The 43,808-nt window shown below is 67.5% G+C and carries 46 protein-coding genes, 4 tRNA genes and 2 pseudogenes (1 of these 52 only partly in view); 27 read left to right on the top strand and 25 right to left on the bottom strand.

Annotated elements, in window-relative coordinates; genetic code table 11:
• Nucleotides 1-130: 130 nt before the first annotated feature.
• The 4 genes from JF781_RS05595 to JF781_RS05580 form a co-directional block, all read right to left on the bottom strand.
• Nucleotides 131-1,003 (bottom strand): hypothetical protein, encoded by an 873-nt coding sequence (locus tag JF781_RS05595; RefSeq protein ID WP_224113137.1) that lies wholly within the window; start codon nt 1,001-1,003, stop codon nt 131-133.
• A gap of 247 nt (nt 1,004-1,250) precedes the next feature.
• Nucleotides 1,251-1,327 (bottom strand) — tRNA-Phe (locus JF781_RS05590).
• 26 nt (nt 1,328-1,353) lie between these two features.
• Nucleotides 1,354-1,430: transfer RNA gene (locus JF781_RS05585), tRNA-Asp, on the bottom strand.
• Nucleotides 1,431-1,459: 29 nt separating this feature from the next.
• Nucleotides 1,460-1,532, bottom strand: a tRNA-Glu gene (locus tag JF781_RS05580).
• 124 nt (nt 1,533-1,656) lie between these two features.
• Between JF781_RS05580 and JF781_RS05575 the strand changes: the two genes are divergently transcribed.
• A tRNA-Lys gene (locus tag JF781_RS05575) sits at nt 1,657-1,732 on the top strand.
• A gap of 42 nt (nt 1,733-1,774) precedes the next feature.
• On the opposite strand, the gene JF781_RS05570 is transcribed toward JF781_RS05575, so the two are convergent.
• Nucleotides 1,775-2,671 carry a class I SAM-dependent methyltransferase gene (locus JF781_RS05570; protein WP_225327818.1) on the bottom strand — a complete coding sequence of 299 codons (897 nt, stop codon included), beginning with the start codon at nt 2,669-2,671 and terminating at the stop codon, nt 1,775-1,777.
• Nucleotides 2,672-2,790: 119 nt separating this feature from the next.
• On the opposite strand from JF781_RS05570, the gene JF781_RS05565 reads away from it, so the two are divergent.
• The 3 genes from JF781_RS05565 to JF781_RS05555 are packed head-to-tail and all read left to right on the top strand — an operon-like array spanning nt 2,791 to nt 3,986.
• The gene (locus JF781_RS05565; protein ID WP_225327819.1) at nt 2,791-3,291 is read left to right on the top strand and encodes a nucleoside deaminase; all 501 of its coding nucleotides are present in this window, start codon (nt 2,791-2,793) and stop codon (nt 3,289-3,291) included.
• Nucleotides 3,292-3,330: 39 nt separating this feature from the next.
• Nucleotides 3,331-3,738, top strand: a complete 408-nt coding sequence (locus tag JF781_RS05560; RefSeq protein ID WP_225327820.1) for a metalloregulator ArsR/SmtB family transcription factor — start codon at nt 3,331-3,333, stop codon at nt 3,736-3,738.
• Between the two features lie 44 nt (nt 3,739-3,782).
• Nucleotides 3,783-3,986, top strand: coding sequence for a zinc transporter Slc39a7 (locus tag JF781_RS05555; protein WP_225327821.1), 204 nt, complete (start codon nt 3,783-3,785; stop codon nt 3,984-3,986).
• 81 nt (nt 3,987-4,067) lie between these two features.
• Here the strand turns inward: JF781_RS05555 and JF781_RS05550 are convergent, their stop codons facing one another.
• Nucleotides 4,068-5,126, bottom strand: a complete 1,059-nt coding sequence (locus tag JF781_RS05550) for an oxygenase MpaB family protein (protein WP_225327822.1) — start codon at nt 5,124-5,126, stop codon at nt 4,068-4,070.
• Between the two features lie 66 nt (nt 5,127-5,192).
• Here JF781_RS05550 and JF781_RS05545 point away from each other — a divergent pair.
• From JF781_RS05545 to phoU, 5 genes and pseudogenes are all read left to right on the top strand, one after another.
• A pseudogene (locus JF781_RS05545) lies at nt 5,193-5,832 on the top strand (TetR/AcrR family transcriptional regulator); the annotation flags it as partial.
• Nucleotides 5,833-5,961: 129 nt separating this feature from the next.
• Nucleotides 5,962-6,984, top strand: coding sequence for an acyl-ACP desaturase (locus tag JF781_RS05540; protein ID WP_225327824.1), 1,023 nt, complete (start codon nt 5,962-5,964; stop codon nt 6,982-6,984).
• Nucleotides 6,985-6,991: 7 nt separating this feature from the next.
• Nucleotides 6,992-8,125 carry a tRNA dihydrouridine synthase DusB gene (gene dusB / locus JF781_RS05535; protein ID WP_225327825.1) on the top strand — a complete coding sequence of 378 codons (1,134 nt, stop codon included), beginning with the start codon at nt 6,992-6,994 and terminating at the stop codon, nt 8,123-8,125.
• A gap of 211 nt (nt 8,126-8,336) precedes the next feature.
• On the top strand, nt 8,337-10,436 hold the full coding sequence (locus tag JF781_RS05530; RefSeq protein ID WP_225327826.1) for an LCP family protein: 2,100 nt from the start codon (nt 8,337-8,339) through the stop codon (nt 10,434-10,436).
• A gap of 58 nt (nt 10,437-10,494) precedes the next feature.
• Entirely contained in the window at nt 10,495-11,163 is a 669-nt protein-coding gene (gene phoU / locus JF781_RS05525; protein ID WP_225327827.1) for a phosphate signaling complex protein PhoU, read from the top strand.
• A gap of 79 nt (nt 11,164-11,242) precedes the next feature.
• Here the strand turns inward: phoU and pstB are convergent, their stop codons facing one another.
• From pstB to JF781_RS05495, 6 genes are all read right to left on the bottom strand, one after another.
• The gene (gene pstB, locus JF781_RS05520; protein WP_225327828.1) at nt 11,243-12,019 is read right to left on the bottom strand and encodes a phosphate ABC transporter ATP-binding protein PstB; all 777 of its coding nucleotides are present in this window, start codon (nt 12,017-12,019) and stop codon (nt 11,243-11,245) included.
• 12 nt (nt 12,020-12,031) lie between these two features.
• Complete coding sequence (gene pstA / locus JF781_RS05515) at nt 12,032-12,946, bottom strand: phosphate ABC transporter permease PstA (RefSeq protein WP_225327829.1); 915 nt, start codon at nt 12,944-12,946, stop codon at nt 12,032-12,034.
• Nucleotides 12,943-13,986 (bottom strand): phosphate ABC transporter permease subunit PstC, encoded by a 1,044-nt coding sequence (gene pstC / locus JF781_RS05510; protein ID WP_225327830.1) that lies wholly within the window; start codon nt 13,984-13,986, stop codon nt 12,943-12,945. Before pstC ends, pstA begins: the two co-directional genes overlap by 4 nt.
• A gap of 51 nt (nt 13,987-14,037) precedes the next feature.
• Nucleotides 14,038-15,162, bottom strand: coding sequence for a phosphate ABC transporter substrate-binding protein PstS (pstS, locus tag JF781_RS05505; protein WP_374109669.1), 1,125 nt, complete (start codon nt 15,160-15,162; stop codon nt 14,038-14,040).
• Between the two features lie 164 nt (nt 15,163-15,326).
• Entirely contained in the window at nt 15,327-16,253 is a 927-nt protein-coding gene (gene mshD, locus JF781_RS05500; protein ID WP_225327832.1) for a mycothiol synthase, read from the bottom strand.
• Entirely contained in the window at nt 16,250-17,038 is a 789-nt protein-coding gene (locus JF781_RS05495; protein ID WP_225327833.1) for a response regulator transcription factor, read from the bottom strand. The genes mshD and JF781_RS05495 overlap by 4 nt, the downstream gene beginning before the upstream one ends.
• Nucleotides 17,039-17,206: 168 nt before the next feature.
• Between JF781_RS05495 and lmeA the strand changes: the two genes are divergently transcribed.
• The 7 genes from lmeA (at nt 17,207) to JF781_RS05465 (ending at nt 21,267) form a co-directional block, all read left to right on the top strand.
• A complete protein-coding gene (gene lmeA, locus JF781_RS05490) occupies nt 17,207-18,019 on the top strand; it encodes a mannan chain length control protein LmeA (RefSeq protein WP_225327904.1) in 813 nt (270 codons plus the stop codon).
• A 43-nt stretch (nt 18,020-18,062) separates the two neighbouring features.
• Nucleotides 18,063-18,485 carry a co-chaperone YbbN gene (locus JF781_RS05485; RefSeq protein WP_225327834.1) on the top strand — a complete coding sequence of 141 codons (423 nt, stop codon included), beginning with the start codon at nt 18,063-18,065 and terminating at the stop codon, nt 18,483-18,485.
• A gap of 5 nt (nt 18,486-18,490) precedes the next feature.
• Nucleotides 18,491-18,604, top strand: coding sequence for an Ms5788A family Cys-rich leader peptide (locus JF781_RS28685; protein WP_374109668.1), 114 nt, complete (start codon nt 18,491-18,493; stop codon nt 18,602-18,604).
• 105 nt (nt 18,605-18,709) lie between these two features.
• A complete protein-coding gene (locus JF781_RS05480; protein WP_225327835.1) occupies nt 18,710-19,180 on the top strand; it encodes a DUF4395 domain-containing protein in 471 nt (156 codons plus the stop codon).
• A 37-nt stretch (nt 19,181-19,217) separates the two neighbouring features.
• Nucleotides 19,218-20,051 (top strand): sulfurtransferase, encoded by an 834-nt coding sequence (locus JF781_RS05475; protein ID WP_225327836.1) that lies wholly within the window; start codon nt 19,218-19,220, stop codon nt 20,049-20,051.
• Nucleotide 20,052: 1 nt separating this feature from the next.
• Nucleotides 20,053-20,355 (top strand): DUF1416 domain-containing protein, encoded by a 303-nt coding sequence (locus JF781_RS05470; RefSeq protein WP_008263909.1) that lies wholly within the window; start codon nt 20,053-20,055, stop codon nt 20,353-20,355.
• A 252-nt stretch (nt 20,356-20,607) separates the two neighbouring features.
• Nucleotides 20,608-21,267: an FABP family protein gene (locus JF781_RS05465; RefSeq protein ID WP_225327837.1), complete on the top strand. Its 660-nt coding sequence runs from the start codon at nt 20,608-20,610 to the stop codon at nt 21,265-21,267.
• Nucleotides 21,268-21,522: 255 nt separating this feature from the next.
• Here JF781_RS05465 and JF781_RS05460 read toward each other — a convergent pair whose 3' ends face one another.
• Nucleotides 21,523-22,392, bottom strand: coding sequence for an aminodeoxychorismate lyase (locus JF781_RS05460; RefSeq protein ID WP_225327905.1), 870 nt, complete (start codon nt 22,390-22,392; stop codon nt 21,523-21,525).
• A gap of 140 nt (nt 22,393-22,532) precedes the next feature.
• On the opposite strand from JF781_RS05460, the gene JF781_RS05455 reads away from it, so the two are divergent.
• Nucleotides 22,533-23,627, top strand: coding sequence for a folate-binding protein YgfZ (locus JF781_RS05455; RefSeq protein WP_225327838.1), 1,095 nt, complete (start codon nt 22,533-22,535; stop codon nt 23,625-23,627).
• Nucleotides 23,628-23,773: 146 nt separating this feature from the next.
• Complete coding sequence (locus JF781_RS05450) at nt 23,774-23,959, top strand: DUF3073 domain-containing protein (protein ID WP_225327839.1); 186 nt, start codon at nt 23,774-23,776, stop codon at nt 23,957-23,959.
• A 67-nt stretch (nt 23,960-24,026) separates the two neighbouring features.
• Here the strand turns inward: JF781_RS05450 and purM are convergent, their stop codons facing one another.
• The 6 genes from purM to JF781_RS05420 form a co-directional block, all read right to left on the bottom strand.
• Nucleotides 24,027-25,121 carry a phosphoribosylformylglycinamidine cyclo-ligase gene (gene purM, locus JF781_RS05445; RefSeq protein ID WP_225327840.1) on the bottom strand — a complete coding sequence of 365 codons (1,095 nt, stop codon included), beginning with the start codon at nt 25,119-25,121 and terminating at the stop codon, nt 24,027-24,029.
• A 66-nt stretch (nt 25,122-25,187) separates the two neighbouring features.
• Nucleotides 25,188-26,714, bottom strand: coding sequence for an amidophosphoribosyltransferase (purF, locus tag JF781_RS05440; protein WP_225327841.1), 1,527 nt, complete (start codon nt 26,712-26,714; stop codon nt 25,188-25,190).
• A 137-nt stretch (nt 26,715-26,851) separates the two neighbouring features.
• Nucleotides 26,852-27,241 carry a sterol carrier family protein gene (locus JF781_RS05435; RefSeq protein WP_225327842.1) on the bottom strand — a complete coding sequence of 130 codons (390 nt, stop codon included), beginning with the start codon at nt 27,239-27,241 and terminating at the stop codon, nt 26,852-26,854.
• A gap of 34 nt (nt 27,242-27,275) precedes the next feature.
• Complete coding sequence (locus tag JF781_RS05430) at nt 27,276-27,914, bottom strand: CPBP family intramembrane glutamic endopeptidase (protein WP_225327843.1); 639 nt, start codon at nt 27,912-27,914, stop codon at nt 27,276-27,278.
• Between the two features lie 19 nt (nt 27,915-27,933).
• Nucleotides 27,934-30,231, bottom strand: a complete 2,298-nt coding sequence (purL, locus tag JF781_RS05425) for a phosphoribosylformylglycinamidine synthase subunit PurL (RefSeq protein ID WP_225327844.1) — start codon at nt 30,229-30,231, stop codon at nt 27,934-27,936.
• Between the two features lie 57 nt (nt 30,232-30,288).
• On the bottom strand, nt 30,289-31,362 hold the full coding sequence (locus JF781_RS05420) for an ecdysteroid 22-kinase family protein (protein ID WP_225327845.1): 1,074 nt from the start codon (nt 31,360-31,362) through the stop codon (nt 30,289-30,291).
• 159 nt (nt 31,363-31,521) lie between these two features.
• On the opposite strand from JF781_RS05420, the gene JF781_RS05415 reads away from it, so the two are divergent.
• Nucleotides 31,522-32,136, top strand: a complete 615-nt coding sequence (locus tag JF781_RS05415) for a TetR/AcrR family transcriptional regulator (protein WP_225327846.1) — start codon at nt 31,522-31,524, stop codon at nt 32,134-32,136.
• A 3-nt stretch (nt 32,137-32,139) separates the two neighbouring features.
• Here the strand turns inward: JF781_RS05415 and JF781_RS05410 are convergent, their stop codons facing one another.
• A complete protein-coding gene (locus JF781_RS05410) occupies nt 32,140-33,459 on the bottom strand; it encodes a M18 family aminopeptidase (protein ID WP_225327906.1) in 1,320 nt (439 codons plus the stop codon).
• A gap of 43 nt (nt 33,460-33,502) precedes the next feature.
• Between JF781_RS05410 and JF781_RS05405 the strand changes: the two genes are divergently transcribed.
• The 5 genes from JF781_RS05405 (at nt 33,503) to JF781_RS05385 (ending at nt 36,804) form a co-directional block, all read left to right on the top strand.
• Nucleotides 33,503-34,513 (top strand): Dyp-type peroxidase, encoded by a 1,011-nt coding sequence (locus JF781_RS05405; protein ID WP_225341149.1) that lies wholly within the window; start codon nt 33,503-33,505, stop codon nt 34,511-34,513.
• Complete coding sequence (locus JF781_RS05400; protein ID WP_225327848.1) at nt 34,510-35,307, top strand: family 1 encapsulin nanocompartment shell protein; 798 nt, start codon at nt 34,510-34,512, stop codon at nt 35,305-35,307. Before JF781_RS05405 ends, JF781_RS05400 begins: the two co-directional genes overlap by 4 nt.
• 262 nt (nt 35,308-35,569) lie before the next feature.
• Nucleotides 35,570-35,740, top strand: a complete 171-nt coding sequence (locus JF781_RS05395) for a hypothetical protein (RefSeq protein ID WP_225327849.1) — start codon at nt 35,570-35,572, stop codon at nt 35,738-35,740.
• 31 nt (nt 35,741-35,771) lie between these two features.
• The gene (locus JF781_RS05390) at nt 35,772-36,239 is read left to right on the top strand and encodes a cupin domain-containing protein (protein ID WP_225327850.1); all 468 of its coding nucleotides are present in this window, start codon (nt 35,772-35,774) and stop codon (nt 36,237-36,239) included.
• Between the two features lie 97 nt (nt 36,240-36,336).
• The gene (locus tag JF781_RS05385) at nt 36,337-36,804 is read left to right on the top strand and encodes a YbjN domain-containing protein (RefSeq protein ID WP_225327851.1); all 468 of its coding nucleotides are present in this window, start codon (nt 36,337-36,339) and stop codon (nt 36,802-36,804) included.
• A gap of 12 nt (nt 36,805-36,816) precedes the next feature.
• Here JF781_RS05385 and JF781_RS05380 read toward each other — a convergent pair whose 3' ends face one another.
• Entirely contained in the window at nt 36,817-37,899 is a 1,083-nt protein-coding gene (locus JF781_RS05380; protein ID WP_225327852.1) for an NAD(P)-dependent oxidoreductase, read from the bottom strand.
• A gap of 146 nt (nt 37,900-38,045) precedes the next feature.
• On the opposite strand from JF781_RS05380, the pseudogene JF781_RS05375 reads away from it, so the two are divergent.
• Both JF781_RS05375 and JF781_RS05370 read left to right on the top strand, forming a co-directional pair.
• Nucleotides 38,046-38,860, top strand: a pseudogene (locus JF781_RS05375) (lysophospholipid acyltransferase family protein).
• 81 nt (nt 38,861-38,941) lie between these two features.
• Nucleotides 38,942-40,357: a wax ester/triacylglycerol synthase family O-acyltransferase gene (locus tag JF781_RS05370; protein ID WP_225327853.1), complete on the top strand. Its 1,416-nt coding sequence runs from the start codon at nt 38,942-38,944 to the stop codon at nt 40,355-40,357.
• Here JF781_RS05370 and purQ read toward each other — a convergent pair.
• The 3 genes from purQ to JF781_RS05355 form a co-directional block, all read right to left on the bottom strand.
• Complete coding sequence (gene purQ, locus JF781_RS05365; protein WP_225327854.1) at nt 40,324-40,998, bottom strand: phosphoribosylformylglycinamidine synthase subunit PurQ; 675 nt, start codon at nt 40,996-40,998, stop codon at nt 40,324-40,326. The two genes, JF781_RS05370 and purQ, sit on opposite strands and share 34 nt — an antisense overlap.
• Nucleotides 40,995-41,234: a phosphoribosylformylglycinamidine synthase subunit PurS gene (gene purS / locus JF781_RS05360; protein WP_225327855.1), complete on the bottom strand. Its 240-nt coding sequence runs from the start codon at nt 41,232-41,234 to the stop codon at nt 40,995-40,997. The genes purQ and purS overlap by 4 nt, the downstream gene beginning before the upstream one ends.
• A 61-nt stretch (nt 41,235-41,295) precedes the next feature.
• Nucleotides 41,296-42,030, bottom strand: a complete 735-nt coding sequence (locus JF781_RS05355; protein ID WP_225327856.1) for an ATPase — start codon at nt 42,028-42,030, stop codon at nt 41,296-41,298.
• Here JF781_RS05355 and JF781_RS05350 point away from each other — a divergent pair.
• Nucleotides 42,007-42,645 carry an MBL fold metallo-hydrolase gene (locus JF781_RS05350; RefSeq protein WP_225327857.1) on the top strand — a complete coding sequence of 213 codons (639 nt, stop codon included), beginning with the start codon at nt 42,007-42,009 and terminating at the stop codon, nt 42,643-42,645. The genes JF781_RS05355 and JF781_RS05350 overlap by 24 nt on opposite strands.
• 13 nt (nt 42,646-42,658) lie before the next feature.
• Here JF781_RS05350 and JF781_RS05345 read toward each other — a convergent pair whose 3' ends face one another.
• On the bottom strand, nt 42,659-43,808 hold the 3' portion of the coding sequence (locus JF781_RS05345) for an FAD-binding dehydrogenase (RefSeq protein WP_225327858.1). Its footprint extends 518 nt past the window's final position; only the last 1,150 of its 1,668 coding nucleotides appear in the window; its start codon lies beyond the right edge, outside the window — the gene reads right to left on this strand; its stop codon occupies nt 42,659-42,661.

Below are 43,808 nucleotides of genomic sequence, written 5' to 3'. Positions count from 1 at the left end.
AGGTACTGGAATCGATAGCCTTTGGCACCGTGGTCTAGTACGGCCACCGGCGTAATTTAAGCGTCGCCGCCGGTTCCGCCATGCGACAGCGAAGCGTCGCGTGGCCATTGACGTCCGCGATAACAGCAATTCAGGCGAGGACATCGAGCAACCTCTCTCGATTAATCTTGACGAGTTCGACCGTGAAACGGTGCGCAGTCTCCGTCATCCCTGGGGCAGAAGCAAATAGGTCCTCAACGGTCCGCCGTTCAAGCGACAGTATCCGTTCACGCCAGTACTCGCGGGTGCTCGGTCCACAGAGTCTGATGGCGTCGCCTGCCAGGTCCACGAGTGTCTGCCAACGCGTGCCCTTGCGATGCTCAAATCGGCTCGCGTGCCCACGTTCTGCCCATTTCATCACTGTTCCGTCGCGTAAGTGCTCGGCGCGCAGTTCGTCGCTCAACGTAAAGCCGAGGCTAGCTGCGTGGTCGAAAGAGGGCTCGGATACGTCCGGCGGCGGCACAAGGACGGCCCAGTTGCGGTCGTGGCGATCTCCATGCGCGATCAACGCGTCAAACAGGAGATATCCTGCGAACGCATCGAAAGCCCGAAACGACGTAGGCATCGATGAGCCTGGCGGTGATCCAAACCGTGTGAGTGCCTGCCTGATAGAGCCGACATTGTATCCGCGCGCTTCAGGATCAGTCGGGTCGTAATCGATAACCACCTCTGGCATTAGCGCCTGCCCTGCCTGCAATTCCCACTCTGGCAATCGCACGTCTTCAACCAATGCGCCACGCACCCCGCCCCGAGTGGCTAGTTCGACCGTGGCCGCCGGCACTCCGACCAGCCGAGCCATCTCGCTTCCGAGCTTCTCCACAGTGTCTTCCCCGAGGGAACGATCGCGCTCTGGCCGTGCGGGTTTGAACAGCCAGGTACGCTCTCTCGACGGATGTTTGAGCCAGTCGTGCGGATGCTGGCCCTGGCTCTCGAGGCCAGCGACAGCCCAGTCGTCGGCAGCCACGACTGACCAGCGAACGGGCACGACGCAATTGTGCCTCGCAGGTGCTAGTGCAATCGCCACTGGCCACGCGCATGTCGCGTAGGGCTCCGCTCGAAGACAGCGGAGAGTCGAGGGGGACGGATCCGATACAGAGTTGGCAGCGACGGCACCTCGTTTTTGGCCCCATATTGGCCCCATCGCCGAGTCCGAATCGGTGATGACGAGTTCGTAGACAGAGCGAAAAGGGGCGCTGAAATGCACAGATACTTGGTGGCCAGGGGCGGGATCGAACCGCCGACCTTCCGCTTTTCAGGCGGACGCTCGTACCGACTGAGCTACCTGGCCGGAAGGCAGCGAGTGCCTCGCCGCGCTGGCGACCCTGACGGGACTCGAACCCGCGACCTCCGCCGTGACAGGGCGGCGCGCTAACCAACTGCGCCACAGGGCCTTGCTGCTGCTCCGCGTCACCGCGTCGCGTACCCCCAACGGGATTCGAACCCGTGCTACCGCCGTGAAAGGGCGGCGTCCTAGGCCACTAGACGATGGGGGCCAGAACCGAATCACTCCGGGGTACTCGCAACGTGGTTTCGTTGGGAGCCACGTCAGCTTAGGTCACGGTGTGCCCAATCCTCAAACGAGCCGGGTTTTCGGTCCAAGTATCCTGAATCTCCGCGGCCCCTATAGCTCAGTTGGTAGAGCTACGGACTTTTAATCCGCAGGTCCTAGGTTCGAGTCCTAGTGGGGGCACCACATCGCGCATGGCGCTCGCCGCGCGCGACCGATGACCGCTCATCACCCGAGCGCAGCGCTGCAGTACGTCACATCGGCGAAGGCCGCGGCGACGTCGTCGTCGGCGTAGGCGAATCCGTTCGCCGCGTGCAGCTCCGCGACCGTTGTCGAGGAGGTCTGCCAGCCGCGCCGGTTCAGGTGGTCGACGATATGGCTGCGCCGGCCGTGATAGACGAGGTCGTTGAAGTCGATCTCGAAGCCGAGTTCGCTCATCCGGTCGTGGTGGGCGCGCCACCGCGGGTCGGCGAAAACTGCAGTGTCGGGCACAAATTCGAAAGCGAGGCGGCTGCCGGGGGCGCTGAGCGCGGTGATGTTGTCGAACAGCGCGTCCTGAGCTTCGTCCGGCAGGTAGACCACCAAGCCTTCGGCGCTCCACGCCGAGGGGGCCTGCGGATCGAATCCCGCGGCCTGCAGGGCCGAAGCCCAATCGTCGCGCAGATCGACGGCGACGGTGCGCCGCTCGGCGGTCGGCTCCGCGCCCAGATCGCCCAGGGTCAGGGTCTTGAACTCGATGACCTCTGGCATGTCGACCTCGTAGACGACGGTCCCGGCCGGCCAGGGCAGGCGGTAGGCGCGGGAATCCAGGCCCGACGCCAGGATCACGGCCTGGCCGATGCCGCTGCGGGTCGCGTCCAGAAAAAACTGGTCATAAAATCGGGTTCGGCAGGCCATTCCCTGCGCCATCCGCTGGGGATCGAACTCGGTGTTCCCCTCGGCCGCGATTTCCCCGTTCACCAGCCGGACGTAGACGTCGATCCCGACCGCCCGCACCAGCGGGGCGGCATACGGATCGTCGATCAACTTCGCGTCGGAGGACAGCGCCCGCTGGGCGGCCACCATGGTCGCCGTCGCCCCGACGCTTGTCGCCAGGTCCCAACGATCACGATCGGTGCGCGCCATGATGCCCCTTCAGTCGGGTCCGAAAAAAGATAGACAATCTAGTTAACATCACAGGCTCGGTGCGGCACCGACAGGGCTACTCTCCGACTTATCTGCTCCCGTCCTGCACCGGAGGACCCGTGACCGACTTCGCTCAACGAACGATCGAACTGGCTCGTCGCAACGTGACCGATGGCGGCCGCCCCTTCGCCACGGTGATCGTCAAGGACGGCGAGGTGCTCGCCGAGAGCGCCAACCAGGTGGCCCAGACGAACGACCCGACCGCCCACGCGGAAATACTCGCCATCCGCGAGGCCTGCATGAAGCTGGGCACCGAACACCTCGTCGACGCCACGATCTACGTGCTGGCCCACCCGTGCCCGATGTGCCTGGGTTCGCTGTACTACTGCTCGCCCCGGGAGGTCGTGTTCTTGACCACCCGCGACAGCTACGAGCAGTACTACGCCGATGACCGCAAGTATTTCGAGTTGTCCACGTTCTATGACGAATTCGCGAAGGACTGGGACCGGCGGCGCCTGCCGATGCGCTACGACCCCCGCCAGGGCGCGATAGAGGTCTACAGGCTCTGGAACGAGCGCAATGGCGGCCGGCGCCAGACGACGGTCGTCCCGCCGGCCTGAGCCGCTTGGCAGCCCGCCGTCTTTCGCTAATATCTGCGTATGCATGCAGGTAATAGCAAAGGGCGCCTCCCCGACGACCAGGCAGGCCTGGTGGTCGAAGTCTTCCGGATGCTGGCCGATGCCACCCGCGTGCAGGTGCTCTGGTCGTTGACCGACCACGAGATGTCGGTCAACGAACTCGCCGAGCACGTGGGCAAGCCGGCGCCGTCGGTTTCCCAGCACCTCGCGAAGTTGCGGATGGCACGTCTGGTCCGCACCCGCCGGGAAGGCACCACGGTCTTCTACAGCCTGGAGAACGACCACGTCCGCCAGCTCGTCATCGACGCCGTTTTCAACGCCGAGCACGCCGGCCCCGGGGTTCCCGGTCACCACCGCGGTGACGACAGCCTCAAGGCGGTAGCCGGATCGTCGCCCACACCGAACCGACACCGCAGCGCCAGCCGCTGAGCGGGCCGGAAGCACAAGGCATTTCACCCAAGGAGGCATCACCGATGAGCGAAGAGCACACCCACGACGCGCCCCACGCGCACGCGCATCAGCACGGCGACGTGACGCACGCCCACGCGCACACGTCCCACGAGCATGACCATGTGGAGCACGAGCACTCCCACGCGCACGCCGACGGGACGCAACACAATCATCGGCACGTGCACCAGGCGGGACTCGAGGACGTTCACGCCCACGCCCACGCCTAGGGCGGACGGCGACCCAGCGGGCTCAGGGCACAATTGCCGTACTCCTTCACACCCCGGTCCGCGGGCTGCATCGTCGTACGGCTAAGACACCATCGGGCAGTAGTGCTTGGGATCCCCGCGCTCCTCGACGGGCGGCAGGTTGCGCGCCGGAGTTTGCACCAGCGGGGTATCGAGCGGGATTCGCCCGCTGGCGCGGTCCAAACCGGCACGGGCCCGCGGGTGCTTACGGAATCTGCTTGGCACCAGGGCAAATACGAAACGAACCAGGTCGCCAAAACGCCGGTGCAGCCACTCGTCGCGGCGCGACCATTGGTAGCCCATCAGCTCCCGCACCGGAGGGTCGTACAGGCCGACCGTCAGCCAGACGAAAAACGGGGCCATCAATTTGCGCTGCATGGCCCACAAGGGATCCGGAATCCATTGCGCGAAAGGCGGTTTGGGCAATACGCTCAGATCGAGCACGGCACGTGCGGCCTCGTTGCTCTCCAGCACGTTGCGGCACATGTGGTCCCAGTAGGCCTGGAACTCCTCCCACGACTTCGGCACGGGCCGCATGCTCATGCCGTACATGCGGTACCACTCGACATGTTCGTCGAACAGTTGACGCTTCTGCGCCTCGGTGATCCCGCCACAGAACCGTTCGGCCACGTGAATGGTGCCCATGAAGAAGGTGGAGTGCGCCCAGTAGAAGACGTCGGGGTTCAACGCGTGGTAGCGGCGGCCCTGGTCGTCGACCCCCTTGATGTCGGTGTGGTAATCGCGCACCTCGGCGCCGGTGACCGGTGCGCGGTCACCGTCGAAGACCACTCCCCCGATGGGATACAACGAACGCAGCAGACGCGGCCACCGCTCGCGGAAGAAGGTGGAGTGGTCGAGGACCGCCGCGCCCAGTTGGGGGTGCATGTTCTGCATCGATCCGGCCCACGGGCCCTGCAGCATGCCCCGCCAGTCCCCGAAATACCGCCAGGTCAGGGAATCGGGCCCCAGCGGTGCCGGCGGCGCCTCGTAGCCCAGGGGCGATACCGGGCAGCCCGCCGCGACGCCGCTGGACCCGTCGGTCGGTCCGGCCGAACTCGACTGCTCAGGGGCGCCGGTCGCGTCGCTGGTCAGGGGGTGCGATGCGGACGTATCTTGAGTCACTATTGGATTCCTGTAGGTATCTAAATTTTTGACTACGGCCGTTGTCATTTTCAGCTTAGGAGCGATGTGCAGACGGGTCAACGACGGGGGCGCTGGACCGGCGTCCCCTTGGAGAGTCGCCTCGCGCTTCGTCGTGACAACCTGATCAGCGCCGGCGTGCAGCTGCTCGGCGGTTCCGGGGGACCGGCGCTGACCGTGCGCGCGGTGTGCCGCAAGGCGGCGCTGACCGAGCGCTACTTCTACGAAAGCTTCGCCGACCGTGACGAATTCGTCCGCGCGGTCTACGACGACGTCTGCACGCGCGCGATGAACACCCTGACGTCGGCGACGACCCCGCGGGAGGCCGTCGAACGCTTCGTCGAACTGATGGTGGACGACCCCGTCCGCGGGCGGGTGCTGTTGCTGGCGCCCGCGGTGGAGCCGGTGCTGACCCGGTCGGGCGCGGAGTGGATGCCCAACTTCATCGACTTGCTGCAGCGCAAGCTGTCCCGGATCGGCGATGCCGTGCTGCAGAAGATGATCGCCACCAGCCTGGTCGGCGGCCTGTCGAGCCTGTTCACCGCCTACCTGCATGGCCAGCTCGGGGCGACCCGCAAACAGTTCATCGACTACTGCATCAACATGCTCTACATCACGGCGGCCCCGTACGTCCCCGCCGGAGAGCTCGGCAATTCGCAGTAACGGGTTTTCGATTGGGCCGCATCGGCAAGCCGTAAAACTGGGGGCTGATCGCGATGTCAAACCGTTATCAGCCACGCCTGATGAGGAACTTGCTGCTACCGAAGTACACAGATATATTGACTGCTACCCATCGACACAGATAACTGGAGGCCCTATGTCAGCCGAGCTGACAAACCTACAGCTGTTGCACGAACTCCAGCCGGCCGTCGAGAAGTACCTGAACCGGCACGAGAGCATGCACAAGAACTGGAACCCGCACGACTACATCCCGTGGTCGGACGGCAAGAACTACTACGCGCTCGGTGGGCAGGACTGGGAGCCGGGGCAATCCAAGCTCACTGACGTCGCCCAGGTGGCGATGGTCCAGAACCTGATGACCGAAGACAACCTGCCGTCCTACCACCGCGAGATCGCGATGAACTTCAGCATGGACGGCCCCTGGGGCCAGTGGGTCAACCGGTGGACCGCAGAGGAGAACCGGCACGGCATCGCGCTGCGCGACTACCTGGTGGTCACGCGCGCGGTCGACCCGATCGAGCTGGAGAAGCTGCGCATCGAGGTGGTCAACCGCGGCTTCAGTCCCGGCCAGAACCACCAGGTTCGGGAAGACCTGTTCGCCGAGAGCCTGTTCGATTCGGTCACCTACGTGACCTTCCAGGAGTTGGCGACCCGGATCTCGCACCGCAACACCGGTAAGGCGTGCAACGACACGATCGCCGACCAGTTGCTGGCCAAGATCTCTGCCGACGAGAACCTGCACATGATCTTCTACCGCGACGTCACCGAGGCCGGGTTCGAGATCGCGCCCAATCAGGCGATGAAGTCGCTGCACAAGGTGCTGCGCAACTTCCAGATGCCCGGCTACCAGGTGCCCGAGTTCCGGCGCAAGGCCGTGATGATCGCCGTCGGCGGCGTGTACGACCCACGCATCCACCTCGACGAGGTCGTCATGCCGGTGTTGAGGAAATGGCGCATCTTCGAGCGCGAGGACTTCACCGGTGAGGCCGCCGCCTTGCGCGACGATCTGGGTGTGCTGATCAAGGAGCTCGAGCAAACCTGCGACAAGTTCGAGGTCTCCAAGCAGCGCCAGCTCGACCGTGAAGCCCGCACCGGCAAGAGGACCACGGCAGCCGAGCTGCATCAGACCGCGGGCACGCTGACCATGAGCCGGCGGTAACCAAGCGGTGCGCATCGGTTCCATCGCGCTCGCCAGCCCGGTGGTACTGGCACCGATGGCGGGCGTTACCAACGTCGCATTCCGGACGCTGTGCCGTGAGCTGGAGCAGTCCAAGGTCGGCACCGTCAGCGGACTCTATGTCTGCGAGATGGTGACCGCCCGCGCGCTCGTCGAGCGACACCCGGTCACCATGCACATGACCACGTTCGCCCCCGACGAGTCGCCCCGCTCGCTGCAGCTCTACACCGTCGACCCCGCGACCACCTACGCGGCCGCCAAGATGATCGCCGACGAAGGCCTGGCCGATCACATCGACATGAATTTCGGCTGCCCGGTGCCCAAGGTCACCAAGCGCGGGGGCGGCTCGGCGCTGCCCTACAAGCGGCGGCTGTTCGGCCAGATCGTCGCCGCGGCCGTGCGCGCCACCGAGGGCACCCCGATACCGGTGACCGTGAAGTTCCGCATCGGCATCGACGACGAGCACCACACGCACCTCGATGCCGGACGCATCGCCGAAGCCGAGGGCGCCGCCGCGGTCGCGCTGCACGCCCGTACGGCGGCGCAACGCTACTCCGGCACCGCCGATTGGGACGAGATCGCCCGCCTCAAGCAGCATGTGCGCACGATCCCGGTGCTCGGCAACGGTGACATCTACGATGCCAGCGACGCGCTGACGATGATGGCCGCCACCGGATGCGACGGCGTGGTCATCGGCCGCGGCTGCCTGGGCCGACCGTGGCTTTTCGCCGAGCTGTCGGCCGCGTTCACCGGCAGCCCACCGCCCACCCCGCCCACGCTGGGCGAGGTCGCCGACATCGTCCGCCGGCACGGGCAGCTGCTGGCCGCGCACTTCGGCGAGGACAAGGGCATGCGCGACATCCGCAAGCACATCGCCTGGTACCTGCACGGGTTTCCGGCCGGCTCCGAGCTGCGCCGGGCGCTGGCGATGGTCAAGACGCTCGACGAGCTGGACAGCCTGCTCGACCGGTTGGACGGCAGCGTGCCCTTCCCGGACGAGGCGAGCGGCCCCCGGGGCCGGCAGGGTTCACCGGCGAGGGTCGTGCTCCCGGAAGGCTGGCTGGACGACCCCGACGACTGCACCGTGCCGGCCGGTGCCGACGTCATGCATTCGGGCGGCTGAGTCCACCGGCTCGAGATCGCTTCCGGGCCGATAACTCAGTACGATGTGGGCTTTGTTGCGTGCGCTTGGATGGCGGATGAGTTTCCTGCCGCCGCACGGGCGCGACGAAAAAACGGTTGGCACGCCCCGCTGCGCCCCAAAAGCGGCGCTGCGCTGCCACGACGCACGGACACGATGACGTCTGCATCAGAGCTTCGGAGGCCGGTAGGACATGAGTGACGGCGAGCGCGACGCCACTCGTAACGGTCGGCACGCACCGGGCGAGGCTCACGCCCAACCGATCCCAGCCGGCCCGTCGCCGAGCTTGGGCGCCGCCCCCTGGGAACGATTCTTCGAACCACCGCCCGACGACAACCTCCACCGATGGCAGCCAGAGGCCGCCGTCGCGCCTGCCGCGCCTGCCGCGCCGCAGGAAGACGACACCGAGCACACGGGAAGCCACGCCGCGGGCGGGGTCAGCGTCGCCGATCTGATCGCCAAGATCGGCGCCCCCGACCGGCCCGTTCACCGACGCGCCGCCCCCGAGCCCGAGCCCGAATTTTTCGAGCCCGAATCCGAAGTCTTCGAGCCCGAACCGCCGCTCGAGATGCAGAAGACACAGGTCATCGACGACCTCGCCTATTCCTTCGACGCGGTCTCCGAGCTTCGCGAGCTCATGGACGCCGACTACCCGAGCGACGACGACCCCGGCGAGCCGCCTTCCGACGCGGTCGACACCGCCGCCGAGGAGCCCAAACGCCGCCGCCCGATGCTGCTGGCCGGACGCTCGATAGCGGCGCTGGCCGCCGTGCTGGCCCTGGTGATGACCGGCGGGGCATGGCAGTGGAGCACGTCGAAGAACGCCAGGCTCAACACCATCAACGCGCTCGACCCGCACTCCGACGACATCCGCGACGCGAACGGGCAGTACGGCGACGAAGACTTCTTGATCGTCGGCCTTGACTCGCGCGCCGGCGACAACGCCAACATGGGCGCCGGCGACACCGACGACGCCGACGGCGCCCGCTCGGACACCGTGATGCTGGTCAACATCCCGGCCAACCGCAAACGCGTGGTGGCGGTGTCCTTCCCGCGCGACCTGGCGATCACCCCGATGCAATGCGAGGCCTGGAACCCCACCACCGGCAAGTACGGCCCGCTCTACGACGAGAAGACGCAGACGTGGGGACCGAAGATGGTCTACACCGAGACCAAACTGAACTCGGCGTTCGCGTTCGGCGGTCCGAAGTGTCTGGTGAAGGAAATCCAGAAGCTGTCCGGATTGAGCATCAACCGCTTCATCGCCGTCGACTTCTCCGGGTTCGCGAAGATGGTCGACGCCCTCGGCGGCGTCGAGGTGTGCTCGAGCACCCCGCTGCACGACTACGAGCTGGGCACCGTGCTCGAACACGGCGGCCGCCAGGTTCTCGACGGCTCCACCGCGTTGAATTACGTGCGGGCCCGCCAGGTCACCACGGAGATCAACGGGGACTACGGCCGCATCAAACGCCAACAGTTGTTCCTGTCGTCGCTGCTGAGGTCGTTGATCTCGGCGGACACATTGCTCGACCTCAACAAGCTCAACAACGTCGTCAACATGTTCATCAGCGACACCGTCGTCGACAACGTGAAGTCCAAGGACCTGGTGCAGCTCGGTCAGTCGCTGCAGGGGATGGCGGCCGGCCACGTCACGTTCGTGACGGTGCCGACCGGCGTCACCGACCAGAACGGCGACGAGCCGCCGCGCATGTCCGATATGCGGGCGCTGTTCGACGCCATCATCAACGACGATCCGCTGCCAGAGGAAAACGACCAGAACGCAAAGAATTTGAGCGCCTCACCTGGTTCGGGCACGACGACGGGAGCGTCGAAAGCCCCGACCACCAGGAAGCCGTCCCCGACGCCGGAGGCTCAACACGAGCAGGTCACCACGACCTCGCCAAGCGGTGTGACGGTACGAGTTTCCAACGCCACCACGCAGACCGGTCTGGCGGCAACCGCAACCACCCAGCTCAAGCGGGACGGCTTCAACGTGATGACGCCCGACGATTATCCGAGTTCGGTGACCGCGACGACGGTTCTGTTCTCGCCCGGCAACGAAGAGGCCGCGGCCACCGTGGCGTCCTCGTTCGCCAATGCCAAGGTTCAGCGGGTTTCCGGCTACGGGCAGGTCGTGCAGGTGGTACTGGGCCCGGACTTCAAGTCGGTCACCGCTCCCTCACCGAGCGGCTCGCCGATGAGTTTGCAGATCGAACGCGGCTCGAGCAACGCGCCGGCCAAGCTCCCCGAGGACCTGACCGTCACCAACGCGGCCGACACCACCTGCGAATAAGCGTTTTTGACGGCGCTCCGCGGCCTGTCTCGGACGCGGGGAACGTATCCTTGACGACATGCGAACCGCCTACCACGAGCAGCTCTCGGAGTTAACCGAGCGGCTCGGCGAGATGTGCGGCTTGGCGGGAATCGCCATGGAGCGGGCCACCCAAGCCCTGCTGCAGGCCGACTTGGTGCTGGCCGAACAAGTGATCTCCGACCACGAAGCGATCGCCGCGATGAGTGCGCGCGCCGAGGAAAGCGCCTTTGTGCTGCTGGCGTTGCAGGCGCCGGTCGCCGGCGATCTGAGGTCCATCGTGAGCGCCATTCAGATGGTCGCGGACATCGACCGCATGGGTGCGCTGGCGCTGCACGTCGCCAAGATCGCCCGGCGGCGGCATCCCCAGCACGCGCTGCCCGAAGAGGTCAACGGCTACTTCGCCGAAATGGGCAGCATCGCAGTCGAATTGGGGAACAGCGCCCAAGAGGTGGTGTTGTCGCGCGACCCGGAAAAGGCGGCCCGGATCCGCGAAGAAGACGACGCGATGGACGACCTGCACCGGCACCTGTTCTCGGTGCTCATGGACCGGGAATGGAAGCACGGCGTGGCGGCGGCCGTCGACGTGACGTTGCTGGGCCGCTTCTACGAGCGTTTCGCCGACCACGCTGTCGAGGTGGCCAGGCGCGTCATTTTCCAGGCCACCGGCAGACTGCCCGAGGAAGAAGCGAAACCGCCCTCGCAGTAACCGCGAGCTGCTTCGTCGTCGGGCTGGTTCGATCGCCCAACTCCTCACACCTCGCTCCGCGAGCTGCTTCGTCGTCGGGCTAGCCGAAGCGGCCGGAGATGTAGTCCTCGGTCGCCTTCTGATTCGGGTTCGAAAAGATCTTCTCGGTGTCGTCGACCTCGATCAGCCGCCCCGGCTTTCCGACGGCTTCCAGGTTGAAAAACGCGGTGTAGTCGCTGACCCGGGCCGCCTGCTGCATGTTGTGGGTGACGATGACGATGGTGTAGGCCTGCTTCAGCTCGCTGATCAGCTCTTCGATGGCCATCGTCGAGATCGGGTCCAGCGCCGAGCAGGGCTCGTCCATCAGGAGCACATCGGGCTGCACGGCGATGGCCCTGGCGATGCAGAGCCGCTGCTGCTGCCCGCCGGACAAACCACCGCCCGGCCGGTCCAACCGATCCTTGACCTCGTCCCACAGGTTCGCCCCGCGCAGCGAGTATTCAGCCGTCTCATCGAGCACCTTGCGATTGCGCACCCCCTGCAGCTTCAGGCCGGCTACCACGTTGTCGCGAATTGACATGGCGGGGAACGGGTTCGGACGCTGGAACACCATCCCGATGGCTCGGCGCACGCCGACCGGGTCGACACCGGCGCCGTAGATGTCCTCGTCGTCGAGGAGCACGCTGCCCTCGACGCGACCGCCGGGCACCACCTCATGCATGCGGTTGAGGGTGCGCAACACCGTCGTCTTGCCGCAACCCGACGGACCGATGAACGCGGTGACGCTGCGCGGCAAAACCGTCAGCGTCACCTCCGCGACGGCGTGAAACGACCCGTAATAGATGTTGACGCCCTTGAGGTCCAACCGTTTGGCCACTACTGCTCCTGCCTATGACTTTCTGGCGCCAAGGAATTTCGCTATCACTCGAGCCACGATATTGATCGCGGCGATCACCAGGATGAGGGTTAACGCGGCCCCCCACAACCGATCCGTGGGGATGGGGTTGAGGCCCGCGCCGGCCGACGTCTGGTTGTACATCATGCCTGGCAGCGTCCCCATGAAGTCGCTGAAGATATTGAAGTTCATCGACTGGGCATAACCGACGAGGATCAACAGCGGCGCCGTCTCCCCCATCACCCGGGCCATCGCCAGCAAGATCCCGGTGACGATGCCGGACAGCCCGGTGGGAATGACCACCCGGACGATGGTCTTCCACTTGGTGATGCCCAGCGCATAGCTGGCCTCGCGCAGGTCCACCGGAACGATCCGCAGCATTTCCTCGGTCGCGCGCACGATCACCGGAAGCATCAGCAACACCAGCGCCAGCGATACCGCGAACTCGGAGCGGGGCAGGCCCAGCGTGGCCACATACAACGCATAGATGAACAGCGCCGCCACGATCGAGGGCACCCCGCTCAGGATGTCCACCATGAACGAGGCCAACCGGCCCAGCGCGGTGCCGCCGCCGTATTCGACCAGATAGATCGCGACCATGAGACCGATCGGGATGGAGATGACCGCGCACACCGATCCCTGCAGCACGGTGCCGACCAGCGCGTGGTAGGCGCCGCCGCCGGTCACGAAGGCCGTCATCCCGGCTTGCGAGTGCGACCACCACACGGTTGAGGTGATCGCCTTGAATCCCTTGACGGTCACCGACCACAGCACCATCACCAGCGGCGCCACGGCCACCAGCAACGCCAATGAAACCAACACGGTCGCAACACGATTCGCGGTACGACGGCGCCGCGAAAGCGGGGAGAACGTCCGCGACTTGAGCGGGCGGTCCAACATCGACGTCATCGGGCGGCCTTTCGGCCGGCCCCGGCGACGGCGCCCCGGGCGAGGGCGTCGACCAGGAAGGTGAGCACGAAGAGCGTCAGGCCCGCGGCGATGTACGCGCCCGACTTGAATCGGTCGTCGAATTCCGCCGCGGCGCCCGCGATCGTGGTGGCGAAGGTCGAGCCGCCGTCGAACAGCGACCAACCGAACGCCGACTGGGTGCCCCGCAGGATGATCAGCAGCGCGACCGTCTCGCCCAGCGCGCGGCCCAGCCCCAGCATCCCGCCGCTGATGTAGCCCGACCGCCCGAACGGCAGCGTGACGGTCTTGACCACTTCCCACCGGGTGGCGCCGAGCGCGAGCACCGCCTCGATCTGGTCCTGCGGTGTCTGGATGAACACTTCGCGGGTGACGGCGGTGACGATCGGCAGAATCATCACCGCCAGGACAATGCCGCCGGTGAAGATGGTGCCGCCGCCGGCGGCCGACGCGTTGCCGTCGGCGAACAGGAAGCACCAGCCGAGGGAGCGGTTGAGCCAGGTGGCGAGGGGCCGCAGCTGCGGCGCCAACACGTACAGACCCCACGCGCCGTAGATGATCGAGGGAACCGCGGCCAGCAGATCGACCGCGTAGGCCAGCGGCGTCGCGATCCGCCGGGGCGCGTACTGCGTGATGAAAAGGGCGACGCCCAGCGCGACCGGCATGGCCAAGGTCAACGCGAACAGTGACACGAATACGGTGACCGGCAGCAGGCTGGCGATCCCGAAATGCATCGCCGACGTGTCGGTGGTGACCCAGTTACCGCCGTAGCTGAAGAAGTTCTCGCGATTGCGCTGCAACGCCGGGGCCGCGCGCCCGAGCAGGAACACGGCGATCGCGGCGATCACGACGACGATCAGCACACCCGAGGCCTGCGCGAGCCACCGGAATACCCGGTCTCCCACATGCGGTCGCCCCTCGCCCCAGGGGCTGGTGGGTGCCGTCGACGACTCGGGAAACGACGCGGCAAGGACGGCGCCCGAGCCTGCGTCGATTGGGTTTGGCCCTGAAAACCCCGTCACCGCGATCCCGCCACAGTTCTGCTGTCGCCCCTTGGAACCCGATTCACCTGGTCACTGCAGCGCATCGATCGCGGCGACCAGTCGTTCCTTGACCTTATCGGGCAACGGAATGTAGCCGGCCGAGGAAAGTTCGGCCTGGCCGCTGGTGGCGGCCACGGAGAGGAACGATTTGATCGCCCCGGCGGTATCGGCGTCGTAGCCCTTGGAACACACGATCTCGTAGGTGACGAGCACCAGCGGGTAGACGCCCGGCTCCTGCGAGCCGTACATGGCGTTGAGATCGAGCAACAGGTCGTTTCCCTCGCCGAGGAATTGGGCCGCCTTGATGGCGTTTTCGGCCGTGTCGTTGGTGAGCGGGACAATCCCGCCGCGGGTGGCGATTTTGGCGTAGGACATGCCGGCCTGGTCGGCGAACCCCTTCTGGACGTATCCGATGGCGCCCGGAATGGTCCGCACCGCCTGAATGACCCCGGACGACTTCGCCGCGCCCTCGCCGACGCCTCCCTGGAATTCCGTGCCGACCCCCTTGGCCCAGCTCTGCGGTGCGGCGGCGGTCAGATACTTCTGCACGTTGTCCGTGGTTCCCGACGAGTCCGACCGGTAGATCGGTGTGATCCTGGTGTCGGGCAGCGCCACACCCGGGTTGAGGCCGGCCAAGATGGGGTCGTTCCACGTGGTGATCTTGCCGGTGAAAATCTTGGCCACCGCGTCACTGCTGACCACCAGGGCGGGATTCCCCGGCAGGTTGTAGGCGAGCGCGATCGGACCGAACACCAGGGGCAGGTCCCATGCCGGGTTCCCGCCGCACCGACTGGCGGCGGGGCCGATCTGCTCGGCGACCAACGGAGAATCGGCTCCCGCGAAATCCACGTGCCCGGCGATGAACTGCTCGCGGCCGGCGCCCGACCCGGTCGGGTTGTAGGCCAGACCCTTGCCCGGGCAGTACTGACCCCACACCTGGTTGAAGACCGTGATCGCGTTCGCTTGAGCGGTCGAGCCTTCCGCCGTCAGCTTGTTCTTACCGCCGCACCCCGCGCTACCGGCGCCGCCGGTGATGCTGGGCGCCGCTGCGCCGCGGCGGTTCTCATCGCTGCCGCAAGCGGACAGCGCCATGGCGCCGAGTGCCGTCGCCAACAGCACCGCGGCCAGCGCCCTGGCCTGCCTGTCGAGCTTCACCGATCTCGCTTTCATGACGACGTTCAAGACGCATGTGGGCGCCGCTGGCCATCCCCTCTCAGGTTGCCAAGTCGCGGCGAAACTATGCGCCGGCCGGCGCACGGCAACGTCTCGGTAGCAAGGACCAGGTTAACGATGCGGGTGGATGCCGCTCGTACCCGCGGTCAGTTGGCCGCGGGTACGACCGCGTATGCGGTGTCGACGCTGTAGGTGGTGAAACCCAAGCGCTGGTAGGTGCGCACGGCGGCGACGTTGTCCGACTCGACGTAAAGCATCACGGTGGGATCGGTGGCGTCGGCCAGGCGGCGGGCCAGCCATTCGACGCCGACGGCGGTCAACGCCTGTCCCAGTCCGCGGCCCTGCGCCGACGGATCGACACCCACGACGTACACCTCGCCCAACCCGGGCCGATCGAGGTGCACCTTCGTCCAGTGAAATCCCAGCAGCCTGCCGCCCTGATCGCCCTCGGAGTCATCGACCGCGAGAAACAAACCCGTTGGGTCGAACCACGGTTCGTCGCGCCGCTCCGCCAGCTCGACTTCGGTCCAACCGCCCTGCTCGGGGTGGTAGGCGAACGCGGCGTTGTTGACGCGCAGTAGCTCGGCGTCGTCGGCCGGGCCCGCATAGGTGCGGATCCGCACCCCGGGCACCGAGGGCGCGGCATCGGGGAGATCGCGCAGCGAGCGTCGCATCTGCATCAGTTCCCGCACGGGCGTCAGGCCCAGCGCGGACGCGGTCGCGCGGGCCGGCTCGAGCGTGCCGTGCGCCCAGAATCGGTTGCCCGCACCGGTTTTGGTCAGCGCCGCGCGAGCCAGCGCGGCCCCGATGCCGCGACGACGGACCCGAGGGTGCACGACGAGCTCCGCCATCCCGGTCTCCCCGTCGCGGGGCGGGCTGAGATTGAGATAGCCGATGATCACACCGTCGTCCGAGGTGCTCAGCAGATGCTCGGTGCGGTCGTGTCCGAGTTCGCGCAGTACCTGCTCGCCGACGGGCGCCACCCCGTCGAATTCCGTTGCCGCACTGATGAGTTCGCGCACGCCCCGCTGTTCGTCGTCGGTCAGCGTCCGACGCCAGTCAGGCGGGGTCACTGAGTGCGCAACGGATCGACCAACGGATCTTGGACGTCCTCGGAGTCGGATTCCGAACCGGATTCGGCGCCGTCCGCGCCGTCGGGATCTGAGGGGTCGGCCGCCGGGGCGCGGCCGCGCGCCGGGCGGACCGCCTTGTAACCCACGTTGCGGACGGTGCCGATCAACGCCTCGTGCTCGGGGCCCAGTTTGGCCCGCAGCCGGCGCACGTGCACATCGACCGTGCGGGTGCCGCCGAAGAAGTCGTATCCCCACACCTCGTGCAGCAGCTGCGCCCGTGTGAACACCCGCCCGGCGTGCTGGGCCAGGTATTTGAGCAGCTCGAATTCCTTGTAGGTGAGATCGAGCGGCCGCCCGCGCAGCCGGGCGGTGTAGGTGCCTTCGTCGATCACCAACTCGCCCAGGCTCACCTTGCCGGCGCTTTCCTGGTCCGCGAGCCCGCCCCGGCGGCCGACCACCAGCCGCAGTCTCGCGTCTATCTCGGCCGGTCCGGTGGTGGGCAGCAGGATCTCGTCCAGGCCCCAGTCGGCGCTGATGGCCACCAGGCCGCCTTCGCTCACCACGGCCAACACGGGAACCGACCGTCCGGCGGTGCTCAGCAGGCGGCACAGGCCGCGCGCGGACGACAAATCGGTGCGCGCATCCACGATCACGGCGTCCGCCGTCCCGGCCTCGAGCAGCGAGGCCGGTTCAGGCGGCGCCGTCCGCACGGCATGCGGAAGCAGCGACAACGAGGGCAGGACCGGATCGGGATGCAGCTCCGAGGTCAGCAGTAAAAGCTCCAACTAGTCCCTCCAGCTCGGGGGAACGGCATCTCCCAAATTCACAACGCCATCACGCGTTAGTTACCAGGTCATCTAACGATAACGTGATACCTGGTGTTTTCGCGTGGCAGACGAGCCAGTGTGAGCCCCGCCACGGGCGATCCGGTGCCGCCGGGGTTACGCCACAATATGCGGGTGCGCAAGGTGCTGATTGCTGCGACCGCGACCGCGATCCTGGTGGCCGTGGTCACCCTCGGTGCGATCGGGGTCGACTACGGCACCAGCATCTATGCCGAATACCGGCTCTCGGCCAGCGTGCGCAAGGCGGCCCAGCTTGGCAGCGACCCCTTCGTGGCCATCGTGGCGTTTCCCTTCATTCCGCAGGCCGTGCGTGGCAACTACAGCCAGGTGGAGATCAAGGCCAACGCCGTCGAACACGCGATGACCGGCAAGGCCACCCTCGAGGCCACGATGTATTCGGTCGATCTCACGCATGCGTCGTGGCTGATCAGTCCCGAAGCCAAGCTGGCGGTGGACAAGCTGGAAAGCCGCATCATCATCGACTCGACCCACCTGGGCCGATACCTGGGCATCAGCGACCTGATGGTCGAGGCCCCGCCCAAGGAAACCAATACCTCCACCGGCGGCGTCACCGCGTCGGGCATCTCCGACAGCCACGGGCTGGTGTTCACCGGCACACCCAAATCGTCCGGCTTCGATCGCCGGGTCAGCGTCTCGGTCGACCTTTCCATCGCCCCCGATGACCCGGCGACGCTGGTCTTCACCCCCAAAGGCGTGCTCACCGGACCGGACACCGCCGACCAGACCGTCCCCGCCGACAAGCAGGACGCGGTGCTGCACGCCTTCGGTGGCCGGCTTCCCGACCAGCGGCTTCCCTTCGGTGTCGCGCCCACCACCGAGGGGGCGCGGGGCTCCGACGTCATCATCGAGGGCATCACCTACGGATTAACGGTGTCCCTCGATGGGTTCAAACGGTCATGACGCACGCTGACGGCGCCGCCGGGCGCGACGAGGAGTGGCGCCCGTGACGACGGTCATCGTGGTCACCGTCGCCGCGCTCGCCGCCGCGACCCTCGTCGGCTGGCTGTTGACCCGCCGCTCCGGCGGCATCCGGGAAATCGATCCCGGGCCGGATCACGACACCGCCGGCGACATCGCAGCGCTGAGACTTTCGCGCAGCGGACCGACCGTCGTGCATTTCAGTGCCCCGTGGTGTGGGCCGTGCGACCGGGTGCGCCGGGTCGTGGTCGAGGTCTGCGACGACCTGGGCGGGGTGTCCCACGTCGAGGTCGATCTGGACGCCAATCCGGAGACCGCGCGCCGTTATTCGGTGCTGTCCCTGCCCACCACGTTGATCTTCGACATCGACGGGCGGCAGCGGTACCGGACCTCCGGAGTGCCGAGCGCCGCCGACCTGCGGTCCGTCCTGAAACCGCTGTTGGCTTGACCGCGGTGTCATTGGGTAAGCTGACCGACGTGTTAGCCCGCCTCGAGCCCATGCTCACCAAGCGTCGCGCAGTTGAACTGTGCCGCACCGCGGGCTGTTGTTGTTGCTGTTGCTGCTGAGTAGCCGCGCTGTCGCGTAGCACTCGGAGCGGCCCCGGATCCCGACCGTGGCGCGTCTCCCATCGTCGTTTCCATGAGCAACAGAGGTATTCGAGGAGTAACACCTTGCCGAGCAGCAACACCGCCACGCAGCCCGACCTCGTCGACGTGCGTGGGCCACGCTTCGCCGCCTGGGTGACGACCGGTGTCTTGCTGCTGGTGCTGGTCGTGTCGGCGGCCAGTCCACCGGCGGCGGCGGCAATCCTGGCCGTCCAGGCCGTCATCTTCGCCATCGGCGCTGCCGGCGGGCCGCGCAAGCATCCCTACGGCCGGATATTCGCCGCCGTCGTCGCGCCCCGGCTGGGCCCGGTGCAGGATCGCGAACCCACCGCGCCGCTACAGTTCGCCCAGCTCGTCGGCCTGATCTTCGCCGTGCTGGGGACCGCCGGCTTCGCCGCCGGCGCCGTCCTGTTCGGCGTCATCGCCACGGGGGCCGCCCTGGCGGCCGCGTTTCTCAACGCCGCATTCGGCATCTGCCTGGGCTGCCAGCTCTACCCGCTGGTGGTCCGCTTCCGGAGCATCGCGCGTCGCACCTGACCTGCTGTAACCAAAAGTGATTGAAAGGACCCATTCCATGGCACGCTCCGACGTCCTGGTCTCGACCGACTGGGCTGAGAGCAATCTCGACGCCTCAGGCGTCGTCTTCGTCGAAGTCGACGAGGACACCAGCGCTTACGACGCCGGCCACATTCCCGGCGCGATCAAGCTGGACTGGCGCTCCGATTTGCAGGACCCGGTCAAACGCGACTTCGTCGACGCTCAGCAGTTCTCGAAACTGCTCAGCGAGCGGGGCATCTCCAATGACGACACCGTGATCCTCTACGGCGGCAACAACAACTGGTTCGCCGCTTACGCGTACTGGTATTTCAAGCTGTACGGCCACGAGAAGGTCAAGTTGCTCGACGGCGGCCGCAAGAAGTGGGAGCTCGACGGCCGCGCACTGTCCAGCGACACCGTCAGCAGGCCGGCGACGTCGTACACGGCGGCCGCACCGGACAACAGCATCCGCGCGTTCCGCGACGACGTCATCGCGGCCATCAACGTCAAGAACCTCGTCGACGTGCGCTCCCCCGACGAGTTCTCCGGCAAGATCCTCGCCCCCGCGCATCTGCCGCAGGAACAAAGCCAGCGGCCCGGCCACATCCCCGGCGCCATCAACGTGCCGTGGAGCAAGGCGGCCAACGAGGACGGCACCTTCAAGTCCGACGAGGAGCTGGCCGCGCTATACGCCGCGGCCGGCCTGGACGGCAACAAAGAAACGATCGCCTACTGCCGTATCGGCGAGCGGTCGTCGCACACCTGGTTCGTTCTCTACGAATTGCTCGGGCACAGGAATGTCAAGAACTACGACGGCAGTTGGACGGAATACGGCTCCCTGGTGGGGGCCCCGATCGAGTTGGGAAGCTGATATGTGCTCTGCACCGAAGCAAGGACTGACGTTGCCCGCCAGCGTCGACCTGGAAAAGGAAACCGTGATCACCGGCCGTGTGGTGGACGGCGACGGCCAGGCAGTGGGGGGCGCGTTCGTCCGCTTGCTGGACTCGTCGGACGAGTTCACCGCCGAGGTGGTGGCCTCGGCCACCGGTGACTTCCGGTTCTTCGCCGCACCCGGATCCTGGACGCTGCGCGCACTGTCGGCGGCCGGCAACGGGAACGCCGTGGTGACGCCGTCGGGTGCGGGCATCCACGAGGTCGACGTCAAGATCGCCTGATCGACCAGCTGCCCGCGACCGGGACGCGACGAGGCGAATAGACTTGCCCCCGTGGTGCTGTTCTTCGAGATCATGCTGGTTGTGGCGGTCGTGGTGATTTCATGGTTCGCCCTGTACACCCTCTACCGGCTCATCACTGACGAGTCGTGAGCCGCGCCGGCGACGATCCAGAGCGCAGCGATGGGGAGGAGCGGCGCAGATGAACTCCGCCGGCGACGATCCAGAGCGCAGCGATGGGGAGGAGCGGCGCACATGAACTCCGGCGACGATCCGTCGAGTTCTGCCGGCTCCGGCGACCGGGCGGTGGCTGCCGCCGCCGAGCGCGCCAAGGTGACCGCCGGCCGCAACATCCCGTCCTTCGACGATCTACCCGTGCCCGCCGACACCGCCAACCTGCGCGAGGGCGCCAATCTCCATGACGCGCTGCTCGCGTTGCTGCCGCTGGTCGGAGTGTGGCGCGGCGAAGGCGAAGGCCGCGGGCACGACGGTGACTACCGGTTTGGGCAGCAGATCGTGGTCTCGCACGACGGCGGGGACTATCTGAACTGGGAAGCCCGGTCCTGGCGACTGAGCGAGACGGGCGATTACCAGGAGCGCGACTTACGGGAGACCGGTTTCTGGCGCTTTGTCAGCGATCCCGACGACCCCAGCGAATCCCACGCGATCGAGCTGCTGTTGGCGCATTCGGCGGGCTACGTCGAATTGTTCTACGGGCGTCCGCGCACCCAATCGTCGTGGGAGCTGGTGACCGATGCGCTGGCCCGCAGCAGGTCCGGCGTGCTGGTCGGCGGCGCCAAACGGCTCTACGGCATCGTCGAAGGCGGCGACCTGGCCTATGTCGAGGAACGGGTCGACGCCGACGGCGGCCTGGTGCCGCACCTGTCGGCGCGCCTGTCGCGGTTCGCCGGCTAGCAGGGCCGGGAGCGGCCGCCGACATGGGGCGGCCCCCGAGCCATGTTCCAGGTCGGACAAAAACCGGAAGCTCGGGGGCCGGGTGACTGCGGGGAATTCGCCAGCGCATGTGTGTCGCCAGCTCTTCCGAGCCGATGCAGCTAGCGCGCAGCCACCTCACATGTCCATGAAGCTATCAATTTCTCGGACCACCTCCTTCCTTGTGTACGGCCGACCGTACCCGCGAATGGCAGAGGCGACAACAGAATTCAGCGCTCAGCGATCGCTGACGATGGCGGCGTCGACCAGTTCGGCGAAGTCCCCCGCCATCGGCGACCGCGGCAGTGGGCGGCCGTCGAGGGTATGCACCCGGGCGGACAAGGTCATGCTCGAGATCAGCCAAACACCTTGGGCGTCAAGCAGATCCGCGACACGAAGCGCCCGATAATCGCAGTCGTACCCCTTGGCCCTGGCAACCTCGAACAGGGCCTGCTGGGTGGTACCGCGCAGAATCGGATACCACGGCGGGGGCGTCAGCAAGCACGGATTGCCGTCCGGCGCTTCGGAGTCGGTGGCGATCACCACAGTCGATCGAGGGCCCTCCAGGATGTAGCCGTCGGTGCTGACGAAGATGACGTCACCGGCGCCCCGGCGGGCGGCATGGCGCAGGGCGGCCATGTTGACCGCGTAGGACAGGGTCTTGGCGCCGGCCAGCAGCCACGGCATCGCGTCGACGCCGGTGGCGGGTAGGCCGCGATCGAGGGTGATGGCCGCCAGTCCGTCGCGTCGGACCGCCGTGACGCGGTCGGGAACGCCGTTGACCATCACGTAGGCCGTCGGCGCCGAACCACCTTCCCGGCCGCGGCTGTAGATCAGCCGCATCGCGCCCTCGTCCGCGGTGCCCGCGCACCACTGCCGGGTGGCCACCTCGATCGCACTGCGCCACCGGGGCAGATCCGGCTCAGGCAGATCGGTCAGCGCGGCCGACTGGGACAGCCTCTGCAGATGCGACTCGATCAGACAGGCTCTGCCGTCGCGCAACAGCAGCGTTTCGAAGACGCCGTCGCCGCGCACGGCCGCCAGGTCGTCGGCGTACAGCAGCGGCGCCTCCGGCGAATGGATTTCGCCGTCCAGCGTGACGATCACACCCGTCTGGCCAGCCATGGTGGAGAAGCCTATCGGCTCGCCGGTCCCTCGCCGAATGTGAAGCCGGCCGCACGCTCGTCGACGAACGTGCGGCGAGCGGCACACTCGTTGGGCGGGTCTTGCGGCCGTAGAGTTGACGTGTGAACCGCCCCGTCCCCGCACCCGATTCCGGACCCGACGCCCGCGCCGTCTGGCATTACGGCGACCCGCTGGGCGAACAGCGCGCCGCAGAAACCGACGCGATCGTGGTGGACCGCTCGCACCGCGGTGTGCTCACTCTGACCGGCAACGACCGCCAGACGTGGTTGCACAGCATTTCGACGCAACACGTCAGCAGCCTGCCCGAGGGCACCAGCACGCAGAATCTGAGCCTCGACGGCCAGGGCCGCGTCGAGGACCACTGGATCCAGACCGAGCTGGGGGGCACTACCTACCTCGACACCGAACCGTGGCGCGCCGAGCCGCTCCTCGACTACCTGCGCAAGATGGTGTTCTGGTCCGAGGTCACCCCGGGCGGCGCCGATTTGGCCGTGCTCTCATTGCTCGGCCCGCGGCTGGCCGACCAGACGGTCCTCGACGCGCTCGGAGTGGACGCGCTGCCCGTCGAGTGGTCCGCGGTTCCCGTGGGCGGTGGCTTCCTGCGACGGATGCCCGGCACGCCGGCCGGCCCGGTTGAACTGGACCTGGTTGTTCCGCGCGCCGAGGCCGGCGACTGGCGAAACCGGTTGGCGCAGGCCGGAGTCCGGCCCGGCGGGGTGTGGGCCTACGAGGCCCACCGTGTCGCGGCGGTGCGGCCGCGGCTGGGTGTCGACACCGACGAACGCACGATTCCGCATGAGGTGGGCTGGATCGGTGGCCCCGGCGAAGGCGCCGTCCACCTGGACAAAGGCTGTTACCGCGGCCAGGAGACCGTCGCGCGGGTGCACAACCTGGGCAGACCGCCCCGGATGCTGGTGTTGCTGCACCTGGACGGCTCGGTGGACCGACCGTCGACGGGCGAGCCGGTCCTGGCCGGTGGGCGCGCTGTCGGGCGCCTCGGCACCGTGGTCGACCACGTCGATCTCGGGCCGGTAGCGCTGGCGCTGCTCAAGCGCGGACTGCCCGCCGAGACGGAATTGGCGACCGGTCCCGACGCCGCGGTGGCCGCCGTGATCGACGTCGATTCCCTGCCTTCTGCCGAGCAGATCGGCGCCGGGCGACTGGCCGTTGAACGGTTGCGGGGCGGTGCGGGATAATGAACGGTAACGTCCGCCACAGCGAGCAGGGGGCGCCGACGCCCACTGGCGCGGCACGGTAAACTGTCGGCAGGACAATACGACACCAGGAGATCGGAGCCGCCTACTCGTTAGGCCGCTCCGTTATTGCGCGAGGGGGTTCCCCCATGGGCCGCGGCCGGGCTAAGGCAAAGCAGACCAAGGTTGCTCGAGAACTCAAATACAGTTCTCCGCAGACCGACTTCCAGCGGCTTCAGCAAGAGCTGTCCGGAACGGGCTCAGACGAGGCCACCGAACTGGACACCGACGGCGCCGACGAATCCTGGGACGACCAGGACAGCTGGCGGCGCTAGAACCAACGCCCCGGCGCCGATGCCTCGAGCACCGGCGCCGCATCAGTTTCGCCGAAGTCCGGGGTCCTCAGAATCTCGGGTGCTGACCGACGAGCTTGGCCCGCGGACCCGCCTTTCCACCTTTGCCGACGGTGCCCAGCACCCAGCAATCCAGGTGCCGTGCCGTCAGGATGGCCAGGGCGCGGTCGGTGTCTTCCGGGGCCACGACGGCGATCATCCCGACGCCCATGTTGAACGTCTTCTCCATCTCTTCCCGGGTCACCCGGCCGCGCTGGGCGATCATGGCGAACACCGGCGCGGGCGTCCAGGTGCCGCGGTCCATTTCGGCGACCAGCCCGTGCGGGATGACGCGTGCCAGGTTTCCGGCGAGTCCGCCGCCGGTGACGTGACAGAAGGTGCGGACGTGGGTTTCGGCGGCCAGCGCGAGGCAGTCCTTGGCGTAGATGCGGGTGGGTTCGAGCAGCTCTTCGCCCAGGGTGCGGCCGAACTCCTCGACGTAGCCTTCCAGGTTCATCCGGTCGATCTCGAGTAGCACCGTGCGGGCCAACGAATATCCGTTGGAGTGCAAGCCCGACGATCCCATCGCGATGATGACGTCGCCGGGTTTGACCCGATCGGGCCCCAGCACGTCGTCGGCCTCGACGACACCGATGCCGGTGGCCGAAATGTCGTAGTGGTCCGGTTCCATCAGGCCGGGGTGTTCGGCCGTCTCGCCGCCGAGCAGCGCGCAGCCGGCCCGCACGCAGCCTTCGGCGATGCCACTGACGATGGCGCTCAAGCGTTCCGGCACCGTGCGGCCGACGGCGATGTAGTCCTGCAGGAACAGCGGCTCGGCGCCGCACACCACGAGGTCGTCGACCACCATCGCGACCAGGTCCAGCCCGACGGTGTCGTGCTTGTCCATCGCCTGGGCGACCGCAATCTTGGTTCCGACGCCATCGGTGGAGGCCGCGAGCAGCGGCTCGCGGTAGTCGCCGCGTAACGCGAACAGGCCGGCGAATCCGCCCAAGCCGCCCCGTACCTCGGGTCGCGTGGCCTTTGTCGCTAGCGGCTTGAACAGTTCGACGGCGCGATCGCCGGCTTCAATGTCCACCCCGGCCGACGCGTAGGTGATGCCCTGACTGCCTGAGTGGCGCGCGGGGCTCTTTCCGGGATCCGTCATCGCGATAAAGGCTACCGGGCGGCGCCGACCGCCGGTATCAAACGTCGGCGAAGGAGCGCCACCGAGTCAGTGGACGACCGGTACTTCGTCGGCCGCGAGATCGTTGAGCCCGCCGCCGCGGGCGGCGTTGGCGAGCATGTGCTCGATGACGTTCTTGCCCAACGCGGTCTCCTCGGGCAGCTCGATCGGGTACTGGCCGTCGAAGCAGGCGGTGCACAACCGCGAGGCCGGCTGCTCGGAGGCCGCGACCAGGCCGCGCAGCGAGATGTAGCCCAGCGAGTCCGCCCCAATGGCGTGCCGCACCGCCTCGAGCATCTCCTTTTTGTCTTCGACCGCGTTGGCGATCAGTTCGGCCGGCGACGGGAAGTCGATCCCGTAGAAGCAGGGCCACTTGACCGGCGGCGACGCGATACGCACGTGCACCTCGACGGCACCGGCCTCGCGCAGCATCCGCAACAGGGCGCGCTGGGTGTTGCCGCGCACGATCGAGTCGTCGACGACGATGAGCCGCTTGCCGCGGATCACCTCGCGAAGCGGGTTGAGCTTCAGCCGGATGCCGAGCTGGCGGATGGTCTGGGACGGCTGGATGAAGGTGCGCCCGACGTAGGCGTTCTTCATCAGCCCCTGGCCGTAGGGAATGCCCGACTCCTGCGCGTAGCCGACGGCGGCGGGGGTGCCGGACTCGGGCACGCCGATCACCAGGTCGGCTTCCACGGGGCGTTCACGAGCCAACCGGCGGCCGATTTCCACCCGGGTCGCGTGGACGGACCGACCGGCGATCGTGCTGTCGGGACGGGCCAGGTAGACGTACTCGAAGACGCAGCCCTTGGGGGTGGGGTTGGCGAACCGCGTGGAACGCACCCCGTCGGCGTCGATCGCCAGCAATTCGCCCGGCTCGATGTCGCGCACGAACGAGGCGCCGACGATGTCGAGTGCGGCTGTTTCGGAGGCCACCACCCACCCGCGGTCCAACCGTCCGAGGGAAAGCGGCCGCACCCCATGCGGATCGCGGCACGCATACAGCGTGTTCTCGTCCATGAAGGTCAAACAGAACGCGCCGCGCACGGTCGGCAGCAGCTCCAGCGCCGCCTGCTCCAGGGTGGCGTCCGCCGCGCCGTGGGCCAGCAGCGCGCCCAAGATGTCGGAGTCCGTGGTCGCCGGCGCCGGGGCGCGCTTGGCGATCAGCCCCTCGTCGCGGGCGCGGGCGGCAAGCTCGGCGGTGTTGACCAGATTTCCGTTGTGCCCCAAGGCAACCCCGGTGCCGGCCGCGGTGTTGCGGAACACCGGCTGCGCGTTTTCCCAGGTCGTGTCACCCGTGGTCGAGTACCGGCAGTGCCCGATGGCGACGTGGCCCGGCATGGCCCCCAGCGTCTGCTCGTCGAACACCTGGCTGACCAAACCCAGGTCCTTGAAGACCAGTACCTGGGATCCGTCGGCGACGGCGATACCGGCGGCTTCCTGCCCGCGATGCTGTAGCGCGTACAGGCCGTAATAGGTGAGTTTGGCGACGTCCTCGCCCGGGGCCCAGACCCCGAATACGCCGCATTCTTCACGGGGTGCGTTGAAGTCCTCTTCGGACTCATGGGCGGTCACGATTCGGCAGCTCCCCGGGGAACGGTTGGTGACGCTGGGGAGTCTACGGGCACCGGCGCCGCGCCGCCGAATCCGCCAGGCGTGTTGAGCGACGAATTGCCCGCACCAGACTCTAAAGCTGCAGTTCAGGGTTGCATTCAGTCCACATCGAACAAGGGCAGGCAGTGGTCAATCTCACCGGCTCGGGAGCCGGAAAGACGCAGCGCACCGGTGCCCTTCGCTTCGGCGAACGACAGCTTGCCGGTGGCCAGCAGCAGCCAGGTCCGCGGGTCGGTCTCCACCACATTGGGCGGTGTGCCGCGGGTGTGCGTGGGTCCGGCGACGCATTGCACCGCGACGAACGGCGGGATCCGCAGCTCCACGCTTCGTCCCGGCGCCACCGCGGCCAGGGTGCGGGCGGTGAGCCGCACGGCCGCCGCCAATTCGTCGCGGCTCGGCGCCGGAGTGGTTTCGTCACCCAACCATTGCGCGACGGCCAACACGGCTTGCCGAGCCTTGGCCGGATCGGCCTTTTCGCGCGGCGCCATACCCCAGGATCTCAAAACCCGGGATACCCGTCGCCTAGGCGCCCCTGCGGTTCGGTGACCTCGCGGCCAGCACGGCGACGGCGCCGGCCTCGTTGATGGCCAGGTGCGCCAGCATGGGCGCGGCGAGGCTGCCAGAACGGTCAGCCAGCCAACCGAACAGCCAGCCGCCGATTCCGGTGACCAGCACGGTGGCCGCCACGGGCTCACCGATCGCACGCGCGTCGGGGATGTGCGAGAGGCCAAATGCGGTGGCTTGCAACAACCTTCCGCCGCGTTTCCCGAACGCCGCGGTGCCGACCGTGGCCAGCGCACCGCGATAGGCGGACTCCTCGGACCAGACCGTGCCCACGGGTATCCGCACCAGCAGCCAGTCCGGCACGGACGCGGGCGGTTCGCGGACGGCAATCGATTGGCGCACCGGCGGCAACAGGGCCGTCGCGGCGACCGCGCTCGCCGCCGACAACGCGGCCGCCGAGCCCAGCCGCAGCCCGCCCCACAGCCGGGGCGGCCCCAGGCCCAGCGGCGCCCGCGTCACCAACACCAGCGCGCCGCCCACGCTCGCCTGTAGCGCCACCCTCCACAAGGCCGGCAGCCGCGGGCCGGCAAAGCTCCAACCGACCAGTGCGGCGGTCAGAGATACCGCGTGAGCAGGACGAAAACGCCTGGCGGGCATCAGAATTCGCTGCGGTCGCTCATCCGAACAGCCGCGGCAGCACCGCCTCGGAGGTCTCGCGCAGTTCGGCCAGGGAAACCGTGAACAGTCCCTGGACCTCCACCTCGTCGGAGGCCTGGTCGACGACGCCGATGCGCACCGCGGGCAATCCCCGCGCCTCGCACATCGAACGGAACCGGCTCTCCTCGGTGCGCGGCACCGCCACCAGCACGCGGCCGGCCGACTCGGAGAACAACGTCACGAACGGGTCGGCATCCTCGGGAAGCACGAGGCGACAACCGGTTTCACCGGCCAGGGCGGCCTCGACGACGGCTTGCGCGAGGCCGCCTTCGGACAGGTCGTGCGCCGCGGATACCAGGCCGTCCCGCGACGCCGAGCGCAACACCTCGGCCAGCAGCTTCTCGCGGTCCAGGTCGACCTTGGGCGGTAGCCCGCCCAGATGGTCGGCGGTCACCTGCGCCCACACCGATCCGTCGAACTCGTCGCGCGTATCGCCCAGCAGGATCAGGGTTTCGCCGGGCTCGGTGCCCAGGCCCGTGGGGATGCGGCGACCGACGTCGTCGATGACGCCGAGCACCCCGACCACCGGGGTGGGCAGGATCGCCGTCGACCCGGTCTGGTTGTAGAAGCTCACGTTGCCACCGGTCACCGGAATCCCCAGGGCCGCAGAGCCTTCGGCTAGGCCCCGCACCGCCTGGGAGAACTGCCACATCACGCCCGGGTCTTCGGGCGAGCCGAAGTTCAGGCAGTTGGTCACCGCGACCGGGGTGGCGCCGGTGACGGCGACGTTGCGGTAGGCCTCGGCCAGGGCGAGTTGGGCGCCGGCGTAGGGATCGAGTTTGGTGTAGCGACCGGACGCGTCGGTCGACAGGGCGATGCCGCGGCCGGTGGCCTCGTCGACGCGCAGCACGCCGCCGTCGGCATGCTCGGCCAGCACGGTGTTGCCCCGCACGTAGCGGTCGTACTGCTCGGTGATGAACGCGCGGCTGCACAGGTGCGGGCTGCCCAGCAGGGCAAGCAAAGTCGCGCGCAGTTCGGCGCCGGTGGCGGGCCGCGGCAGCCGCGTCGAGGTGTCCGCGTTCAGGGCGTCCTGCGTGTCGGGGCGAGCGACCGGACGCTGGTAGACCGGGCCCTCGTGGGCGACGGTGCGCGGCGGCACGTCGACGACGGTCTGGCCGTGCCAGGTGATCCGCAGCCGGTCACCGTCGGTGACTTCCCCGATCACGGTGGCCAGCACGTCCCACTTGCGGCACACCGCCATGAAGGCGTCGACGTTCTCCGGGGTGACCACCGCGCACATCCGCTCCTGGGACTCGCTGCAGAGGATCTCCGCGGGGGTCATCTGGGTGGTGCGCAGCGGCACCGTCTCGAGCTGGATTGCCATGCCCCCGTCGCCGGCCGACGCCAATTCCGAAGTGGCACAAGACAATCCAGCGCCACCCAAATCCTGGATGCCGACCACCAGGTGCCCGGCGTATAGCTCCAGGCAGCACTCGATGAGCACCTTCTCCATGAACGGGTCGCCCACCTGTACCGACGGCAGCTTCTTGCGCGACCCCTCGCTGTCAAAGGTGTCCGACGCCAGCACCGACACCCCGCCGATGCCGTCCAGCCCGGTGCGGGCTCCGAACAGGATGATCTTGTTGCCGGCGCCCGAGGCGAACGCCAGATGCAGGTCCTCCTGCCGCAACACACCGACACACATGGCGTTCACCAACGGGTTACCGGCGTAGCACGCATCGAACACGGTCTCACCGCCGATGTTCGGCAGGCCCAACGAGTTGCCGTAGCCGCCGATGCCGCGGACCACACCGTCGACCACCCGGCGGGTGTCCGGCGCGTCGGCGGCGCCGAACCGCAGCTGGTCCATCACCGCGACCGGCCGCGCGCCCATCGCCATGATGTCGCGGACGATGCCGCCGACACCGGTGGCCGCGCCCTGGTAGGGCTCGACGTAGGAGGGATGGTTATGCGATTCCACCTTGAAGGTGACCGCCCAGCCGTCGCCGATGTCGACGACGCCGGCGTTCTCGCCGATGCCGGCCAACATGCCGGCGCGCATCTCGTCGGTGGTGGTCTCGCCGAAGTAGCGCAGGTGCACCTTGGACGACTTGTAGGAGCAGTGCTCGCTCCACATCACCGAGTACATCGCCAGCTCGGTGTCGGTGGGGCGGCGGCCGAGGATCTCGCGGATGCGCTGGTATTCGTCGTCTTTGAGACCCAGCTCACCGAACGGCTGCGGCTCGTCGGGAGTGGTGGCGGCGTGCTCGACGGTGTCGATCGCGTGGGTGCGCGCACTCGTCCCGGAGACAGTCACGGGACACAGTCTAGGGTGGCGGCGCCCGGGGTGTCGGATGCCGACCGCCGCGCTACCTCAGCCGGCGATCTCGGCCAGCGCGGCAGCCGTATCCAGGTCGGCGTAGGCGAACGAATACCGTTGGGCCAGCGCCAGCGCGATGTCGGGGCGCTGCCAGAGCTCCCCGGCGCTGGCGGTGCACAGCCACAGGGTCAGCCCGTGCGCCACCGAGGCCCGATACCGCAACCAGACCTCGTCGGGGCTCGGCATCTCGGCTTTCGGCAGGCCGAGGGCGCCGCGGTATTCCTGGAGGAGATCGCGCTCGCTGCGACGGCGATCCTCGACGGTCAGCGCGCCCTGCAGGAAGTAGCCCAGGTCGAGTGACCAGTTGCCGCGGCGGGCCACCTGCCAGTCGAGGAACCCCACCTCGTCGCTGGGCAGCAGGTAGGTGTTGCCGATGTGCGGATCGCCGTGCAGCAAGGTCTGCGGCGACGCGGTCAGCGTTCTGATGTAGGGCTTCCAGATCGATTCGATCAGCGTGTCGATGGTCAGTGAGGTCACCTGCTCGGGTGCGTCCGTGCCGAGGCGCTCCAGCGCGGCCGGCAGCGGCGCCATTTCCATGCCGTCCCAGGGCAGGAACGGCTCAAGCCAGCCCAGCGCCGGCTCGGTCAGCACCCGCTCGCCCCAGTACCGCCCGTGCATCCGGGCCAGGCCGCGCACGCCGGTGGCGACCTGTTCGACGGTCATCGGCCTGGTGGCGTCGCGGGGATCGGCGCCGCGCGCGGTGAGGTCTTCCATGACCATCACGAAGTCGTAGGCGGCCTCGTCGATCAATGCGGTGTAGACGCGGGGGTGCTCGAGGGGCAGGTCGACCCCGCAGGTGAACAACCGCGGCTCGTGGAACATGCCGCTGGTCATGCGGATCAGTTCTTTGTGGTCGGGGTCGGCGGCCTTGACGAACACCGACGCCGGTCCGCTGCCGCTGCGGTAGGTCACTCCCAGGCGGGCGCGCCGGTTGGTGCCGTCGTCGCGGACCTCCACGGTGACGGTGTCCACCTCGGCGCCGGGATGATGGGCGGCCAGCGCCGCGGACATCCACTGCGGCGAGATGTCATCCCAGGCCGTGGGGACCGACAGCGACGGGGCGTTCATGATTGGACTCCTTCGTCACGGACTCGCAGCCATAGAAACGACACGTATCGTTTCCTAGACTTGTCCCCGTGAAGGTAACCCGAACGCGCGTCCGCACGCCAGTACCGAATCGGTTCGCCGCCCGTTCCGGCGCGGCCGGGCCCGCCTAGGCTCGGCTCCGTGTCCGACGAGCGGGGCGGCCGGCCCCGTGACACCCGGCTGCATCACGCGATCCTCGATGCCACGCGCGAACTCTTGACCGCCGGCGGCTACGCCGAGTTGTCGATGGAAAGCGTCGCGGCGCGCGCCGGCGTGGGGAAGAAGACCCTCTACCGGCGCTGGCCATCGAAAGCGCCGCTGGTCGCCGAGGCCGTTTTGGAGGCTTACGGCGGATCCGGATCGTTTCCCGTCGCCGAGACTGGAGACCTGCGCGCCGACCTGCTGGCGTGGCTGCGCGAGCATGCCGACTTTCTGGCGGATCCGCCGAACGCCGCGTTGGTGCGGGCGCTCATCGCCGCGGCGGCCGCCCGCCCGGCCGACGGCGACGATCTTTACCAGCAGCTCAGCGCGCCTCAGCTGGCCGGGTTGATGACACGGCTGCGGCGGGCCGTCCGGGACGAGGAACTGAGCACCGCCGCCGACCTCGACGCGATCGCCCAGGCGCTGATCGGCACCATGCTGTTTCGCGCGTTAACCCACGGGGGCGGCGGCGATTTCGACGCGCAAAGCCCTCGGATTTTTGACGGCCTGCTCGACGCGATCCTGCAGGGCGTGGGTAAGACGAAGACCGATTGAGCGTCAGGCCGGCGACAGGAAGGCGTGCATCGCGGCCGAGTAGGCGGCCACGTCGTGGGCGCCCATCAGCTCGCGTGCGGAGTGCATCGCAAGCTGCGCGGCGCCGACGTCGACGGTGGGGATGCCCGTGCGCGCGGAGGTCAACGGTCCGATCGTCGATCCGCACGGCAGGTCGGCCCGGTGCTCGTAGCGCTGCAACGCCACCCCGGCCTGCTGACAGGCCAGCGCGAAGGCTGCGGCGGTGCGTCCGTCGGTGGCGTAGCGCAGATTGGGGTGCACCTTGAGCACCGGCCCCGCGTTGACCGCGATCGGATGGCCGGGCTCGTGCCGTTCCGGGTAATTGGGGTGGGTGGCGTGCGCCATGTCCGCGGAGGCCAGCAGCGACGCCGGCAGCCGGCGCAGGTAGTCCTCTCGGGTGCCGCCCGCGGCCAGCACAATTCGCTCCAAGACGGTGCCCAACAAGTTAGATTGCGCGCCGTGGTCCGAGGACGAGCCGACTTCCTCGTGATCGAAGAGCACCAACACCGGCAGGCACTGCGCGCCACGTTCTGATGCCAACAGCGCTTCCAGCCCCGCATAGCAACTGGCCTGGTTGTCCAGCCTGGGCGCGCTCAACAGGTCGGCAGTTCCGTTGTCGGAGGCGCCCATCACCGTCGAGGGCGTCAGGTCGTGCGTCATCAGGTCGGCGGCCAGCACGTCGGTGGGCGCCACGTCCGCGCGCTCGGCGACGTAATCGACGAAGGACCGCGCCGTCTCGCCGACACCCCACACCGCGTTGACGTGTCGCTGCGGGTCCAGTGTCAGCGACTTGCGGTCCTCGGCCAGATGGATGGCCAGCTGCGGCACCCGAAGGATCGGCTCGTCGATCCGGACCAGCCGGTGCGCGATCCCGGTGCTTTGATCCTTCGCCCGCACCGACAGGCGCCCGCTGATCCCCAGATCGCGGTCCAGCCAGGAGTTGAGCCACACGCCCCCATAGGGTTCCAGCGCCACCACCCGCCAGCCGGCGACCACCCGGTCGGGGTGCTGTTTGACCCTGAGATTGGGGCTGTCGGTGTGTGCGCCCACGATCCGGAACGGCCCGTCGGCCCCCTCCGAATTCCAGGCGACCAGCGAGCCCGCTCGCACCGTGAAGTAGCGCCCCGGCCCGGACGGCCAGCGTTCCACCTCGCTCAATTCGGTGTATCCGGCGGCGATCAGCCGCGCGGCCACCGTGGCGCAGACGTGAAAAGGCGACGGAGACGCGTCGATGAACTCGCAGAGTCCTTGCGCACTCGCTGAGGACTTCGCCTGGTTTCGAGGGTCGCCGGACATGTTGAACATCATGGCTGTCCGCGGCCACCGTCGCCACGCTAGGGTCACCAGAGTGCCCCCCGTCCAGCCGCAACCCATCCTCGAGCCGCTGACACCCGCGGCGATCTTCCTCGTGGTGACCATCGACGACGGTGGAGAGGCAACCGTGCACGACGCGCTGCAGGACGTTTCCGGGCTGGTGCGCGCGATCGGTTTCCGGGAGCCGCAGAAACGGTTGTCGGCGATCGCCTCGATCGGCTCGGATGCCTGGGACCGCTTGTTTTCCGGGCCGCGGCCCGCCGAACTGCACCGGTTCATCGAGCTGAACGGCCCGCGCCACATCGCTCCCGCCACACCCGGCGATCTGTTGTTCCACGTCCGGGCCGAAAGTTTGGACGTCTGTTTCGAACTGGCCGACCGGATCCTGAAATCGATGGCCGGCGCGGTCACCGTGGTCGACGAGGTGCACGGGTTCCGGTATTTCGACAACCGCGACTTGCTCGGATTCGTCGACGGCACCGAGAATCCGGATGGCCCACTTGCCATCAGCGCCACCGCAATCGGCGACGAGGACCCCGACTTCGCCGGCTCCTGCTATGTCCACGTGCAGAAGTACGTGCACGACATGTCCTCGTGGAATTCGATATCCGTCACCGAGCAGGAGCGAGTGATCGGCCGCACCAAGCTGGAGGACATCGAACTCGATGACGACGTCAAGCCGGATGACTCCCACATCGCCCTCAACGTCATCACCGACGACGAAGGCACCGAACTGAAAATCGTGCGGCACAACATGCCATTCGGCGAGCTCGGCAAGGGCGAGTACGGCACGTACTTCATCGGCTATTCGCGCACACCGCAAGTCACCGAACAGATGCTGCGCAACATGTTCCTCGGCGACCCGCCCGGCAACACCGACCGCATCCTCGACTTCTCCACCGCCATCACCGGCGGATTGTTCTTCTCCCCCACCGTCGACTTCCTCGATGATCCCCCGCCGCTGCCCGCAACGCCGGCGGCGGAAACGTCTGTTGCACAGGACGGCTCACTTTCGATCGGCAGCCTGAAAGGAACCACTTCATGAACAACCTCTACCGCGAGCTGGCACCGGTCACCGACGCCGCCTGGCAAGAAATCGAATTGGAGGCGACCCGGACATTCAAACGCCACATCGCCGGACGTCGGGTCGTCGACGTCAGCGAGCCCGGCGGTCCAGTGGCCGCCGCGGTCAGCACCGGACGGCTGGCCAACGTGGCGTCACCCACCGAGGGTGTCCAGGCGCACCTGCGGGAAAGTAAACCCCTTGTGCGGCTTCGTGTTCCGTTCACCCTGTCGCGTTACGAGATCGACAACGTCGAGCGCGGCGCCAGCGACTCCGACTGGGACCCTGTCAAGGCGGCCGCAAAGAAGCTCGCGTTCGTCGAAGACCGTGCCATCTTCGAGGGCTACGCCGCCGCGTCGATCGAGGGCATCCGTTCCGCCAGCTCCAACAAGACGCTCACGTTGCCGGCCGATCCCAGCGAGATCCCGGACGTGATCACCCAGGCGATCTCCGAGCTCCGGCTGGCCGGTGTCGACGGCCCCTACTCGGTGCTGCTGTCGGCCGACGTCTACACGAAGGTCAGCGAGACGACCCAACACGGATATCCGATCCTCGAGCACATCGACCGGCTCGTTCCCGGAGACATCATCTGGGCCCCGGCCATCGACGGTGCCTTCGTGCTGACCACGCGCGGCGGTGATTTCGACCTGCAGCTGGGCACCGACGTGACGATCGGGTACACCAGCCATGATGCGGACACCGTGCAGCTGTATCTACAGGAGACGCTCACCTTCCTGTGCTACACCGCCGAAGCGTCCGTCCCGCTGAGTTCGTAGGAACAAGCGTCGCCCGGGTTTTCGCTAAAGGTCCAGCACCACATCGGTTTCGGGAGCCGCCGAGCAGATCAGCACCTGCGTAACAGCGGTTTTCGGCTCATCACCTGACGCACTCCCCGCCAAATCCGGATGGCCCGACGACGCTGCACAATTCGGGACTGGCCGACTTTTTCGAACGCCAACTGACCGTCGAGGCCCGCGCCGGGGCCTGCGGTGTATCGGTACGTGTGCGAGGAACTCCAAGTGACTCCCCGGTGATTGCATGATGGTGGCCGCGCACGTGTGGGACACCTTCGGGGCGCATAGCGCCGGGTTCGGCGCCGCTCTCATCACCCGTCGCGGTAATGCACCGTTGGCGGTGGACGGCCTGCCGCGGCCAGACATCGTCGCCGGTGACCTACGCGAGCTGGCCGACCGTCTCGGCTATCGCTGAACGAGGCGATGAATCGGGCCATAATTGACCCATGGCCACCTCCGACGGCTTCCATCCCGACTTCGACGACACCGCAACGCCGCTCGCCCGCAACAGGGTGCGCCACGTCAAGGCGTCGGAAATCAGCTCGGATACCGCGCAGTCGGAGGGGCTGCGGCGCTTCGCCGCGCTATCCGGTGGGTCGGTCGGCGCGGAGAAGCTCTGGATGGGCGAGACCCACGCGTCGCCGAAATCCGCCTCGGACAACCATCACCACGGCGACTCGGAGACCGCAATCTATGTACGAAGCGGCAACCCGGAGTTCGTCTTTCATGACGGCGTCCAAGAGGTCCGCATCGCCACCGAACCCGGTGACTATGTCTTCATCCCGCCCTATCTGCCGCACCGGGAGGAAAACCCCGACCCCGACACCACGGCCGAGGTCGTGATCGCGCGCAGCACCCAGGAAGCGATCGTGGTCAATCTGCCCGCGCTGTATCCGCTGGACGGGCCTCAATAGATAGCAGACGCTCACTCAGCGAATTCTCAACAGATTCTTCGGTGCCACATCGCTTGGCTCCAAGCCTCCGCAAAGTCATCGACGGCACCATACGTCTATGACCAACGAGCAGCTGTGCGCCAACCTTGTCGAACGCTATTTGCGCACCCGCGGGCGCCAATACTTTCGCGGGCACCGCGACGGTGAATACTTTTTCGTCACCGGCGCTCCGCGACGGCTGCACGTTCATTTCGAAATCTCGCCCGCGCACGACGACGTACTGATCATCCGGGTCACTCCCGGGTGCTACTTTCCGGCCGCCGACCGCCCGTGGCTGACGTACTTCGCCGACACGTGGAACCGCCAGCAACGCCACGTCACCGCCATCGTGCACGGCTCGACCGATCCGCAGCGCATCGGTGTGGTAGCCCGCAAGTCGCAATGGATCCGAAGCGAAGTCTCCTTCGTCGATTTCGCGTCCTTCGTCGACCTGACGATCGCGGATGCCACCGAGCTCTTCGAGGAGCTGAGCCCCGCCGTCGACGTGCCGTCCGCGGAGCGGCCGCTGCTGCGTCACGCCGGCTGACACCCAGGCGGTCTAGGAACCGCTCGTGCCGCCCGGGACGTCGGGGCGCGGCTCACCCAGCTCGGCCCGGATGGCGCCCCACGGATCGGCGTAGCGTCGGGGCGTATCCCGGTACGCCGCACGGCTTTTGAGAAACGACCGCGCCAGCGGCGAGATCAACCGCATCGGGTAGCGCCGCCACCCCGCGATGGCGCGCATCTCGTCGATCATGTCCGGCCACGAGTGGTGCTGGAATCGCAGGACCTGTTGGGCGCGAGCGGTATCCATCCAGTCGGTGACGAACCAGTTCTCGTCGCTGTCGGGATCACCTGGGCGCCCCCCGGGCAAGACATCGACGAGACCCCGGGCCGCGGCCAGCGCCTTACCGACCTCGCCCTGCCGAATCCGGTGCGACTCGTCGCCGGCGATCAGCAGGGTCTCACCGGCGACATCGGCAGTGGTCGCCGCGGCGAACGCGCGAGCGACATCGCGCACATCGACGGTGTGGATGCGACCATCGGTCGGCAGGGCACTTTCGAAGAACAGCGCATCGACGCTGAACGGCATGGCGTCCGGTTCGACGCTGATCACCCCGCCCAGCCGCAAGATCACCCACTCGAGGTCCGAGGATCGGATGTGTTGTTCCGCCTGGGCCTTGTGCGCACCGTAGAGATCAGCCGGATTCATCGGGGAATCCGCGCGCAACAGCTCGGCGTCGCGGTGCGGGTTGCGCGCCCCGTACACGGCGTTGCTCGACGCCTGAATGAACCGAACCGGATGCGGCCGGGCCTGCGCTGCGCGCAGCAGCGTGAGGGTCGCATCGACGTTGACGCGCCGCCCGAGGGCGGGGCTGCGGTACACGGCCGGCGGGATCACCGCGGCGAGGTGAACGATCGCCGTGGGTGAAGTCGCGGCGAGCAAGCGGTCAACGTGGCCCGGGTCGGTCAGGTCGGCCCAGTGCGCCTCGACACCGGCGGGCAGCGCCCTCGCGGCTTTGCGCTGGGCGGCGGTGCCCAGATCCGTCGCGACGACCCGGTGGCCGTCGGCGACCAGCCGGCGCACCGTCTGTGAGCCGACGAGCCCGAAACCCCCGGTGACAAGAACCTTCTCGGACATGATCCCCCGCTGTGCGTTTGCCCCCAGCAAACGAATATGGCATTCTCCCGAATGGAGAGTAACATATGCAGCTCAGGGGCTGAGGTTTGAGACCGGCGTCACACCGGCAACCAATAGCAAATGCACAATCACGACAGCGGGGAGCCATGACGGGCAGCGGCGCGGACGCGGCGGAAAATCACGAGACCGCCAAGTGGGACCCGGCCTTCACCGAACAGGTCGCGCATGCGCTCGGGCCGGCTGTCAAACGCTATTACCGCGCCGAGGTGCGAAACATCGACAACATCCCGTCGTCCGGTGGGGCGCTGGTGGTCTCGAACCACTCCGGCGGCATGTTGACGCCGGACGTGTTGATCTTTTCCCCGGCCTTCTACGAAAAGTTCGGCTACGACCGCCCCGTCTACACGCTGGGCCATTACGGGCTCTTCATGGGGCCCTGGACGGCTGGCTGCGCCGCCTCGGGGTGATCGAGGCCAGCCGCGAAAACGCCGCCGCCGCCCTGCATTCCGGCGCGGTGGTGCTGGTATTTCCCGGCGGCGACTACGACTCGTACCGGCCGACGTTCAGCGCCAACACCATCGACTTCAACGGCCGCACCGGCTACGTGCGCACCGCGATCGAGGCCGGGGTGCCGATCGTGCCGACCGTGTCGATCGGAGCCCAGGAGACGCAGCTTTTCTTGACCCGGGGCAACTGGCTGGCCCGCAAGCTGGGGCTAACCAAGGCCCGGATGGACATCCTGCCGATCAGCGTCGGGTTCCCGTTCGGGCTGAGCGTGATCTTCCCGCCCAACCTGCCGCTGCCGGCAAAGATCGTCACCGAGGTGCTCGAGCCGATCGACGTCACCGCGCGCTTCGGCGACGATCCCGACGTCGACGAGGTCGACGCCCACGTCCGCGCGGTCATGGAGGCCGCGCTTGCGCGATTGGCCGGGCAGCGCCGGTTTCCGATCCTGGGCTGATGGTGCCGCCAATCCGCGCCGACAACCGGCGCCCTGCGGCATAGTTGTTGGCCTGGACGCGTCGGCAGGGCGAGGTGGCGTGTGAAAAGACTCAACGGCATGGACGCGATGCTGCTCTACAGCGAGACGCCCAACCTGCACACGCACACCCTGAAGGTAGCGATCATCGACCCGTCCGACTTCGACGGCGAGTTCGGTTTCGACGTGTTCCGCCACCACGTGCGCCGGCGCCTTCACCTGCTGGAACCGTTGCGCTACAAGCTCGTTGACATCCCGTGGCATCTGCATCACCCGATGTGGCAGGAAAACTGCGAGGTCGACCTGGACTATCACCTCCGTCGCGTCCGGGTGCCCGCACCGGGCGGGCGGCGAGAGCTCGATCGGGTCATCGGCGAGGTGGCGTCCACTCCCCTGGACCGCAGCCGGCCGCTGTGGGAGTTTCATTTCGCCGAGGGTCTGGCCGACGGCCGGTTCGCCTTGATCGGCAAGGTGCACCACGCGCTGGCGGACGGTGTCGCGTCGGTCAACCTGCTGGCGCGCGCGATGGATCTGCGGGACGGGCCCACCGACGAGCGCGACAACGACGAAGCCGGCGTCACGATTTCTGATGCCGAGTTGCTGCGCGCGGCCGCGCGCGACCACGTCCGGCAGCTCGCGCAACTCCCACGGCTACTCAAGGACGCGGCCGTCGGGTTGATGCGGGTGCGGCGCCGCTCCCGCGAGCGCGGAGATCACCCCGACCTGGCCGACGCCTTTGATGCGCCGCCGACGTTCCTCAACCATGTCGTCTCGCCCCGGCGGTGGTTCGCCAGCACGTCGTTATCGCTGCCGCAGGCCAAGGCGACGGCAAAAGCGTTGGGCATCACCATGAACGACCTGGTGCTGGCGACGGCCGCGGGCGGGTTGAGGACGCTGTTGCTGGCCTACGACGGTGCGGCCGACCGCCCGATCATCGCGTCGGTCCCGACGGCCACCGACAAGTCGGACCGGATCACCGGCAACGAGATCAGCGGGCTGATGATTTCGCTGCCGGTGCATGTTGACAACCCGATCGAACGGGCCCGGCTGATCTCGGTGGCCACCCGGATCGCCAAGGAAGACCACGAGGTCCTGGGCCCGCAGCTGTACGGGAAAATGATGGCCTACCTGCCGACCGCGTTGGCCCCGGCCGCATTTCGGTGGCTGGGTCTGCGCGACATGCCCAACAAGCTGATGAACGTCGCCGTATCCAGCGTGGTCGGGCCGCGCGAACGCGGCCACTTCGGCGGCGCGGCCGTCAGCGAGATCTATTCCACGGGCGTGCTGTCGCCCGGGGCCCCGGTCAACATCACCGTGTGGAGCTACGTCGACCTGCTCGGCGTCGCCGTGCTCACCGACGACCAGACGTTCGACGACCCGCACGAAGCGACGGACGCCATCAGCGCGGCCTTCGACGAATTACGTGACGCCGCAGGCGTTTCCGATCAGCCCGCGAGCACCCCGTCCAGCACCGAATAGAACAGCCCCAGGCCGTCGTCGGAGGGCCCGGTCAGCGCCTCGATGGCATGCTCCGGATGCGGCATCAGCCCCACCACACGGCCGTCGGCGGAGCTGACGCCGGCGATGTCATGTAGCGAACCGTTGGCGTTCTCGTGGTACCGGAACACCACCCGCCCCTCGCCCTCGAGCTCCTCGAGCACCTCGGCGGGCGCCACGTAGCGGCCCTCGCCGGACTTCAACGGCACCAGCAGATCGGCATCCGGTTCGAAACGCGACGTCCACGCGGTCGACGTCGACGCCACCCGCAGCCACACGTCGCGGCAGATGAAGTGCAAACCCACGTTGCGGGTCAGGGCGCCGGGCAGCAGGCCGGCCTCGCAGAGCACCTGAAAACCGTTGCAAATGCCCAATACCGGCATGCCGCGCCGCGCCGCGTCCACCACCTCGGTCATCACCGGGGCGAACCTGGCGATCGCACCGGCCCGCAGGTAGTCGCCGTAGGAGAAGCCGCCGGGCACCACCACGGCGTCGACGCTTTTCAGGTCGGCGTCGGCGTGCCACAGGTTGACCGGCTCCGCACCGACGCGCCGCGCCGCGCGGGCGGCGTCCACGTCGTCGAGCGTCCCGGGAAACGTGATGATCCCGATGCGTGCGCTCACGGCGTCTCCCGGCTGATCGTCCAGTCCTCGATCACGGCGTTCGCCAACAGCGATTCCGCGATCTCGGCGAGCGCCGAGTCGTCCACGCTGTCGTCCACTTCGAGCTCAAACCTCTTGCCCTGCCGGACATCTGATATCCCCGGATGGCCGAGGCGGCCCAGCGCGCCGACTATCGCCTGACCCTGCGGGTCCAGTATCTCCGCTTTGGGCATCACGCTCACGATCACCCGGGCCACCGGCGCTCCTCCTCAGTTGGCGTTTCGCCGCCAACTCTACCGGCGAAACCGCAGCTCGCCGTCACGGGCACGAGGCTATGTAGGCCTCGCACAGCGGCGCGCTCATGGCGCCCAGCACCGGGTCGTCCGCCATCGTCGGCCAGGGCGCCTGCGGCGGCGCCGAGGACCAGAGCGTGACCTCGCTGATCGTGCTGCTGGACGGGTGCGCGAAGAGGTAGGTGTGCATCACCACCGGGCCGCTGATCACGGCGGCCACGCGGTTGGTTTCGTCGCTGGTCAGCGACGGCGATTGCTGCGGTGCACCCTGCTGGCAACTCCGCAACGCGGCGACGGCGCCACGGAAGGCCGCGGCCGCAATCTCGCCGCCGCGGGCCGTATCACCGCGCCAATGCAGGATTTGGGCCTGCAACTGCCACTGGCCGTCCGGATGTTGAACCGTCGAGCGGGCGGAGACCGCCGAGTCGCGAGGGTCCCGGGCGGTGGCCGGCGTGGCGCACAGCTCCTCGAACCGAAAACGGGGGCCGGGCGCCGAGCCGGTCGTCTGTACCGCCTGACCGGCGAGCGCGGGCCAGTGGTACACCGCGTCCAGGGGCACGGCACGCTGATCGATCCACGCGGTGTTCGGGATCCGGTCGCACATGGCGGGGCAGGTCTCGGGCTCGCCGTGCGCTGGGACGACGACGACCAGGGCGACCGCGAAGCTGCCGGCGACCAGCATCATGGCCAGGATCACGCGCAGCGGCAGCTTGTCCATCAAGGCACAATCGTAGATATGCAACTGACGCATTTCGGTCATTCGTGCCTACTTGCCGAGTTCGACCAGACACGCGTGCTGTTTGATCCCGGCATTTTCGCCCACGGTTTCGAAGGAATCACCGGCTTAACCGCCATCTTGATCACGCATCAGCACCCCGACCACGTCGACGGAAACCGGTTGCCGGCACTGCTCGAGGGTAACCCGGATGCGGCGCTGTACGCCGACGCGCAGACCGCGGCGCAACTGGGCGCGCCCTGCCGCGAGGTGCATGTCGGCGACGAACTGCAGATCGGCGAGGTGACCGTTCGGGCGGTGGGCGGCAAGCACGCCGTCATCCACCCGGAAATCCCTGTGATCGAGAACATTTCGTTTCTCGTGGGCGATGCCGAGCATCGTGCCCGGTTGATGCATCCCGGCGACGCGCTGTTCGTGCCCGACGAGCCGGTGGACGTTTTGGCCACCCCGGCGGCGGCCCCGTGGATGAAGGTTTCCGAAGCGGTCGACTACCTGCGCGCGGTGGCGCCCGCGCGCGCCGTCCCCATTCACCAGGGCATCATCGCCCCGGATGCGCGTGGCATCTACTACGGCCGGCTCACCGAGATGACCAGCACCGACTTTCAGGTGCTGCCCGAAGAGGACGCCGTCACCTTCTAGCGCGAGCAGCCGGTTACGTGATGTCGTCGGCGGCGCCGCGGCCGGCCGCGCGGCCCGAGAAGATGCATCCGCCCAAGAACGTGCCCTCCAACGCGCGATAGCCGTGCACACCGCCCCCGCCGAATCCGGCTGCCTCGCCGGCGGCATACAACCCGGCGAGCGGCGTGCCGTCGGACGTCAACACCCGTGCGGCAAGGTCGGTTTCGATGCCGCCCAACGTCTTTCTCGTCAGGATGTGCAGCTTGACCGCGATCATCGGTCCGGCCTTCGGATCGGTCAACCGGTGCGGCGCCACGACCCGACCCAGCCGGTCGCCCAGATAGCCGCGGGCGGCGCGGATCGCGGTGATCTGACCGTCCTTGCTGAACCTGTTGGCGACCTCCCGGTCGCGGGCGGTGACTTCGGCCTCCACCGTGGCGTAGTCCAGCGGTTGCACGTCGGGCAGCTTGTTCATCGCGGTCACCAGGTCGCGCAACGAATCGGCACTGACGAAGTCCACGCCCCGATCGACGAACGCCTGCACCGGTCCCGGCGGCCCGGAGCGCGCCCGGTTCCGTAGCAGCTCGCGCACGCTCTGTCCGGTCAGATCCGGATTCTGCTCCTGACCGGAAAGCGCGAACTCCTTCTCAATGATCTTGGCGTTCAACACGAACCAGGTGTAATCGAACCCGGATTTGGTGATGTACTCGAGTGTGCCGAGGGTATCGAAACCGGGATAGAGCGGGACCGGCAACCGCTTGCCGTTCGCGTCCAGCCACAGCGACGACGGGCCCGGAATGATGCGAATCCCGTGCAGCGGCCAGATCGGGTCGTAGTTGGTGATGCCCTCGGTGTAGTGCCACATCCGGTCCGGGTTGATCACCCGTGCGCCGGCCCGCTGCGTGATGCCGATCATCCTGCCGTCGACGTGGGCCGGCACGCCGCTGAGCAATTGCTCGGGCACGCGGCCCATCCGCTTCGGCCAGTTCTTGCGCACCAGCTCGTGGTTGCCGCCGATGCCACCACTTGTCACGATCACCGCGGAAGCGCGGAACTCGAACTCTCCGACCGCTTTTCGAGACGAAGCGACTCCCCGCGGCGCGGCCGAGGGCTCCAGCACCGTCCCCCGGACGCCCGTCACCGCGTCACCCTCGACTATCAACTCGTCGACCTGATGGCGGTGG

The organism is Mycobacterium sp. WUMAC-067 (assembly GCF_020217485.1).
In the GTDB taxonomy this organism is placed as follows: domain Bacteria; phylum Actinomycetota; class Actinomycetes; order Mycobacteriales; family Mycobacteriaceae; genus Mycobacterium.
This window is presented reverse-complemented; position numbering and strand designations above follow the sequence as displayed.

What these genes read in the sequence shown, in the direction of transcription:
- JF781_RS05570 (WP_225327818.1), bottom strand. Translation starts at nt 2,671, where the DNA reads ATGGCGCGCACCGATCGTGATCGTTGGGACCTGGCGACAAGCGTCGGG.
- JF781_RS05560 (WP_225327820.1), top strand. Translation starts at nt 3,331, where the DNA reads ATGCATGCAGGTAATAGCAAAGGGCGCCTCCCCGACGACCAGGCAGGC.
- JF781_RS05555 (WP_225327821.1), top strand. Translation starts at nt 3,783, where the DNA reads ATGAGCGAAGAGCACACCCACGACGCGCCCCACGCGCACGCGCATCAG.
- JF781_RS05540 (WP_225327824.1), top strand. Translation starts at nt 5,962, where the DNA reads ATGTCAGCCGAGCTGACAAACCTACAGCTGTTGCACGAACTCCAGCCG.
- JF781_RS05530 (WP_225327826.1), top strand. Translation starts at nt 8,337, where the DNA reads ATGAGTGACGGCGAGCGCGACGCCACTCGTAACGGTCGGCACGCACCG.
- phoU (WP_225327827.1), top strand. Translation starts at nt 10,495, where the DNA reads ATGCGAACCGCCTACCACGAGCAGCTCTCGGAGTTAACCGAGCGGCTC.
- pstA (WP_225327829.1), bottom strand. Translation starts at nt 12,946, where the DNA reads ATGACGTCGATGTTGGACCGCCCGCTCAAGTCGCGGACGTTCTCCCCG.
- lmeA (WP_225327904.1), top strand. Translation starts at nt 17,207, where the DNA reads ATGCGGGTGCGCAAGGTGCTGATTGCTGCGACCGCGACCGCGATCCTG.
- JF781_RS05475 (WP_225327836.1), top strand. Translation starts at nt 19,218, where the DNA reads ATGGCACGCTCCGACGTCCTGGTCTCGACCGACTGGGCTGAGAGCAAT.
- JF781_RS05470 (WP_008263909.1), top strand. Translation starts at nt 20,053, where the DNA reads ATGTGCTCTGCACCGAAGCAAGGACTGACGTTGCCCGCCAGCGTCGAC.
- JF781_RS05465 (WP_225327837.1), top strand. Translation starts at nt 20,608, where the DNA reads ATGAACTCCGGCGACGATCCGTCGAGTTCTGCCGGCTCCGGCGACCGG.
- JF781_RS05450 (WP_225327839.1), top strand. Translation starts at nt 23,774, where the DNA reads ATGGGCCGCGGCCGGGCTAAGGCAAAGCAGACCAAGGTTGCTCGAGAA.
- purM (WP_225327840.1), bottom strand. Translation starts at nt 25,121, where the DNA reads ATGACGGATCCCGGAAAGAGCCCCGCGCGCCACTCAGGCAGTCAGGGC.
- JF781_RS05435 (WP_225327842.1), bottom strand. Translation starts at nt 27,241, where the DNA reads ATGGCGCCGCGCGAAAAGGCCGATCCGGCCAAGGCTCGGCAAGCCGTG.
- JF781_RS05430 (WP_225327843.1), bottom strand. Translation starts at nt 27,914, where the DNA reads ATGCCCGCCAGGCGTTTTCGTCCTGCTCACGCGGTATCTCTGACCGCC.
- JF781_RS05420 (WP_225327845.1), bottom strand. Translation starts at nt 31,362, where the DNA reads ATGAACGCCCCGTCGCTGTCGGTCCCCACGGCCTGGGATGACATCTCG.
- JF781_RS05410 (WP_225327906.1), bottom strand. Translation starts at nt 33,459, where the DNA reads ATGTTCAACATGTCCGGCGACCCTCGAAACCAGGCGAAGTCCTCAGCG.
- JF781_RS05400 (WP_225327848.1), top strand. Translation starts at nt 34,510, where the DNA reads ATGAACAACCTCTACCGCGAGCTGGCACCGGTCACCGACGCCGCCTGG.
- JF781_RS05395 (WP_225327849.1), top strand. Translation starts at nt 35,570, where the DNA reads ATGATGGTGGCCGCGCACGTGTGGGACACCTTCGGGGCGCATAGCGCC.
- JF781_RS05390 (WP_225327850.1), top strand. Translation starts at nt 35,772, where the DNA reads ATGGCCACCTCCGACGGCTTCCATCCCGACTTCGACGACACCGCAACG.
- JF781_RS05385 (WP_225327851.1), top strand. Translation starts at nt 36,337, where the DNA reads ATGACCAACGAGCAGCTGTGCGCCAACCTTGTCGAACGCTATTTGCGC.
- JF781_RS05380 (WP_225327852.1), bottom strand. Translation starts at nt 37,899, where the DNA reads ATGTCCGAGAAGGTTCTTGTCACCGGGGGTTTCGGGCTCGTCGGCTCA.
- JF781_RS05350 (WP_225327857.1), top strand. Translation starts at nt 42,007, where the DNA reads ATGCAACTGACGCATTTCGGTCATTCGTGCCTACTTGCCGAGTTCGAC.
- JF781_RS05355 (WP_225327856.1), bottom strand. Translation starts at nt 42,030, where the DNA reads ATGACCGAAATGCGTCAGTTGCATATCTACGATTGTGCCTTGATGGAC.